The following is a 57,671-nucleotide window of genomic DNA, read 5'->3' as shown; positions in this document are numbered from 1 at the left end:
TAAGTGAGTAGGTGCTCTCTGGATCTTCATATTTATTTACTAAATCTTGAAGAGAATCTACTAATGTCTTCTCATCTTCAACAATTTCTAATTCACCATATACATGCACTGCAACGTAATTCCATGTTGGTACTGCATTGTTTGTTTCATACCATGACGGAGAGATATAACTATGTGGTCCTTGAAATATAGCTAGTACTTGCTGAGTCCCAATATCTTTCCACTGTTCATTCGGTCGTGCGAAGTGACCATGTAAAGTAAGAGTTTCCCTATTTAGCAACAACGGCAAGTGCGTTGCATATGGTTCTCCGTTATGTTGAGAAAATAATGTCGCAAAGCTATTTTGTTCCATTATTTCGTACTTCATCTCTTCATCTTGTATTGCAAAGTATTTTGGTATGTACATAAGCTCCCTCTTTTCCGCTCTTTTCTATTTTGTTTCCTATTATATTTAGTAACCGCATCAATCAACAGGGCCAGTTTGTATTTGTTTTATAATGGCAGCTTTCTATTTCAAAACAATAGGCAGCATGTATTCCATGCTGCTTTAGTTTATTTTTTCTAATATATTTGTAATAAATACGGTCTTACCCTCAATATAACTAGATCGATTTTTCGACTCTCTTGCTAACTCTTCCTTCAAGTTTCCATACTCATTAGCTACTTCAGTATGTTCACGAAGGTAATCTCGAAACACTATATGCCTTCTCAACTCTTCACTATTTTTATCACACACATATAAATGATGTTCCATCCAAACTGTATTTCCCTCGTTCCATGGAACGAACGTATCCTTTCTTCCAAACGCCTCTCTTCCTTTAAAGCTCCATTCTAACTGATGATAGTACCCTATCTTCTCAAGTTTTTTTACTACCTCATGAAAAATTTCGTACTCTTCTATTACAATATCGATATCTAGTATTGGTTTTGATACAAGCCCTTTAACAGATGTACTCCCAACATGTTCAATAGATACAATGCTGTCTTCCATTACATTGTTAATAAGAGTGTATATTTTATTAAATTCACTTTCCCATTTGACATTATATTCTTCGATAGCAATTCTCTGCTTCAACGTACCCCTCTTCTCAAAACAAATTATAACCGTTGAATATGAGTATCCTTAAAATCCGTCTCATATTTCAATCCATATCCAAACATTCGATCCATTCCAATATGTGCTGTCCATATTAAGCCAATCATTATAACGATATCCATCTTAAAATAGACACCTATTAGAACAATTAATATGGATATGATATATGTGTGACATACATTATATATTTTCGCACCAACGTGATTATTAATCCCATATGCTAACATTGATAGATCCGGCGCTAAAAGGAATACAAAAAATATAATCCAACTAAACTCATATATCGAATACATATAAATCGTGGCTATAAATACAACCATTCCTTCAAAATGTACAATACGTTTTTGCATTATTTATCATTCCTATTTTTCTATATTTATTGATACATTTTCATCGCTGAAAGTATTCTTTTTATTTTTTGACCAGATGGTTGCTAATATTGGCCCTGCAATGTTATGCCATACTGCCGCTAATACACTTGGGAGTGCAGCAGCAGGTCCAAAATGCGCTGTCGCCAGTGCAACACCTAAGCCAGAATTTTGCATTCCTACTTCTATTGAAATAGCCCTTCTTGTCCCTTCGTCTAGTCCAAGTACGAACGCAGTTATATATCCGAGCAAAAAACCGAAAGCATTATGGAGCATCACCGCAATAAAGATAAGAAGTCCTGAAGAAGTAATGCTACTTACATTCGCTGAAACAACTGCAGAAACAATTATGATAATTGCTACAACTGATATTAAAGGAATAACAGTCATTCCTTTATTAACGATATGAGGGAAAAACTTTTTCACTACTAGTCCTAAAATAATAGGCACAATAATGACTTGTACGATAGAAAGAAACATGGACATAGCATTTACTGGCATCCATTGCCCCGCAAGTAATAGTAGAATGAGCGGTGTAGCAATTGGTGCTAGTAACGTTGATACTGAAGTCATTGCAATAGACAACGCTAAGTTCCCTTTTGCTAAATAAACCATAACATTTGATGCAGTGCCACCCGGTACTGAACCGAGCAACACTAATCCAGCTGCTAATTCCGCTGGCAGGTCCATAACGTAGGCTAGTACGTATGCGACAAGTGGCATAATAATAAACTGAGCACATACACCGATAATAACTGGCAATGGTTTTGTAGCGATGATTTTGAAATCAACAGCCTTCAATGTTAATCCCATCCCAAACATTACAATCCCAAGTAAAATCGTTATGTAACTAGTTAACCCGAGAAATGGCGTGGGAGTGAAATATGCAATAGCTGCCATACAAATAACCCAAAATGCAAAATACTTTCCAGCTATATTACTTATCGCTTCTAGTACTTTCATCCACTCAGCCCCTATCTTTTAATTGAAACACCTTATTCGGATTCAAAATATTTTGCGGATCAAGAGCTTTCTTTATTTTCTCCATTACAAATAATGCCGCCCCATGTTCTTCTTCTTGATACTTTCGTTTTCCGATTCCAACGCCATGTTCTCCTGTACACGTTCCTCCTCGTTTAAGAGCATACAAAACGATACTTTCGTTTATTTCGTCTGCCTTCTTCACTTCCTCTTTATCATTTGCGTCAATCATTAAGAGTACATGGAAATTCCCATCCCCAACATGACCGAGAATACCACCAATAAGGCCTACTTTATCTAATACCTCTTTCGCATGTTGAATTGCGCCAGCTAATTCCGAAATTGGCACACATACGTCTGTACTCATTAGCTTTTTACCAGGATAACTATGCACGTAAGAGTACGCTAAGTTATGTCTTGCATCCCACAGTTTATTTCTCGCTGCTGTTTCCGTCTCAAATGCAATTTCTATACATTTATGATCAAGAACGATTTCTTTCGTAAATTCAATATCTTGCTTTAACCCTGCTTCATTGCCGTGAAACTCTAAAAACAGTGTCGGTTCTTCTCTGTAACTTGTTTCATTGTAATGATTTACTTGTTTCATAGATAATTCATCAACGAGTTCAATTCTCGCGATTGGAATACCTGCTTGTAATATGTTAATTACAGCTTCTACTGCATCATTTATAGTTGGAAACGATGCCCTCGCAGCCATAACATGTTCTGGTATACCGTATACTTTTAAAGTTAACTCCGTGAAACATCCAAGTGTTCCTTCTGATCCTACGAAAATACCATTTAAATGATAACCTGATGATGACTTCGCCGCTAAATTCCCGGTATGTATTACTTCTCCATCAGCAAGAACGACTTCTAAATCTCGCACTTGATCACGCATTACACCATACTTTACCGCTGTCGTTCCGCTCGCATTTGTAGCAGCCATTCCTCCTAACGTTGCATCAGCTCCTGGGTCTACACTAAAAAATAATCCATACTTTTTCAATTCTTTATTAAGCTGAGAGCGCGTCACCCCTGGCTGTACTCTCACAAGAAAATCCTTTTCTCTTATTTCAAGTATTTTATTCATAAGAGAAAAGTCCATTGTAATTCCTTTTTCGTAAGGAATTACATGTCCCTCTAAACTGGACCCTACTCCAAATGGAACGACAGCTGTCCCATGCTGACTCGCTATTTTCATTATCGAGCTAACTTCTTCGGTCGTTTTTGGAAAAACAACTACATCAGGTAAACTACTAACATGGTAAGATTCATCTTTACTATGTAACTCTCTTACTGTCATATTTATTACTACTCGATCTTCAGGAAGTATGCCTTTTAATTCATTTACTACATGTTCAATTGTTATTTCCATAATCAACTCTCCTTTTTAATTTTAAAACAAGTATACCATCTTTATATAAAATAATTAGAAAAATGAGATTATTTAAATCTGAACATACAAAAAAGAACCTGCAGCACACGCTACAAGTTCTTTTTTTACTACATTTTAAACGATTTTTTTATTAACAACATAAACCAAATTAAAGTAACTGCCATCAACGAATGAGAAAACCCTACAATATAAGTTAACCCTTTAAAGTCAGCTCCATTTAACTGAAGAAGCCCTCTCGCTGCTAGCGAACCTAACATTAATGTTAATGCAATGTTATGTAAAACAAACCACTTATTAAACCCTTGCACTTCATGAAACGCGAATACTTTTGCTAATCCTAAAGCAATTAAAAAGAAGAAAAATCCAAGTACAAGTGTATGTGTATGCAAAAGATTTAATAAAGTAGATCCTAAAATCCCTTTATACTTACCATACTCCCTGGCGAAAATCCCTGATAATAAACCGATAATCAAATACGTAAACGATGCATTATATAATTTCTTCATTATGTACCTCCTTGAGTAGAATGTGTAGTGTGTCATATTTAGTAATAATGATAGTTATATAGTAAAAACTCCTAGTCACCTAGGAGTCATTGTATAAGCATCTCACTCTTTACAATCAATCCTAATTATAAAATATCTCTCTATACAAAACAAACGAACTTTATGTGAACAAACACCCCTATTAAAATATGTTGCACTTTTGTTTTACACAATCCATACTAATTGTTATAACTTTTTAAAGGTGGTGTAATAATTGATAGTTCTTAAAACTGAACGTCTTAATCTTCGTTGGTTTGATATAAAAGACGCTCCTTTTATTCTTGATTTAGTAAACGATCCTGCATGGATTCAGTTTATCGGTGACAAAGGAGTTAGAAACTTAGAAGATGCAAAAAATTATATTGTAAACGGTCCTATCGATATGTATAACAAACTCGGATTTGGCCTTTACTTAGTAGAACGCAAAGAAGATCTCACTCCACTTGGTATGTGTGGCCTTATTAAAAGAGATTCATTAGAAGACGTTGATATCGGATTTGCCTTTTTAGAAACATTCCGTTCAAAAGGATATGGCTACGAGTCAGCTTCTGCGATAATCGAATACGGTGTACAAAAGCTCGGCATGAAACGAATTGTAGCAATTACTTCTATAGATAACATCGCCTCAGGAAAGCTTTTAGAAAAAGTAGGATTACGATTTGAGAAAATCATTTCAGATTCAGGAGAAGATTTAAAATTATTTGGATATAACGCATAGTAAAGAAGGTCGCCGTGAATGGTGACCTTCTTTACTATTTTACTGATCTCGTAATAATACTTTTAGTTACAGTATATTTTGCAGTAATTCTTGTGATTACCACTATTCCTTTCATATCATATTTTTGGAAATTCATAGAAATAAAACTTTCACTTCCAAATAAATTATATTAATATATTAAATAAAGGAAGTGAGAATAAATGGAACAACCGCTATTTTATTAGTTCTTCAATTCATTGCATTTGTATTAATCATTTGTATCGTATATGGGATCTTGTACAATACCGTATTAAATTTAAATATGCCTAAATGGACTGCACATATAGTAGCTACGGTATTTACACTTGGTATCGCCTATCAAGTTTTTATAAATTTTATTTGAAAAAAATTTTTAGCAATTACTTCTATTGTTGATGCAGTAAAGCTTTTAGAAAAGCAGAATTGCAATTTAAGAGGATTATTTCAAAATCAGGAAACGTAGCCATTTTTTATAAAGTCTGTCCTGCGCAAAATAGTAAAGAAGTTAGTTCCGCTGAAAATGTGTTTGCATAACAAGAAATAAATTTAATTGATCCTGCAAAAATTTTATTTTAATTCTAGTTCTATTGTTTGAAATCGTTCTAGGGTACCATTTGTGTGGACTTTAAAATTTTTCATTTGCGTACCAAAATGTTGCGTTAAGTAAAATGTATCACCAGTTATTAAATTTCCAATCTTCCAATGAGGTTGATATGTACTTTCCATGGAACTTTCTAAATCCCTAATCATTACTAAATTGATATATATAATGATGATGAACTATTCAACATTTTCGTTAAAGATAGTCTCTAACTACCTAATGAACTCAAGTATACGCATCTTCAGTCATTTTAAGAGATACAAAAGGCACCCTTTCGGGTGCTTTTTGTATAAAAATCCCATTTTATATTCGATACCAACCACGAACCTTTTTAGAATAATAGTATCATTATGTCTCCTTTTTAGAGATTATTTTTAATTACCTTGAATTTTTTGCACCAGAACCGGAAAATCCCTGACTACTCGAAATATCAACTATCAGGTGCTAATATTCAATAACGCGTACCGAAAATGATTAAACATTATTATAAATCAGCGTAACGTTTAGGAAGTCGATTTTTCTCTTATCGAAATTTAATTAGCTTACAGTAATACAATAGTCATATATTTTTAAGAATAACGGAAGAATATATAGAAATCGCTACAGAAATGTGAAGTTTAATTAATTTAGGAGGAACAAACTTGTTTAATCAGATTGTGAAAGTTATACCAAATTTATTTACGATTGGAAATTTATTGTGTGGTGTTTTCTCAATCACCTTAAATATGAGTGAATATTTGGGATTAGCCTCTATTTTCATTTTCTTTTCAGCTGTTTTAGATTTTCTTGATGGAAGAATTGCGAGAAAATTAAAAGTGAATAGTGAGTTTGGTGTAGAATTGGATTCCTTAGCTGATATTGTTAGTTTCGGCGTCGCTCCTGCGCTTTTATTTCATACGATAGCAACACCTTCTATTTTAACTTCTTTGGCATTTATCCTTTTCCCAACAATGGGTGCTTTAAGATTAGCTAAATTTAGTATTAAACCAACTATTGGATATTTTAAGGGATTACCTATTCCAGCTGCAGGATTATCATTGGCTGGTATGGGATTGTTTTCATATAGCAATACATGGATTACATTAACCCTTGCTCTCTTAATGGTAAGTCCCATTAGGTTTAAAAAATTTTAATTGAAGTCCATTAAGAGAGCATTTCAAATGAATTTAACGTTTCAATAAGTATAAAAAAGCGGGACAATAATATTAAATTAAGTGCCATTCGTAAGAATTTAAACCTTGTATTTATGACTATTGGATTAATCCATCGATATGTTGTTGTAGAACGTCAATATACTTTTAACAGGAGCTCCCTTAATCAAGAGAGCCCCTGTGCTTATTTCTTCTTCTTTTCTGTCGGTTGGCTTTGTTTAGCGAAATTAGATGAATCATCAAATTTCGGTTTCTTTTTACCAGCATTATTACTTCTACCTTTTCCCATATGTAATGTACCGCCTCCCACCCTCACTATTCGCAATAAAAAATTCTCTTGTATCCAAGAATTTTTTTTATTGGGTTCTTATTGATAATGCCTAAGTCTTCTAACACTGCCATTCCGTAAAAGATGGATCCACTGTAAAATTCTTTAATGCTGAAACATATATTACATTTTCATATCTAACCGGATAATCAATTAATAATCCTAATGTATTTCCTGAAGCTACAATAATTATGATTTCCTTGTCTAACACTTCATCTATAACTTCTTTTAATTATTCTTACCTATCATTTTCCTACACATTGAGATTGCATATTGTATAAGGAAGCCCTTCTTCTTTCCATGCAAGAAATCCTCCCTTTAAATTCACTACTTCCTTTATACTAGCTCTTTGTAAAATACTAGCTGCTATAAGGGAACGCAATCCGGTTCGACATTGCAAAACTATTGAACAATTTTTCGGTATATAATCTAATTGTTCAAATAGATTGCCTAAAGTGATATATTGCATCATGAAGGTTTCCTTCCTCCCACTCTGCTGTACTACGCACATCGATAACCTTAACACTTCCACTTTTTATATACGGATATAATTCAATCGATGTTTTTTCTTTGTAACTTTCAAATCTATTAAGTTTCTGTATTACTTTTTAGGGTGCAAAAGCAATAATATTATCTAACCCAATAGATTCAAATTCTCTAATAACTGCCTCCACTTTAACCTTTTCCTCGTCTAAAATTATTAAAGTTTCTGTTTTATAATCTAATAACCATCCACATCAAGTTGTGAAAGAATTTTTATAAGGTATGTTTATTGACTTCTCAATATGACCTGCCGCAAAACTCGATACATCTCTTATATCAACTATTTGGTGAACGCTGCTCGAAATTTCTTGAAGTTCTTCTACTGTATTAATAGCAGTTCTCTTTCTTTTCTTGCGAATTTTGGGACCATACTTATTTAAATTCTTCATTTTATGTATATAATGCGATAAAATTGTGAAATTTTATCGCATTATGCAAGACATTTAATATCAAATATATTACTTTTACTATGAACTAAATGTGTTTATAGGAAATGTATAGATAAATAAAGTGCTAAATTGACTCTTATGCAGTAATTATTGTTTAATTTATCTAAAAATTGAAAAAATATGTGTAGATAGATATTATTTAAAATACATATATAATTAATTTAAATTTTCCGACACATTTTTTCACATAGTTCTTAAACTAGTTTTTTGCGTAGATTATGAAAAAATTGTACCGTGTCAATCTTAAAAAATTATATATCATAACTTTAAGAGAGGAAGGAAAACTATGAAGATGAAACGAAAAATCATTATGACAACAGCACTTGCAGCTACGTTAGCTACAGGTGCACTACCTACTACCTCAGTGTTTGCTGCAGAAAAGGAGGCTCCCATTCAACCAAAAGAGGCACAATTAAGTATTCAACCTTTTGCACAAAACAATTTGGAAACAGCCGTTCAAGCTGCCTTAAATGGTCCAGAAGTCAAAAAAATCAAAGTATTTGAACATGAATTTAATGTAAAAGAAATAGAAGTAGTAAATCTAGGTGCAGGAAAAAAATATGTTAAGGGGCAAATCTCTCATCATTTAAGTTTTCGTCCAGATGATCAATTTTATTATGAGTTTACAGTACAAGATGGAAAGGTACTAGATAAACCTGTATTTAATATTGATAGAGGTGGTTGGACACCATTTGCTGCTCCACTTTTATCAATTCTTGCTGCGTATAATGGAATTCCAGTTAATCCAAATGATTTAAATGCACTTGGTCAGCAGATTGGTAAAGTTATAGATGGAAGCTGGGAACATGCAGCCCAATCAATTGCAACTGTAGTTAGTCTAAGTTTTAATGAGTAGAATTTTTCAATTTTTATTAGCAGTATAGAGATCCGCTTTTTGTAATCAGCCTTGTTATAAGAGATTCTAAAACAGCTATTAATAAATTTTCACCACTCAATCACATTATCTTGATTTGTTTACCACCTTATCATTCATTATATGTCACAAAATAGAAGTCTTTTTTAGGACTTCTGTTTTGTTTGTATTTAATGCGATAAACAGTTGTTTTTTGGAGGCTATACTTCGAGTTTTCAAGAATCCGTTTGACTATTAGGGACAATTTATAATAAAAAATTATTAAAGTCTCAAATAACTTACTCCCCCTATTGTTAATTATTTTTCAATACAAAAATTTATTATCTTAAGAATGAAAAACAATAAATATAGTAGAAAATCATCTAACAATTGTTTAAAGGTCAGGAGAGAAAAAATGAACAAAATAAAAATGAGAAATTTCTTTAAAATTAGCATCCTTACTTGTATTACACTAGCAAGTTTAAGTACACCATCTACTATTTTAGCTGATAGTCATCCAGGTTACTCCTATGAATCCAATATAGGGTATCAAAATCCATCGTGGATGTCGAAAATAGAAGATTCAACAAAAATAAGTGAAATATCTATTCCAGGGACTCACGGTACGATGGCTTTACATGGAGCGAGTTTTCTTGATGAAAATTTGACAAGAAATCAAACTATGAGTTTATCCCAACAATTAAATTCCGGAATTCGATATGTAGATATGCGTGTTAAACGTGTAAAAGATTCTTTTACAATGTATCATGGCGTTGTAAATCAAAAAGCTGTGTTTGAAGATGTATTAAAAGAGACCATTCAATTTTTAAAAGATCATCCAACAGAAACAATATTAATGCGCTTAAAAGAAGAAACTACTCCTGAAAGTGGATCTCTATCATTTGAGGAGATATTTTTAAAATATAAAAACGTTAATGCTTCATATTTTTGGGATCCTAATTCCGTACCAACTTCAGATAAAAATAACCCTACTTTAGGAGATACCCGCGGAAAAATTGTAATCTTACAAAACTTTACATCCGCTCAATTGTACGGGATTGATTACGAAGGTTTGAATATACAAGATAAATTTGAAATTGGAAGCGGACCAGACGAAATATATACAAAATGGATTGCGATAAAAAACCATCTACAAAATACAAATATTAATTTTAATAATGGAAAAATTTATCTCAACCATTTTAGTGGTACGGGAGGCGCAGCCGCATTTTTAAATAATGTATATCCTTGGTTTGTTGCAAGCGGAAAAGAGAGTAGGAATACTGACAGTAGTCCTAAATTGATTCAAACGAATTCCACTAATGCGTGGAGTGATTTCCCTCGTGATAGAAACGGACAAGTATACTATGGGGGGATGAATACACTTGGGACCGAACTCTTACAACAAGGCGCAATTAAACATTCTGGTATCATCGCGGCTGATTTTCCCGGTCCAGGTTTAATTGATAGTATCATTAAATTAAATGGTATACATTCAAATGAAAAAGAAATATTAATTTCACAAATATCATCTGAATCTAGTCCTTTATCAGGGCAACAAAATCGATCCAGCCAAAACTTTAAAATTGATAGTTTACCTGTAGGTACCAAAGAATTAAAATGGGTTATTGAGCCTTCAGAAAAAGATTATCCTTATACTATTTCTTTCAATGTAATGATTGATGTTTCCCTAGGAATAGATTCTACTCGTTGGAAAAATATTTCACATGAATCTAGGACTGAAGCTTACACAAATACTAAATATTATATTGCAAGTCCAATTGGTGCCACTAGCAAATTCACAGTGAAAATATACGCTATTACAAATTAGAAAAAAGAATCCCATTGGGATTCTTTTTTGATTTCATTTCGTAAATATTAGGATGGCGATTAAATTTTCACTTTATTAACATATCATTTAATCCATTAGATAATTATATTTGGAACGGCCCTTAATTTTTAAAGAGAAATCCAAAATTGTTAGCTACCTTTTTCAGCTTATCATTTACTCAAAACTGGCTTCCAAAGCGATAAGGCAAAAATCCAATTTGAGTCGCCATTTCCTTGATGATCTTGAACCGCTTCATACACTTTTCCCTCATGTACTACCCTATCACCTTTAGTATATACTTTTCTTGCATCCCATTTTTCATATGTGGAATCCTCTAACTTAGTAGTTACATTCAAAACATCACTTCTACTAGATTCATTTCCAGCTAAATCAACCGCTGTCACTACATATTTATACGATGTATTAGCCTTCAAACCTTTATCTATAAAGGATGTATTAGCTGATGTCCCAATTTTATTCATAACCCCAGCGCTTTCTCTATATACAATATAATGGTCAACATCTACATTATCTTCTGACGGACTCCACATCAAATCAACAGTTGTCGCTGTTGTACCCATACTATGTAATCCTTTTGGTTGAGTCGGAGCCTCTTTATCTGGGATTGCATGTGTTGTCTTAACCTTTAGTTTTTCACTTTCTTTTGATATGTTTCCAGCAGAGTCTAATGCCTTTATTGTATAGGTATATTCCGTATCTGCTTTTAACTTTTTATCAATAAAAGTTGTACCTGGTACCGTATCAATTACTTCTCCATTACGTAACACTTGATATTCTTTTACACCTATATTATCAGTAGAAGCCTTCCATGTTATTTCAACACTATTGGCAGAAACTTTAGAGGCATTTAATTCAGTTGGTTGACTTGGAGCTACTGTATCAGATGTTTCATTATTTACTAAATTTACATCAATTACATTATAAAAGGCATTTGACGTATCTGCTACATCCCATACAGCTAAAATAACATGATAACCATTACGATCAGTTGGTACATTAATTGTATGTGTTAAATTATTTGATGCGGCCGAACCATCATGTTTTACAGTTCCAATTGGTTCTAATTCAGCACGTGTTAATGGTTTATTAGGATCCCATCCTTTTTTTGTAATGTAATAATGCCATTTACTTGTAGAATGTGCTGCTGTATATTTCCATGTAAATGTATTTTCTCCACCCTTAATTGTGTTTTTGAACCAACGATTTGTTGTTTGTTGGTCAAGAGTTCCTCCAAATAATCCTCCTGCCGAAGCAATTTTACCATCAATCGGTCCACCATCTGGAAACCCTTTAGGTGCTTCTAGACTTTGAGGTTCATACATTACATTTCCACAATTTAAATTTAATGCCCCATAATTCTGACTACATAAAGCAGCACGACTACTCGGTTTTTCAACAAACCCATGTGCATACGCACTTTGAGGAATCATTGTAATTGCCGTCATCCCTGCAGCCAGAACACAAGCGCCAATTCCTTTTTTACTTTTTCTTAATCTTTCCAATTTAGATGTTAATTTCAAATTCATTCTTGTCCCCCCAATATATTGTTCTCGCTAATATAATAGCAATATAGGGATAAACGAACAAATCACCAATTAATATATTAATATCTCTCATAAATTGGTACATTTATTATTATTTTTAATCTCCTATAAAAATAAAGTAAATACAATTACGCTATTTTGTAACATTATGTATTTAAAGAAGACTAAAAACTCCGTTTAATTTCACAAAAAATTCAAATATTAAAACAGATAATTAAATCATGTAGGAAAAATAAATTTTTTATATTACAAAAAAGCAAAAAAAGTCTGGAAGAAACCGATTATATCCGTTTCTTCCAGACTTTCACTTCTTTTATACCACCACAAATCCTTTAACCTTAAACATATACACTTGAGGTTAAAACCCACATAACTAATATTATCTATATATTGACTAGCTTCTAGATGTTAAAATTCATAAATTAATAGTAACAAATCAAATAAAACAAGCCTTTTAACAAACACATATAATACTCCTACTAATTCAAACTAACGCTTAATTACTCATAAAATAACTTAAGGTATCTAGCTTAACTATATTTTCTTTATTAATAGCCATTTTCTATCCTGTATTTCCTTACTTTAAACAGATTATCAAGGGATTATTAATGTCCAAGAAAAGAGAAATGATTTAAAAATCCAATTTTAATTATCATATTTCAATAATTTATTGTGTTATTTTTATCTAATAAGGTACAGAAACAAAGGATGAACTTCAGTGTGCTTGAGAAACGTTCTTAGGGTGGAACGTTTAAAGGGTACTTTAGTACTGAGTTTTTATTAAATGTTCCTGTACCTAATATTTAAATTAACGTATGTCAAAATATTTTACAATACGAGTATTAAACGTTACATATTTTTATATAAAATGATATATTTCATCAACACACCTCTTCTAATCTTTATGATAAATATAGAAAATTTAGCTCTTTAGGATTTAATTTTAGAATTCTCATAAAAGTATATAATAGATTAGACACATAATTGTCACAAATTAATAGTTTATCTACTTTTTGATTAGCTATGAAAACTTTATTATCACTTCAATATTTACCTCTAAACTAAAGCACCTCTATACCTACAATTTCTTAAAATTCTTTTAAATAATCTTTCAAAAGAGTCAATAGTTTTATATTTTTTATTTTTTTATTGTACATTTGTACATTTGATGTTAGGATTATGCCTATTAAAATTGAATCCTAACGATTCTTCTTTATAATTTCCATGTTTTAATTGTTAAATAAAAATATTGATTCTGATATATATTTAAAATCAGAACGAAAATGTCGTTATTTTACAATGATGTCGTGGAATACCTTTAGAATGGAAAGATATATGCAACAACGTGTTAAGGGGTTACAGGGGGAACAAAAATGAGAGACTTTTTTGATGATAAGTATAAAAATATTGAATTGAAAAGGAGGTTAATAAATTTAATAAGTGAAATTAGCGAATTCAAAGGAAAATTAGCTGCTTATCAGGAACAAAACCCGGACATATTTAATAGCTTAGAAAAAACTATACCACTACATTACATAAAAAATTTCACAACTATTTACGAGGATATAAAAGTTCCTAATAAAAGATTAAAAGAACTTATTTTAGATGATATCGTACCTCAAAATATTTCGGAAGATGCTATTTTTTGCTATTATCAAACACTTTCTTTTGTACATAAAAACTCCTGTACTTTATTAATCAATCCAGCAACTATACAGGAATTACATTTTCAACTAATACATTACATTACCTCTGACAGTGCCAAATGGCGTGAAAAACCTTTTATTATTCCAGGAATTCCAGAACATGGAATGCACTTGAATAGTTACCGCATTCTTCCGCATGAACTTATTCCACAGTTTATGGAGCAATTATGTGATCAATACAACTCATTAAATACTAGTAAGGGGCTTCATTCACTTTTATTAATAGCTCGTTTTATATTAAATTTTTATTGCATAGTCCCTTTCAATCAAGGTAATAACAGGTTGGCATTTATGTTAATGCAATTGCTGTTAATTAGGAGTGGACATACATTTGTAAAATATGTATGTTTGGATAAATATATTAAGAAACATGAATCTGATTATTACAATTCGATTTATAAATCTTCGGTGAATTGGTACTGCGAGGAACATAATAATAGCTTTTGGTTAAAAACGTTTTTAACAATTATATTAGAGGCTTACAAAGATCTTCATAACACAGTTCTAGATTCTATATGTAAACATACTAAAGTTGAGAGAATTCAGGATTTTATACTTAAACAAAAACAACCCTTTACTAAGGAAAGTATTCGTAACACTTATCCAGACATTGCAGAGAGTACAATCAGTAAGGCTTTAAATTCCTTGCAACTGTTTGGCCATATTAAGCTAGTTACAAAAGGAAGAAACGCAAAGTGGATTAAAATTTGACCATACTTTCAAGATACCTGAGGTTCACAAATTCAATAATAACTTTATCATTGAATTTCATTTTCCTTTTAAGCTATTATTACTTTTTTAGTTATTTCTAATTCCAACAAAACAGTTTATAGGAAAAGGTCCGCTTCCCTCCACCTTTTCCTATAATAAAATTAAATATAAACATAGAATAATTGTCGAAAAAAGTCGCATTTTAATATTTTTTCTTTATTTTCTGGTTGTAAACGCTTCACTTTCATGTTACCATCTTAAACAAACAATAGATGGTAATAAAAACGAAAGTATTTCTTTCCCTTAGAAACATATAAACGTACGGTAATATCAAGAAAATAAGGCCAAAGAAATATTTGATACCTACCAAAATAATGAATAGGAATTTTGTTGCGCTGTTTTTTCTGATAATTAAGAAAATGCATTTTGTCCCTAAACAAAATTTGTTGGTGCGCAAAATTCAAATAAACTAGAACATCCAAATAAATGAAATATCCTTTTTCATTGAGTATTAAGGTATGAAAAAAGAATTCTTCCTACAAAATTTAGCTGATTAACATAAAGACATCTAAATTACTACCTTTATCGCCATCTATTGTTGACAACATATTTACCAAATAAAAAGAACCTATCAAGGGTTCTTTTTATTATAATCATTCAAATTTCAATTCTATCTTAATACTTACATTTCCACACAAATTACATCTACTTTTTGCTCTCAATTATTGAATTAATAATATAGCACATCATATTTATTAATTCTTATCTTCAATTAGTTTAAATTAGTGAATAAAATTCAATCATATAAAAATAATAAATACAACTAATCGTTATATATTAAAGAGGTGTCAATTTTGTCCTTAAATGAAGAGACCTTAGAAACTAAGACAGATAAAACCATTGAAAAGATCCAAACAAGTAACTTAAAACAACTTAAAAATACACTAGATAATATCTTTGATATTAGTGCAGATTTAATTGAACATCCTTTGCAATTAAAAACAAACACGAATATTTTACTATATTATTTTGAAGGCCTTACAGATGGTGTTGCATTAAAAACCAATGTTGTTACACCATTATTACAAGAAGTAAATGAAGACAGTCAAATATTTAATTCTAATATTATTGCTACTCATACCAAAATAGTATATACATGGAATGAAATTAAAGAAGGATTACTTGAGGGGCAATGTGTACTGTTTATGGAGAAAGAAAAGCGGTCACTTCTAATAAATACAAAAGGCTGGGCAGAGAGAGCAATTCAAGAGCCAATTTCAGAAGTTACTATTAAAGGATCCCATGATGGATTTATTGAAAATGCCACAAAAAATATAGGTCTTATCCGTCGATATATTCCTTCTACAGAGTTAAAAATCAAAAAGCTGACGATTGGAGAACGAGCCACTTCTTTAGTCTATTTAATTTACTTAGGTGATGTAGCAAACGCAGATGTAGCCCAAGAAATTGAAACTAGAATCTGTAAAATCAAAACAGATGCGGTATTAAGTATTGGAGAGCTATCTAATTATACAAAAGATCAAAATTGGACTCCTTTTCCACAGGCTTATTTAAGCGAGCGCCCAGACGCCATTTCAAATCATATACTTGATGGGAAAGTAGCAGTATTAATGGATAGATCCCCTGGTGCAATGGTTGTTCCTATGAATTTGATTGGATTTTTTCAAACCCCAGATGACTATAATATTCATTGGCTCATCGCATCATTTTTTCGCTTATTACGATTTGCAGGATTTATTATAGCTATTTTTTTACCCGCATTTTATATTGCTATAGTCTCTTTTCACTTTGAAATTATTCCTATAGACTTATACACTTCTATTGCAACATCAAGAGTCAAAGTCCCTTTCTCCCCCTTATTGGAAGCTTTTATAATGGAAATTACACTAGAAATGCTACGTGAAGCTGGTATTCGCTTACCACAACCAATTGGACAAACTATTGGGATCGTTGGAGGGATTGTAATTGGACAGGCGGCTGTTCAAGCTGGTCTTGTTAGTAACGTTATGGTTATTATCGTATCTATTACAGCCATTGCTTCATTTATTGTTTCTAATTATGATTTATCAAGTTCTATACGCCTTATCCGTTTTCCAATGATGTTATTGGCCTACTTTTATGGGATTGTCGGTATTGTTAGTGGATTAATGCTCTTATTTGCTCATTTTGTTTCACTAACTTCCTATGGTTCACCATACGGCATGCCAATCGCACCATTTCGTCTCCAAGAGCTAAAAGATTCTTTTGTAAGATTTCCTATTTCGATGATTACCACCCGCTCGAGTACAGGACAGCCGAAACAAAGAAAGAAAAAAGAAGGTGGTTAACATGGGGAATCTTAAGTTCCAAAAAGTAACTTTATTCGAATTTATTATTTTCATTCATTCGCTGCAACTTGCATCTGGTATGTTAATTATGCCAAGCCCACTTGCTACTACTGCTGGTACAGATGGCTGGATTTCGATCATTCTCGGATGGATAGTTACTTCTATAATCGGTGTATTTATTATATTAATGTTACAAAAAAATCCTAACAAAAATTTCTCACAAATCTTAAAAACATACTTTGGTAAATGGATAGGGACAATTCTTTTTCTTGCATATGCCTTTTATCTATTTTTTGCTGGATTTAATACTTTATTAAAGGCAACTGATATTGTAAAAGTGTGGATATTCCCTTCCACTCCTGCTTATCAAATCACCATATTATTACTATTACCTTTCATTATTTTAGCCCTGAGTGGGTTAAGGGCTCTTACTAGTTATTCTATGCTTGTTTTCTTCTTCACTACTTGGATGCCACTATTTCTTCTTTTTTCACTAAAGACTAACTACAATCCTTTACACCTACTACCTATATTTAAAGAAGGATTATACCCTATAATAAAAGCAACAAAAGAAACCATTACTCCTTATGCTGGGCTAGAAATTGCATATTATATATACCCATTCTTACAAAAAAAACAAAAAGCCATAAAAGGACTACTAATAGCGAATACTGGAACCATGTTTTTCTATCTATATGTTACTATTCTTTCTTATATATACTTTAGTCCAGAAGGGATAAAAGACGTAATCTGGCCAGTATTTCATCTGTTAAAAGGGGTTCGTTTTTCTTTCATGGAACGATTAGAAATTATATATATCGCTTACTATTTAATTGTATTTTCCACTACGATATATCCGTATTTATTTTTCAGTTTTGAATCTGTGACCATTTCACTTCAAAAAAACGCCCGCAATTGGGTGCTGCTTGCTTTTATGTTATTTATAGTTGGCCTATTTATTTTCCTAAATCCTGATGTGGATCAATATTTGTTTATATATTCTCTTATGGATATCTTAAATGTCGTTTTCTTTATTCTATTACCAATCTTATTTTTCACTTACAGTATTCTTTTTACTTGGATTACTAGGAGGAAACAACTTTGATTCGAAAATGGATATGGATTGTAATTTGTTGTGTATATATAATTGGTTGTAGTCAGAGAATTCCTCTTGAGAAGGTTTCATTAATCCTGTTAATTGGCTTGGATAGAACCCCTAATGGAGATATAAAAGTTGGAACAAGCATACCACTCTTTCATCATAAACAGCAAAAAAGTACTATAGAACATTGGACACAAGCATCAACTGTATATACTGGATTCAGTAAGATAGATACGAAGTTAACGGGCTTTATGACAGCTTCCAAAGCTGAAATCATTTTAATTGGGAAAAAATTAGCGCAAGAAGCAAATTGGTTGCAGGAGCTTGATTCTTCTTACCGTGATCCTTACGCTACCATTAATGCTAAAATAGTACTTGTAGATGGACCTGCAGAAGAAATTTTTAAAATTCATACGCCTAGTAAACCATCACTTTCATCTTATATAAATGGTGTAATTGAATCGTCAATTCAAAATAACCAATCCGTCTCTTCTACAATTCAACAATTAATGAGAGAACAAAATGAAGAAGGAATGACGCAAGCTGTTCCAATTATCAAAAAAACAAAGAATGAAATCGACACAGTAGGAATTGCATTTTTAAATCGAAAAGGGAAATATTTAACTCATATCCCTAAAAAAGATGTTAAATTTTTCAATCTTATAAATAAGCAAAAAAGTAGCGGGCGAATGATACTACACCTTGAGCTTCCTCCTAAAAAGTCCAACAAAAAAACAAACACTTCTATCTTCGTACAGAACGCGACAAGGAAGGTAGTTGTTAATTTTCAAAACGGAAAGTTTGTATTTAATCTCGATATATATGCTAATGTAGCTTTAATAGAAAAAACCAATGCGAATTTAATTAAGGGGCACTATGATAATAAAAAAAATATAAATAATTTAAAAAGGGCTATTCAAAAAGAAATTAATAATAATTTACAAAATATGTTGTATGAAATACAGCAGAATAAAATTGATCCAATCGGATTATCCCTATATGCTAGAGCATTTCAATATAAAGAGTGGAAAAAAGTAAAAGGTGATTGGTTGCAAGCGTTAGCAGAGGCTAAAATAAATGTAAAGACGCACGTCAAAATAAAAGATACTGGGACCATTAGAAATTAGACTGGGATTTAATAGCATTACTCAGTAGTATTTTTTCTCTTAAATAATTATTATGTAAAAAATGCTAACGTAAAAAATCTTTCCGTTCTTTTAAAAGAGAAATAATTCAACTACGGTAATCCAACACCAGTTTCTAATTTAGTGAGCTGAAGAAATTATAACTCTGTTGTAGTAGATATACCCGATTTCATTCCGATTGTAATCCATGACATAGCGTCAAAGCCTAAATTCCTAAATTAAGGAATTTAGGCTTTTTGAGTTCGCAAGAATATCTTGGTTTTAGTTCTATGTACCTTACTACAATAATTACAGGGTCTTTGTTTATTTTATTTGCTTTTAGATAATACACACCCAATTTCAGTTAAAATTGTTTAAATGTTAATTAATTTTTAAAATGATATATCTATAAGCTCTTTTAGCAAATATAATATATGCATAATATAATATTATACATATATAACCAACTTGGGGACTATTATTAGTTTTCTAAATACAGACTTAATTAACACTATACAAATAGTGTTAATTATCTTAATTGAATATTAGTAATAGTAAGTATAAACATTATCAATTTACTATATATTACATTTATGTAAAAATAGATGTATGTTAAGCTTATTCAAAATCTTTCCCCTAATAAAGATTTGAAGTAGCATTTCATGATTCTCCTTACTGTTAATATGCCTTGAAAAAGAACCCTATAGGGTTCTTTTTCTTTTCATTATAACCTCAGTAACTCCTTATTTAACATGTAAAAAGGACTGCTAATTACTTGCAGCCCTTTTACACGTTAATATACACTTGTATTAAATACTTAACACTTTATTGTATTAAGGCGTTTATAAAAACTAAACATGCCATTATCATTTAAATATATAACACTTCAAAGTTTAGAAGTATACAATAACAAATCTTTCCCAGCTTCCAGCTACATAACTAGTAGCTGTTAATTCTCTACCACCATTTGCTGATATATATCTACCATTACTTAATGCTTGTAATACATATATCCTATTGTCTCCACCATTATATAAGATAAACTTTTCCCATGCCCCAATTGATGTACGATCTGCTACTACTCTACCATTTGGCTCAAACGAAACATACTTCCCATTACTTTTAGCTTTTAAAGCGTACGTATATAATTCCCCAGTCGGAATTAATTCGAATTTCTCCCATTCATTAACTGCATTACGATTTGCTATTACATTTCCAAAAGGCTCAGCGGAAACATATTGTAAATTTGCTGCCTGGATAGCAACTGTCCAACTTCCATTAAATAAATTCACGCCTTTTAGTGAACCTGCTTTTGATAGGTTGGCTGCCGATACATCATTCGATGGGGTAATCATCAATATCATTAAAACCATCGACAACACCATTAAAACTAACTTTTTTGAGATTGCATTACCACTTGCACGTGTTATGAACCTTTTCATTCCCATTCCTCCCTTAATATACAGAACTCATATACATCATACTAAATATGTAAAATATTGTAATATAAAAGTTGATTTATCAACAAATACCTTACTATTCTGTTTCTTTTTTCTCAAATCTATAGCACTTAAACATGCATCAATGCTCAAGCACATTTTTTAAATTATTTTCTCCTGATAAAAGAATGTAGCAGTTGATAGCAACGAGAGTATATACAAAAGAGAGAATATTTTCATTTCACTTCTCTTTAAATAAAAGCCAAATAGCCGTTCATAATGAACGACTATTTGCATCTAACTAATAATTAGAATGTTTTTCATGTTACTCTATTTTGTTTAATCCCGTTGAAGTAACTTGATAGGTTCTTTTTTTGCCCATATATTCTTGTTTATTATTCTCAAGATTAATAAGTATAGCGCGTGTTTTTTCTTTTACTGCTTCCCCTTCTATATGGGTAAACTCAATGTAATCTCCCACTTTTACGGGCACGGTTTGGCTTTCAGCAGTTTGCTGTCTATTTCCCACTATTCCCTTATTGTACAAAATACTACCGGTCGAATTCTTTACTGTAATACTTGCATACGTATTATTAAAGTAAGAATGTGGTACGCCCGCTTCTAAATTCACCTGCATTTTCTCTGTTGTCTTATTATAATCTACTTTTGCGATTTCTCTATCACTATATCCTTTTAAAGACCACCCAAAATGATTTCCATCTAAAACCGTTGTTTCTGGCATTTTTTCTACTTTCTTCAAGCCTTCTTTTGTAACTTGATATCTTGCTGTTTTTCCAATGGTTTCATTTTTGTTATTTTCAAGGTTAATTAAAGTTGCTCGCGTTTTTTCCTTTGTTGCTTCTCCTTCTATATGGGTAAATTCAATGTAATCCCCTACCTTGACGGGCACAGTTTGGCTTTCAGCATTTCGTTGTTTATTTCCCACGATTTCCTTATTGTACAGAACGTTACCAGAAGAATTCTGGACCTTAATACTCGCATACGTACTAGCAAAATAGGAATGTGGTACACCTGCTTCTAGTTTTACCTTCATCTCTTCTACCGTTTTATCATAATCTACTTTTGCAATTTCTCTATCACTATATCCTTTTAATGACCAGGCAAACTTGTTTCCTTCTAAAATTGTTGCTTCTGGCATTTTTTCTACTTTCTTCAGACCTTCCTTTGTAACTTCGTATATGGCTTTTTTTCCAAAGCTCTCTTGTTTACTATTATCTACATTTGTAAGAGTAGCTCTATGTACACCTTCTAGATGTGTTAACTCTATATAATCGCCTACTTTGACTGGAACTTTTTGCGATTCAGCATTTTGCTGCTTGTTTCCATAAATCTCTTTGTTATAGACCACTTTACCTGATGTGTTTTGCACTTTAATACTTGCATATGTACTATCAAAGTAGTCATGTGGTACACCTGCTTTTAGATCAATTTGCATTTCTTCTGTTGATTTATTTAAATTTACTTTCGCAAATTCAAAATCTCCAATCCCTTTCAGCGACCATGCAAATTCATTACCTTCAAAAATGTTTGGAGACTCATTTTTGATTTGTACCTTTTTCTCAACAGTTTGATCAAATATATCCGTTAATACAATCTTTGCATAAGCATTTGTTGGTAATGATATAGATTGACTGATTACATTTTGATAGGATTTAATATCATTAATTACGTTAATAGGTTGGCCCGTCATATTTTCATTGTTATAAATTTCAATTTTCCCCTTAAATTGCGGTGTACTATTTTCTTTTAGTTTCCAAGATACATTTAATTTTTCATTTTCATAATATATAGATTGGATATCAAAATCTAGTTTTCCTATTTCAGGTTGAGTAGGTTGATTTAGCGTGAATATTTTTCCTGCCCCAATAGTAGACTGCGTATTACCTCCTGCTTTGACCCATACATATTCTGAAGTAGATCCTCCATCATATTGATAAGTATTATCATGCGTTCCAGAAATACTTTGATTATTCCAAGAACTCCATTGTTTATCAACTAATTTTCGGCTATAACCATTTTTTAGGCGCGCTTCTCGAACATTCTGTCCACTATCAGCCCAGTCTTCTTGAAACATTCCTAATCCATGATTAAATGCAACATTAGCAACCGGAAAGTCCATAATTGCAATTTGATGCCATTTATTCTTTGTTACATCTTTCATCCATTGTCCAAATTTAGTATGACCATTTTCTTGCCATGAACGCATTGTCATTGTGTACCAATTGTAGTCTTTCCAACCATAAGTTGTTTGAACCTTCATTCCTGTTCCTTCTCCTCCAAAGGGTCCAGCTTGCGAATTCGGAGATAAGTATTCGGCCTTTATTGCTTCTTTAGAGGAGATTGGATCCCATAAGGCAAAATGTAAAGTACGTTTTCCATTTTCATCAAACCCACTTTGTTGTTGAAAACCAGCATATCCTCCAGCTTCACCACCTGCATTCCAGTTGTGTACAGCCCAGTACGTATAAGGTGGAGTCTGAACTGGTGACCAGTCTATACTAATAATATCTGAGGCAGGTATATTTTGGGGACTCACATAAACTGCTGGAGCAGCTGAATGTGTTGCAGCTTTAGTGTGCCAAATAGACGTTCCAAACATAGAAAACATGCTACATGCTGCGGTCATTATAATAACTTTATTAAATCTTTTCTTCGTTTTCTGACTAATCACTAATCTACATCCTTTTCTAATTTTTATTATTGAATAATAACTTAGTAGAGAAATCTATCAAAATTCAAACAACATCCAGTAAATCTTTAAAATACTGCCCCAATTTTATGTTGTTCTATCTTCACATCTGATTCTTACATGTTATTTGATTGTAAGTGGTTTCCATAAAGATAACGCAAATATCCAATTCGGGTCACCATTTCCTTGATGATTTTGAACCGCTTCATACACTGTCCCTTGATGTTCTACTTTATCGCCCTTTGTATATGCCTTCTTTGGATCCCATTTTTCATAAGATACATTTTGATCTTTGGTTTTTACCGGAAGAATTTCACTTTGAATTGATGTATTTCCAGCTGCATCTACAGCCTTCACTGCATATTTATATTCCTTATTAGCTGTTAAGTTTTGATCAATAAATGTCGTTCCTTGTACGGTTTGAATCAATTGTCCATCACGTAATACCTGATATTCTTTTACACCTATATTATCTGTAGAAGGATTCCATTTTAGCTCTACACTGTTAGAAGTAAGATTGTTTGCATATAATCCTTGTGGCTGTGTGGGAGCTTCTGTATCTGGTTTCGGATTAACAATTTGATTTACTTTTTTCAGGCCATCCTTTGTAACTTCATACATTACTTTTTTATCAAGACTTTCACGTTTATTATTATCTAAATTTATTAATGTTGCCCTCTCTCCGCCTTCTAAATGTGTAAGCTCAATAAAATCGCCGGTCTTTACTGAAACTTTTTGTGTTCCAGCATTTTGCTGTTTATTCCCATAAAACTCCTTGTTATATACTACTTTACCTGATGTGTTTTGCACTTTAATACTTGCATATGTACTATTAAAGTAGTTATGTGGTACACCTGCTTTTAGATCAATTTGCATTTCTTCTGTTGATTTATTTAAATTTACTTTTGCGAATTCAAAATCTCCAATCCCTTTCAGCGACCATGCAAACTGGTTTCCTTCTAATATATTATTTACATTAGGCATATCTGGTTTAATTGGATTAGCATCCGTACCCTTCCAAATCTCTGCTGTTAAAATTGGATATCCTAATGCAGCTACTTTTTGAATGGTATCGTTATTTGGACGTAATCCCCACTTCTCAAAGAAAGGAATCAAATTTTGTTTGGCTACTTTTGATGCTGAAATCATAAATAATTGTTTTTTATTTTCATCAGTTTGTGGAAGTTCACTTGAAGGCATGTCTCTATACAATTGATGCAATTTAGGATAGAAATCCTCTCCATACGCTAACTGTAGTTGCCAAAGCATAACAAGCTTTACAAAAACATCGCTAATTTCATCATAATTTTTATTCACTTGCTCTAGATATTGAAATGCTTTTGGATAAATTCCACTTTTCTCTAAGTTGGATGGTTGATTAAATGCTTTTTCTACTGAAAGGCTGTATATATTATTTTGTACTTCTGTCATATTATAAAACTTCCAGGGCGATTGTTGTCTCAAATGTCCTGCCTCATGCCAAGGGCCCCAGCCATCTGTTATAAATTTATTAATATCTAACACGTATTGGATTGCATCTCCTACATATGCTGTTCGATAAGAAGTTGCATACATATAATAATCAGGAGAATGATTTTCTTCTACGTAATGAACATAATGTTTATCTACTTGTTCTTCAGATAATCCAGCTACTTTGTCTTGAATTCGAGTAGCTTCATCCATCTTTTTTAAGAGTTGTACAGGATCTGTATTAGAACCCAACAAATATTTCTTAACACGTGCAGGGCTGGCCGTAATTAATACACGTTCTCCTTTTAACTCCACTGCATGTGCATTAGGATACTGGTCCAGCATGTTTATTAAATCTTGTTTCGTATGCTTTCCTAGTTCAAAGAAAGGCGTAGTCGTTCCACCTGTTGTAATTGTTATTCGAATGCTATCTCCTTGTTGTTTATTATAAAAATAAATCATCCCCCCATTTGGAGATTGGATTGTGTTTATACCAGGTTTTAATGTAAATGATTTTATCTTAGAATCTTCTCTCCAAGAAGCATCATACGAATACGTTCCAATATATACCTGAATATCTTGATTACCTTCTACATTAATCGTTATTTGTTCATTTGGCTTTGCATATAAACCAGTTGGTTCATACGGACTAAATGCCATACTTTTTCTTTCCTGTTGTTTTAATACCTCAACATCCCCTTTTCCTGGGACTGTAAATGTTCTATTTTCTGATTTAACTGACTTTTCACTTTGCAGTGATGTCGATAATTTTTTTTGCTGCTCCTTTTGCTCTGCAAAGACATCTGATGAAGACATCATTCCAGTCGCAAGCATAGTTACTGTAGCAGTAGCTGCAAGTATTTTTCTAGTTTTGTGTTTTGAATTATTCCCCATATTATCTCCTCATTTTTCCTTAATACTTTTAAGGATTTTTTTATTTTCTTCTTCATGTTTTTACACTCTAAACTATTCATACTATTTAAGTTGTGTCTATTACTCTATATTTTTTCATAAATATCTCCTTTTCTTTATTTATTATTGTATATAAATGTTATTTGATGACACATTAAATAACAACTTTACGATAAACTCATCGATAACAGCTTATTATGTTTTGATTCTGTATTCTAAACTTCCATCCGATTGGAGAAATATACCCAATTGGAGAAATAAGTAAATAATTTTCAGCATATAAGGATTGAAATCTCACGAAAAATTCATAAAACTTTTTTACTTTAAAGGTTAATACAATTGCAACCACATTTGTTTAAGTCTCCACCTTTTTTGAAAAAAAAAGCATCTAATTCCATTTGAATTAGATGCTTACTTTTAGTCCTTAGGACAAATATTCTAAACTATTTATGTGCTTGTAAATCGTTTTTTATTACTTCCCAGAGTGAATTATCTTGAGGCATCGGTTTACCCTCTTCATCCCATTTTATTTTTCCGGTTCCCAATTCATAATTCATCCCTGTCCATGTGTCTTCACGGAATGCATAGAATGATTTATGCCAACCTTTTTGGTTGAAGATAGAAATAAGATCTTGCATGTATTGGGTAGCTCCTGGAACAGTACGGTTAATTCCAAACTCCTCTGCAATAATTCGATTAGATGATACATGATTTTTCTTAGACCATTGTTGGATTGGCTTCAAAAATTTCTCTAATCCCTGCTTATTCCACATTACAGGTTTCTCTAAATCTCCTACTTTTACTAATCCTGGATATTGATACTCCTTGTTTTGTTTTTCACCTTGACTCGTTAATTCATATGGTTCATACATATGAAATGTATATAGTGTTTTTTTATCATTTACTGGTTTTAAATATTTAAAGGCCCATGGAGTAGCATATAAACCTGAATCTAAAATAATCGGCGTTTCCTGGTCTACTTCACGAATGGAATTGATCACTTTTTGATACAATCTGTTTAAATCGGCTGTCGTTCCCTTCACTTTTGAATACCATTTCTCATAATCTTCCGTCCAAAAATCATTATATCTATTATTTTTAGCTGTTTCTGGATGTGGTTCATTTATAATATTATAACCAACCACCGCAGGGTGATCTTTTAATTCCAGAGCAAGATCCTTCCAAAATTGACTTGCTTGTTCTTGATACTTCTCTTCTTCCCATATTCTGTCGTCATTCTTGTTATTATTAAATTGGCGCCATCGATCACCAGGTAAGGATAACATTGTAAGAACAACTTTCATTCCTTGTGATTGTGCGGCATCTAAATCCTCCTTTAATTTTTCTAAATCCTCCTTTACTAATCCCTGATAGTTATCTGCATTACCTATCAGAAAATCCTTTCCAGAAGTATCTGGTTTATCCTCAAATAGAAAACCTTTATCTTTTGCCCATTTATCAGGTGCTAAACGTACATATTCAATATTAGCTTCTTTTGCACTTTTATAGTTTTCAGGTAATGACGTACTATTCATGAAATTAGTACCCTTTCTTTTCGAATCCCAAAAACTAATTTTTGAATCGCCCTTGTGGTATGTATCAGCTCTTACATTCATTTCCTGTACTCCAAAACTCATCATGCCTAATAACGCAACAATTGGCAAAATTTTTTTCACAACTTTTCCTTCTTTCTCTTTATATTTAACACACATAACATACCTTTGTTTTGTTACAGGAATATGGCAATTTCCCAAAAATTCCTTTTTAGTTTATAAGATCGCAGCGCATTCATAAAAATGAAAGAGATAATTAGAACATTACTTCATTTTCAAAGAAACAAAAAAGGAATCCTTTACGGATTCCTTTTTGCAATTCACTCTTTTTCAAATGGTACATTTTGCACCTATTTTTAGTATACCTTATAATTCCTATAAAATAAATAAGATTAAATGAAATTCACTTCAAATTGTGATAGAAAACATAATTAAGAAGCGCAGATAACTAAATATTATCCCTTTTATTAAATAAAAAAGATTAAATAATTCTCCCTCCAAACTAGGACCCCTTTACACTTTTTACAAATATTGTTATAATTAGATAAACCAGAGCATTACCCCATTAACAAAGGGACTCCATAATTGGAGTCCCTTTGTTAATTAGCTATTAAAAATGATAGCATGTGATTATTGTATAATTTCTTCCTTTTTTAGATCTGCATATTCTTCTACGAAATCCCATAAACCTTGCTTTTCGAAGTAAGAAATACTTTTTTCACTTCTTCTAAGAGTTTAATTGCTTCATCTTCATTAAGAGAACGTAAAATATTGAAATGATATACATACTCTTCATTTCCTAATTCCATAAAAACTGCTAATCCTTTTTCAAATTGCTTTAAGAATATACAAACTGTCCCTAATGCGTTTTCACAAGAAGCAATTTTCACCTCATATCCCATTAGCCCAAAATACCAGGAATATAGATACTTATTTTACTTTCAAAGGCTGAAACCTTGCTGCACAACTACTGAAAATAAACATAAGAAAGACGTTCAAATCCATATGGATAGAACGTCTTTTCACTTTACTTTATACAGATACTGATTTTTCACTTATTCATTTTGCATTGTACTTAAAAAATCGATAAATTCATCTTCATTTACAGGTTTACTGTAGTAATAGCCTTGAATTAGATAACATGCATTACGTTGCAACACTGTTAATTGTTCTTTCGTTTCTACCCCTTCTGCTATCACTTTCATGTTTAAAGTATGAGCAAGTGAAATAATGGTTTGTATAATTTCATCTCCATCAGTAAAAGTTCCGATCCTATTAACAAATTCTTTTGGAATTTTCAAAGTATCAATTGGATAAAGAGGCAAATACGCTAGTGAAGAATAACCTGTACCAAAATCGTCAATTGATAAATGTACACCATATGATTTTAATACTTTTAACTTCGATAAGGTTTCTTTTTCATCTACCATTGCTATTCGCTCTGTTAATTCCAAATCAATTGAATTAGTAGGTACTCCTATCTCTTCTATGGTAGATATCATTGTTTGAACAAAATCTTTCTGTTCAAACTCTATAGCTGATAAATTTATCCCCATCTTTAGATTTGAATAGCCCGCAGAATACCATTCTTTCAGTTGTCGACACGCTTTCTGTAACGTCCACTTCCCAATTGAAATAATCTGCGCCGTTTCTTCTGCGATAGGTATAAACTCAAAAGGAGAAATCAGCCCAAGCTCTGGATGTTGCCAGCGTATTAAAGCCTCTGCACCAATAACCTTACCTGCCTTACTATCAATTTGTGGTTGATACAATAAAAACAACTCATTATTTTCAATTGCATTTGGTAAATCCTGTTCTAATCGTAATCGACGAGTTACTTTTTGTGATAATGTCTCGTCATACATACAAACAGCATTGTTACCTTTTTCCTTTGCGCTATACATAGCGATATCAGCGTGTTGTAAAAGTGTAGTAGTATTTATTCCTCCAAATGGATACACTGCTATTCCTATACTAAGAGATAAGTAAAAACTATGCTGATTTACTACAAATGGTTCTTCAGTTATACGAAATAGAGTTTTACACAAATCCAATAGCTGTTGCTCTGTTTGGTTATGGACAATGATTGCAAACTCATCTCCACCTATTCTTGCTAGAGGAATAGTCGGTGACAGACATGTCCTAAAACGTTTGGCAACTTCTTTTAAAACTCTGTCACCAATCGAATGACCCAATGTATCATTAATGGTCTTAAAGCGATTTAAATCAATATACAGGAGCCCAAACTTATCCTGTGTTTTTTGTGCACGCTTAATGGATCTATCTAATTCTTGTTGGAAAAATATACGATTTCCAATCTCCGTCACCGTATCATGGAATGCAAGATAATTTATCTCATCCTGTTGTTGTTTCATCCTCGTTATGTCTTTTACCATTACATAACTCCCAAAGGTTTGTCCTTCTATCATAATAGGAACTATAGTGACATACCAAAAGAGGATATCCTTCTCATTGTTATTTTTCACACGTAACTGTAACGAAGATGAACTACATCGTTTCCCTTTCTTTATAGCCGATTCCAATTCAGATTTATCTTCATCTAAAAAAATAGAGAAGCACTCTTTCCCTATTAATGCAGCACTTTCTTTTCCTAATAACATACTTCCAGCCTGGTTTATATTTAATACGATACCATTTGAATCAATCGTTAAAATAGGATCTGGATGATACTCATATAAAGACTTAAATCTCTCTTGATTTTTTACCAAATCATTAGATTTGTTTATTAAATCCCGTGTTCTTTGAGTTACTGTTTGTTCTAATTGATTATTAAACACTTTTAAGGCCTCGGTTAAATCCTTGTTTTGCATTCGTACAATTGTATGACGAATCAGTACAAATACAAAAGCAATACAATTTCCCGTAATCAATGTAGCTGAAGAAGTTTGTTCTTTCAAAGTAAAGCCAATTAAGACTGCAACTGCAAGATAAGGAAATATGACAAGAAGTTTCTCTCCAAATGTTGGATTGACAATAAAATAATTTCTTTTAGAAGAAGTATTCTTTGGAATTGTAGCAGCAATAGCGATAAATAATAGGAAAACTCTATACAAACACCTTAATAATATAACTGAACGATCTGACAAATCATCTTGTAAGTAAAAATATAAGTAGTCCGTAATAGCCAATCCAGTTAATACTAGGATAAAAATAAACAATTTACTTTTTGCATTGAAAATAGCAGGTCGAAAGATTAGTGTAACTCCAAGTAATAGAAGCAATAAATCTATAATCGGAAAAATAAATGAAAGAAAAACATCTCCAATTGAAAAGAATAAGATATTTGCAGAAGGTTTATTAAATAGGTACCACTCTAATGTAAAAATAGCAGTAACAACAATGCATAAATCACAAAGTAAATACGCTTTCTCCCATTTGTTACATTCCATCATAATTTTATAAAAAAACGCAAAGAGAAAGAAAAATAAGAAAAACAACAAAAATACATCAGAGATATTAAAATTTTGTATTGGTAATTCTACATTAAGTACTTGAAAAGCAGATATGAAATTTCCTATCAGGAAACACCCTATCGCAATAATTATGCAAATCCAGAATACTCCTAACTTAATTTTTCTGGATAATATAGAATACAGTAATGAAATAAATACAGTAGTTTCAACAACTAAAGATGATAGCCGGATATTAAAATCTGATACGAAATAATGATTCGGAAGAACAAATAAAAATATACAGCAAAAGCTTATATAAGCTATTAAAGCCAATATCAATACATAAAATTGCACATATGCATGTTTACGCAATGGACTCACCTTCTTGAGTTTTTTCTATACTTTTATTAAGAAATGTCTTGATAGTGGCACAACTCCTACTAATTAAAATGTGTGCTACCTATTATCCATATTATGACCTTTTTAAAAGATTTTTTTCTACATACAACAGTCTTATTAACTTTTTGTAGATTTTTACAATTTCCAATACTGAGGATTCCAAAAAGGATCAGTTAAAAAATGTAGTTTTTCAAGTATTTGTGCATCGTAAATTTGGATTGTACAACTTATCTACTCTTTAAATATGAGATAAAATCTAATCCTCTATTGAATTATAGTTAGTTGCTAACTGTCACACTTAAAAAGGAATGAAAATATACTATCTTTAACATAGAAATTCGAATTAGTTTTCGAAACTAAGTTGTAACAATTATAGTTACAACTTAGATTGATGTCAATTTCATCTTTCCTCCTTACTCAAAGAATTATAAATAATCTAGGATTAGGTGAAGCTGAAGCTGATATTGCATCTCTCTAAAAAGAATGTTACTCTAAAAATAGAATTATGAAAGGAATGATGGATGAATAATGATTAACTAATTTATATTTTAAGTTGAATTTTATATCTTCAAACTACAAAATATAGGGTTAGTCTATCCATTTTTAAAATTCAGTTCATACTTTATTTGTCATGATTCAAATGATTAATAAGTACTTATTAAGTATAGACGAAAGACTAATCCTTCCGATTACAATTGGGGGATTTTTTTATTCCCGTTTATGTTAGTTGGAACTTATTAATTGTTAAATGTACCTAACAAATAAAGGAGCGAGAAAAATGAGTACTTCAGACACTATTGTTACACATGTAATGCTCTATATAAGTCGTTAATATCCATCAAACTTATATAGAGCAATTAAAAAATGGATGGATGTTCCGACTTTATACGAAACGTTTCGATATATAAAGGAGGAATTATTATGTCAATGATAAAAGTCCAAGATTTAACTTTTTCATACCCAGGTAGCTTTGATAATATTTTTGAAAGTGTAAACTTCCAAATAGATACGGATTGGAAGCTAGGATTTATCGGTAGAAACGGACGAGGTAAAACGACATTCTTTAATTTATTGTTAGGGAATTATGAGTATGGTGGGAAAATCCTTGCTTCGGTAGAATTCAATTACTTCCCCTACTCTGTTGCAGATAAGAACAAATTCACTCATGAAATCCTTGAAGAAATTTGTCCCCAAGCAGAAGATTGGGAATTTCTGCGTGAGATATCCTATTTAAATGTTGATGCTGAGGTCATATACAGACCATTTAAAACATTATCAAATGGGGAACAAACAAAGGTGTTGCTTGCTGCACTGTTTTTAAATGAGGGCCAATTCCTATTAATTGATGAACCAACAAATCATTTAGATACTGATGCACGAAAGATAGTCTCTGATTATCTAAGGAAGAAAAAAGGATTTATTTTAATTTCACATGACAGAATCTTTTTAGATGGGTGCGTTGACCATATCCTATCTATAAATAGAGCAAATATTGAAGTTCAGAGTGGTAACTATTCTTCTTGGAAGTTAAATTTTGATAGACAGCAAGAGCACGAAGAGGCTACAAATGAGCGTCTACAAAAAGACATAGGGAGATTAAAACAGTCTTCCAAGCGTTCAGCAAGTTGGTCTCATGATGTGGAAGCTTCAAAAAATGGAACGAGGAATTCAGGCTCTAAGTTGGATAAGGGGTTTGTAGGTCATAAAGCAGCCAAGATGATGAAAAGAGCAAAAAACCTTGAATCAAGACAACAAAAAGCTATTGAAGAAAAGTCAAAATTACTAAAAAATGTGGAGAAAACTGAGTCCTTAAAATTGGAACAATTACAATTTAAATCAAATGAATTGATTACTTTGGTTGATGTGTCCGTTAAGTACGATGACCAAATTGTGAATGATTCGATTAGCTTCATAGTTGAACAAGGTGACCGAATTGTACTTGATGGAACGAATGGGAGCGGAAAAAGTAGTATCCTAAAACTAATTCTAGGACATCCGATACAGCATACAGGCTTAGTTATTTTAGGTACAGGACTCATCATTTCCTATGTCCAACAAGATACTTCTCATTTAAGGGGATCGCTATCAGACTTTATTGAACAGCACAAGATTGATGAGACCTTATTTAAATCCATCCTACGTAAGATGGACTTTGACCGAATTCAATTTGAGAAAGATATATCTCATTATTCTGGTGGACAAAAGAAAAAACTGCTTATCGCTAAAAGCTTATGTGAAAAAGCTCATATATATATATGGGATGAACCACTAAATTTTATAGATATCTATTCCCGTATGCAAATCGAAGAGCTTATTCAACAATTTAATCCCACAATGGTTATTGTTGAGCATGATAAAGCATTTCAACAAACAGTTGCAACAAAAACTATATCTATGTAGCTCAAAACGAATACTTGAAAATATAATCAGCAAATTGAGTCATTGAATTATAAATACTTTAATGACGTGTTGAAAAAAGCCTAATTTCTCTACAATACATTGAGAAATTAGGCTTTAAATAGTAATAATAGAATTCATATACACTGAATAATTTACACGTTAGGTTTATCTGTTAATGCAGTAACAATCCTGTTCACTAAGTCTTCTGGCATCCATTCATGATTTGTATCATTCGTTTCATTTGGCCCTAAAGAATCAATAAACTTTTTAAACTTTGGAAATAAAACAATAGAAGTGATCCAATGTATCGTATGATTTATGGAGAAGAAATGAAAAACTCCTTGCTTTTCACCCTCCTGTAATATTTCTTTTAACTGTTCAAAATTACCTATGAAATACGGTTTAATCTTTTCTAATCGTGCACTTTCCTTAATAATCTCCTCATATGCCAATGATCCAATTTCAGGGTTCTCTTTTATATGTGTAGTAAAAACCGTTAAATATTCTCTAAGGGCATTGATAGGATCAAATTGATTCTTCTCAAGAAAATTGGGTAGCTCATTAGCAAGACCATATTTCTTAAACACCTCATAATATAGGTTTTCTTTCCCATTAAAATAGTAAGAGGCCATAGCAACATTCACTTTCGCTTCTTTTGCAATTTCTTGTATGCTCGTACCTTCGTAGCCACGCTCTCCAAATTTTTTCTTAGCAGCCTTTAAGATATTTTCCATCGTCTGCTCTCGAGATTTCCCCATTTCACACACCTCAAATAGTATATATTTCACTTCAAAAACCCAATAAGGACTTTGAATAGAGTATCTTTTTAATGAAATTTAATTATATATTTAAAGTGATAACTTAACAACCGATGAGGTTCTGATTACTTTAAACAATATCCCCTTGCGTAGCATCAATAGCTTTCAACTACTTTACGCTCTTTTCTAATTGAGTAAAAGAATAGACAAAAAACATCTAATTTCATCTTAATTTCGTGCGCGAATAAAAACATAATAAGGACCAAAGTTTATTTATTTTATAGATAAACTTTGGTCCTTTCGTTACATTATACAGATTTAAAATAAAGTGAAACTTTAATCAGTGGGGGTTTTGTTCATCCACCACTGATTATTAGGTGAACCAATCGGGCTGCCCGTTAATGCGGGATAAACTAGTATACTCGTATCTTGATGAGATAATTATCCATCAATCGTCCATCATTTTCTGACTAAATCTGTTTAATCTCGATATAAGGTCCTTTAATGTTTAATTTGTTAATATCATTAGATATATTGCCTACAGTTGATTTTTCATTAAAAGTATAGACCTTTTCACCATTTACAAAGATACCCCAATTTTTATCTTCGTAACTGATACCATAACCAGCATTGCTAGACGTAGCTTTGAGTTGATTTCCATTCATTGAAAGAGATAATTTCCCTTTTCCTTTGTTAAGTTTATCATTCACGCTGTTGATACTATTCATTTGTTCTTCAAGGGCTTTTTGGTTATCAAGAGTAACTTGATGATTTTTCCAGTCTAATTTATAGTGGTTCGTAAAGAATTCATTATATGTATCTTTATTATTTGTTCCCCACCATTTTGAACTTACCCATTCGATATTGTACTGATCTGAAATTCTACGATTTGTTATTTTTAAATCTGATGTAGTTTCTGTTTTATCAGCAGTAATAACCGCTACTACGTTTGGAGAAAAACCATATCCTGTTAAAGCTGGTACTGTATCTTTTGAAACAAAATTATTCGTTCCTTCATTATAACTACGTGATTTCATAAATAGTTGATTACCATAGAAAGTATTGAATGAATCACGATTATAAATTCCCCACTCTGGGAAATTAAATGATTGGAATCCTACTTTCCAATTTAATTTTTTATCTGTGTGAGTCTCTAATACCGTTTTATAATCTACTTGATCATAAGATACACTTTCTTTCCAAGCAAAGCTACCTGTGATACTTGCATCGGCATTTGGCCCTTTATCATTTACTCCTACTTTAACACTTCCACCAAGTGTATACCCTACCTCAGAAGTGACCTTTGCTGAAGTCATTGTATTAACTGGGGCAGCTTTATGGAATTGAGCACTATCACCACTTGTTATTTCTGCTTCAGTATGATAGGCTGATGGCCATTTTAAACCTGCGTTATAGTATCCGCTATTAATTGTATATTTAGCATCTATATTACTACCATCAGTGGTAACAATTGCAATCTTTTTATCTGCGTAAGGATCCTCAATAAAAGAAACTTTTATTGAATTTTTGATATTCTGCTTCATGTCATAAGTAGTTTTAAAACTATTATAGACCTTCCCACCATTTTGAAGATTTTCCACAGTTCCTTTAGAATCTGCAAATGCAGATGTTGCTTGTAAACCAAATGATCCAGACATAATAACGGACACTACCGCAACGCATTTAGCTATTTCTTTTGCTTTTTTCATACAGACAGCCACTCCTTCTTAAACATTTAAAAGATATAAATATATTATTTCTAGTTCACAAAAATAGAGATAGATTCATAGCCATACAATATAGAAATTCATTAACTTTTATGACACTAACTAAAAACACATGTTTCACTAATCTTCCTCTCACTATTATTCATAACTATTATCAACATTATTAAAACATAAAATAACGATTTAAACAACAATTTTAAATACAAATTTAAAATTGTTGTTTGAAAAACTACAAAAAAATTATAGAATTCTTCATTTCGAGAATTACTATATTTTCAATTACTTATTACAGCCTATATTCAGATACATTATTTCCTTTCCATTCATAATAATCTAAAATTCCTTCATAAATGGCTTCTGCTGCAATTTGTCTGCCATTTTCCGTAGATAATTTACTGTAATCAATACCATTATCTATAAACGCCAGTTCCGTCAACACAGCTGGCATGTCATTTTCTCTTATAACATGAAGGTCTCCATGTTTAACTCCTCTATCTCGTGTTTGAAGTGCCTCTACTAAACGTGTTTGAATTTTTTCCGCTAAAACACGACTTTCTTCCACATGAGGATTTGTTTTTTCGGATTTAGAAGATTTATAGTAATATGTTTCTGTCCCTTTTGCATTACCATTAAAAGCATTTGCATGTACGCTTATAAAGATATCACCCTGATTTTTCTTAGCAAATTTAACACGTTCCTGTAAAGAACTTTTTTGATCATGTCCTGGTCTATTATCAGATTGACGAGTTAATAAAACTGTAAATGGTGTATGCTTTTCAAGTAATTGTTGTAGACGTAAAGAAGTGTCTAGTACAATCTTACTTTCAGGTAATCCCTTTGTGGATTTCCCAGGATCTTCGCCACCATGTCCAGGATCAATAATGATTATTTTGCTTTCTAATGGGTTTTTTGGACGATGTTGCATCATATCTGTTTTTGCAGTAAGTTGAGCAGCTTCAGCACGTGTTATAAATCTATTTGGTTGCCAACCGTTCTCAGTACCATTAGAAATTTTCAAACCGATTAAAATATTGGCATATTTTTCTCCCCAATGGCCTTTTAAATCTTCAAATTTAACCTGCTCGTTATAATTTGGTGTGCTTTGTAGTTTATATGCATTTACTAGCATCGTAGCCATAGCAGCGCGAGTTACTTTTCCAGATGGATTGAAGATTCCATTACCCTCACCTTTAACAATACCAGCTTTTTCAGCAGCAGCAATATACGGAGTAGCCCAGTGGTTTTGTGAATCTGTAAATGATGGTTTTGCATTAGAGTCAATTTGTATACCTAAAACTTTTGTCATAATTTTTGTAGCTGAAGCTCTGTCTAATGAGTCATTTGAACCGAAAGTTCCGTCTGGATAGCCATTCAATACCTGTTTATCAACTAAATAATTAACGGATTTGTCCGCCCATGCAGGAACATCTGGGAACTTATGAGTATTTGCAAATGTATTAGATGAGTAGGATAATAAACTTCCAGCAAGAATTCCTGTAGCAATTAATTTGTATTTCAAAATGAACACCTCTATCAAGTTATTACAATTTGGTAAATATATCATTTATAATTTATAATTAATCTTTAAATAATACGACCTTGAATAAAGAATAGATTAATTCGTTTATATTACTATATAACGGATAATGAATTTAAAATCGAACTATTACTCTAAAAATAATCCTCGGACATACACTTATAGATAGAGATTATTAAATATACTCACCAACATCGTGTAACCAGTATAGTTACTTATACATACGAGTGTCAATTAAAATAACCTTACAATTTTGTAATATAACCACCTTAATAGTAAACCAAGTAATTATTAAATGTTATAAATAGTTACTAGATATAATAAAATAACAATCTTAAATTTTGAACAAAGACTAATTATTTTAATAGGAAAATAACTTATAACAACCGCATTTTCAACAATGCTTTTGAATCCTACTTTACTCTATAATTCTCTGTTATATCCCAACGTGAATGCTCCTATAATATAGGCGATTGCTGCAATGAATACTAGTATTTCCTCAAAAAACATCTCTAGAAGCCACCTAAAGTAGCCTTTATTAATACACTCACACAATCCATCTTTTCACTCCCTTAAGACATCCTCAAATTTTACAAGGACTGAAAAAAGAAGAGGGATACCTTCCCTCTTCACCAAAAAATTAAAAAACACCTTAATTTATATCCCCTGCCTTTTACAATCTCACGTCTATTGATAGCCAGTTTAATTCTTCAATTCTATTTTCATAGATTCATGTATTCTTCTAAAGTCTGCTTTTGTTTATATATATTTTCAGCAATATCTCCTACATAGCGAATATGCCAAGGTTCATATGCATAACCTGTAATACTTTCCTTTCCCTTAGGATAACGAATGATAAACCCTGCGCGATGCGCGTTTTCTTTCAGCCATTTTCCTTCCTTCGTATTAGCAAAGGATAACTCTAGTTCATTGTTCGCACTTTTAGAAGAAACGTCCATTGTTAACCCTGTTTGATGTTCGCTATGTCCTGGTTTTGCCGAGAAGCGATCCGTATGCTCTTGTCCTTTTCTTTTCACATTGTTTGCATACAGTCGTTGTTGATAGTCATAGGAACGAAATCCCGAAACAGCATTTAACTGAATCCCCTCCTGCTTTGCTAAATCAAATAACTTTTCCAGTGCTTCTGCCGCCTCTTTACGGAGGTGGCTCTTTTCTACCGTTCCACTAAATGAGAATGGTACATTTGGTACAACTAAATCCTCTGGTTTATAGTCTTCGGGTAATCCATATTCCTTATTAACTACAGCCTGTATACTAGCAAAAGAACTTTCATTGTATTTTGATTGCCCTTTTCCTCTACTATCTTTCTCTTTATTTATGGAGTTTTCACGAGATTCATAGTTCGTCTTATCTGGTTCTTTACCAATAGATTGATTGGTGTAAATTATAAAGATACCTAACATCATAATTACACAAATGAAAATCCCTACTAATTTAAGTCTCATTATTCATTTCCTTCCTGCAACTCTTACTATTTCTCGTTCATAATATCTCAACCATATCAAATTCATATTAATTTGAAGTGAACTTTTGTTCTTACCATATTTCTTAATAGAAAGACTGTATATCCTTCTATTTGTTTGACATCATTAAGATGCTCACAAATATAAATAAATTCTATTCCTACATATAGATAAAAAATCTAAAAATTTATATAATAAGATTAGAAGTGTAGCGTATTATTATTGAAGGGTCTTGGTATAATGCTAGGCATTAATGTAAAAAAAACAAATGAAGAGTTAATTATTTCATGGCAATTGGCGGAGATTACAATTCCATTACGTGATGTGATTGAGATTACCGAAGATGCTACCTATGCTGGTGTTGAAGAAGTAGATGTCATACGTATTGGAACAGCTTATGGAACAACAGACCGTATTTTAATTAAAACAGTAAAACAAAATTATGTATTATTTACTACAAATAAATTTGCTATTTTAAATGCCATTCACGCTTAAATATAGGAGTCTTCTTGGCTAAAATGATAAAAATAAGCACATCTTGTTATAAAAACAGATGTGCTTATTTTTTAATTTCTATGCATTTTTACGTTTTAAGAAAATCACTCCACCAACAATTAACAGTAATGCGCCTGCAGCCATAGAGATCCAACTTGTAAGATTAGTACCTGTTTGCGGTAACCATCCAATTTTAGATTGAATTTCTTGCTTAGGTTGTGGCTGTTCTTTTACTTGCTCGTTAGGCTGCTCTGGTGTTGGAGTATTTTTATCTGAATTTGGCTGTTCTGGTTTAGGTTGTTCCGGCTTTACCTCTTTAAATTTCACTGTTTGTCCCTTATCTTCAATTTCAGCGTGAATAGCTACTAATATATTATCTTGATACAGTTCTTCAAACACTACTACTTCTTTACCTTGTAATGCAGAAGCATTAAATGTGAAATCTAGTGTGATAGAACCATTCTTCTCTTTAGCAATAAACTTAGATTCTACTGTTACTTCTTTACCATCAACTAATAATGGCTTGTTTGTTGCTTTATCCATTAGTTTACCTTTTACAACATACTCTTTACCCACGATTAAGTCTTTGTATTCCACTTTATCTTGGATTGTTACAGATTTAGAAGCGTCTAACTCTTTAGAACCATCAGCTTTGTTTATAGCTGTCGTTTTAATAGAAGGTTCTACAAATCGAACTGTTTGACCTACATCGTTAATGTCAGCATGCGTTGTAATTACTTGCCCTTCATGTAATAAGTCTTCAAACACGACTACTTCTCTTCCTTGCTGTTCAGCACCAACAAAAGTAAAGTCTAATGTTACAAAACCGTTCTTTTCTTTTGCAGTAAACTTCGTTTCAGCTGTTACTTCTTTTCCATCAATTAATAATGGTTTGTTAATAGCTTTGTTCATTAGTTTACCTTTTACAGTGTACTCTTTACCTACAACTAAGTTAGTATACTCCACTTTGTCTTGAATAGTGATAGAATCCTTTGAATGAATCTCTTTTCCACCATCAGCTTTGTTTGTTGCTGTCGTTTTTACTGATGGCTTAACGAACTTAACTGTTTGACCTTTATCATTGATATCAGCATGTGTTGTAACAGTTTTTCCTTCTTTCAATAACTCTTCGAATACTACTACCTCTTTTTCTTCTAAACCAGTTGCATCAAATGTGAAGTCTAATGTAATAGAGCCATTTGCTTCTTTTGGTGTAAACTTCGTTTCAGCTGTTACTTCTTTACCATTTACAACTAATGGTTTATTAGTCTCTTTATTCATTAATTTACCTTTTAAAGTGTATTCTTTACCTACTTGTAGGTCTTTGTATTCCACTTTATCTTGGATTGTTACAGACTTAGACGTGTGCATTTCTTTTGTGCCATCTGTTTTATCAGTAGCTGTTGTTTTTATTGAAGGAATCTTTTCATCTTTGACAATGTGTTTAATGATTTGACCATTCTCTTTAATTTCAAAAGAGAACGTTTCTTCATTTAATACATAACCTTTTGGTGCAACAGTTTCTTTATATGTGTATTTTCCAAATGGTAATTTTTCAAATTTAGCGATTCCTTTATCGTCTGTTTTTCCTTTTACTACTTCTTTTCCTGCTTCGTTATAAATCGTAAATTCTGCATTTGGAAGCTTGTTATTTCCATCAGCTACATCTACCTTTGTAATTTCTAGATCACCTTTGATAAGATGATTAACTGCCAATAACTCAATAATCTTCCCATGTTCCTTTATTTCGAACATAATTGGTTCTTTAACAAGAACGTAACCATTTGGAGAAGCCTTTTCTACAAATGAATATTTACCATACGCTAAATCTTTGACGTTAATCTCGCCATTTTTATCTGTCTTATATTCCCCAACTACTTTTCCACTTTCATCTTTCAATTCAAATACTGCACCTTCTAATTTTTTGCTAATATCTTCATTATCTACTTTTAGTAATTTTACACTACCTTTCACTTCGGTATTTTCCACTGTAAAAGTAAGTGTTTTATTGTGCTCTTTAATTTCAAAAGGATACTTTGTTTTATTTCCAATATATCCATTAGGTGTTTTTGTCTCTAAGAAATAATACTTACCATACGTAAGACCTTCAACGTTTGCAATTCCATTTTCTTTTGTTACTACTTTTTGCACTTCTTTTCCATCTTCAGTAAAGACTGTGAATTCAACATTTGGTAAAACCTTTCCTGAATCACTGAGCTTTTTAATTTCGATGTTACCTTTTACTTTGTTATTTACTATTTGGACAGCTCCTGTTTCTCCTGTCTTAACTTCAATAGTTTGTGGTTTATCATCTGAAACATAGCCTGTTGGTGCTTTAATTTCTTTTAATGTGTAAGTACCAATTGGTAAGTTGTTTAATTCTGCCATACCATCAGCACCAGTCGTGATTTTTCCAACTGATTCATTATTTGCATTAAAGACCTCAAATACTGCACCAGCTAAAACTTCTCCACTTTCTCCAACCTTTTTAATTTTTAAAGAACCAGCTGCTTCCCAATTTACTGCAAGATCACTACTAAGCTTTTCTTCATTTCTTTCTAATAATACTGTAGCGTTCTGAACAGTATCCGTACCACGGTAAGCAATTGCTTGAACTTTAGTTAAATTAGCAGCTACACTTAAATTAAATTCACCCGTTTTTGTATTCTTAGGAATTTGGATACGAAATTTTTCTCCAACTGAAAGCTGATCTTTCACTTCTCCATTTTCACTAACAATTCTAACTCCATTAGGTGCATTTTTCGCTACTACCTTATAAGAACCACTCTTAGCATTTGTTTGTACTGAATATAGATTTGTTTCGAAGAATTCACCCTTTAATTCTGCTTTTTGCTTTTCAGCAGGAATCACATTCATAAAAACATCTTGAGTCTCTTCACTATTGTTAGCATTACTAATAATAGCCTTAGCTGCTTTTTCAACATTTTTATTCTCATGTTTTAATTCATTTACATCGAGTTGACCTAATGCATTCCAAACCGCAAGTTGCGTTGCATAATGCGCTTCATTTTTATTAGCTACTCCCAGCTGTTCAGCACTTTTTTGTGGGAAACCATTTAATAAGACTCTATATACTACATTATCTGTTTTCCCCATTTCAGGAAGATCTTCACCATTTGGTGATTTTAATCCAAGAGTTAAGCAATAAGCAATTTGACCACTTGAATTTTTAATCATTTCAGTGCGAATGTACTTACCTAGACTATTACTATAACTCCAGTCCATTGAATATTTCTCATGCGTCATAACCTCTGCACTAGCCCTAGGTAAAAATACATTAAGGAATAATGCCAGTACTGATAATAATGTAAAAACTCTTATAATGACTCTCTTACCCAATTTTGTAACCTCCCTAGAATAAATTAATCCGAGTATATATCGCAATATCTAAAACATTCACGATCGACCCGATTATCATTATAAAACAATAAATTACAAATATTAAATAATTTTAATGAAATAGTCAAAAAATTTACACATTTTATTATTTATCAAGTTTTTTAACGAATTTACTATATACAAATTCTAAAACACGCCTACAAGTTAAAAGACAAATATGTATGTTAAATATATAAATAGCAATTCCTTCACTTCAGTTATTAAGCTTTCCCACTATTAAAAATAGCCTTTTCATTTTCTGGTTAATCCGAGTAATTTATACACCTCTTTTAATCTATTAATTCTCTATTACGCTCCTTCATTGAGATATAAGGGTGACTCCTCATTTAAAGAATAAAGTAAAACTTTATTCAGCTCGATCCCCATCTAACTTCTTTACTTTCATTGAATTTTTGGGCGTGAGTCTTACTGCCCACAAATAGCGGGATACATTATGCAACATTGCATTTGATAATCATTTTCAATGTAACTATAATGATTACATGGTTACTGTTAATCCAATATTCTACATGGAGGTTTTATTATGTTTAAAAAAATTATTGTATCTTCTATGGTGCTTACTATGTTCGGTGGAGCTGCAACTATGCTAGAGGTACCTACTGCTCAAGCAGCTTCTTATAACTCAACATCATCCTCTTACTTTGATGTTACTCCTGAAGAGGCCGTGGCTTTCTATCAATCTCAAGACTATAAAAAATTAAAAGTATTTTTGGATGACTTTGAAGCTAGAAACCCTTATACTCCTGGTGGAGGCTACGCTCAAGGTAGTGTACGTATGCAAAAATTCAACGATGCTCTTAGAGATGCCAAATTAACAAATGTCTACCAAGAATTTATTAGAATCTCATACTACAATCATTATCCAGAACCAAAATAATAACAACGGATAAAGTGAAACTTTAATCAGTGGGGGTTTTGTTCATCCCCACTGATTATTAGTTGAACCAATCGGGCGTTTACTGGCAGTTGATGCGGGATTAAATGTTTATTATTTCTATAACTTAGCCTAATTTTAAATGTATAATCTAAAAATAATTACTAAAAACCACTCATATAAGGGTGGTTTTTCTATTTCCCCATATCATTTAGCGGAATGTTACATCATCTTTATTTTGATATCTTTTATAGTAGACATTCTCTCGTTGACACAATCTAGTAGGTTAGCAATGGAAATATCAAAATGTATTTATAATTGTTTTCTGTTTAATAGCAAAAAACGAACACCCTCTCACAATTAGATAAGGTGCTCGTTTTCATTTTTATCGGTAATTCTCAATTCACTTTAGCTTCTTTCCAATAAGTAAAGATTAAATTAACTTAAAAACAAAGCGTTTTAAATTTAATTCATAGATCTTACTGAAACTTGGAATTGCCCCTTAGAACCATCATCATTTGAAACGTAAATTTTATATGTTCCATTCGGTAATGGAGATAAAGCATTCCGTACATTTGTAACATTAATTTGTTGTTCTCCAGGTTTTATATAACCACCAACAATTAGCTCTGTATTTGGACCTTTTACACTATATCCCATTGTATTTTGACCATTATTTTTCATAGAGAAGCTTAAGTCAGTACTCCCATCATATACGAAAGAAGTTTCAGCCTCGCCACTATAATCCATTGTTTGGGTTAATAATAAGTCTGCAGAAACATGTTCAACTACATGAATTGGATCATTCGTTTTGTGTACTTCTTCAGCATAAGTATTATTCCCTAACACACCAAGTGTTAATGCTGAAACTACTCCACAACTAAGCACTAGTTTATTTAACTTCATTTTAAGTTCCCCCTTGATGTTTGTATTCTATTACCATCATACATCCTTTTCCAAGTGCGTTTTTATGTAATAATTCATATCTATAAACCTATATATCTTAACTTTTCATCTTAATAGTTATTAAGAAACCCACATAGATAAAGCTACAATATTACGCTTCATAAAAAACATGTAAATTTTAAAGTCTTTTTCTAACAAAGTTTTATACGAGTAAGTACTAAAATACTCACATAAATAGCATTTCTATTTCAGATAAAATGTACTAATAAAATTTTTCTAAAATTTCACTTTGTAATTTGATATATTCCATGTTAATATAACGAAGGCTACAAAACAGGAGTCACCACGCATATCATTTTCACAGAATATTCATACTTAAAAAACCTTATTTTATCAGTAACTCAATCCAAATTTCACCTATACAAAAGTTAGTTTATAATTTCATATGTACATAAATTTAAATAGATTTTTTCTATTTTCCTTATCAATTTTAATACGAGTAATATAACAGCATATTTTTCAAGTACCCTTCCTTTTTTAGATAAAAAGTCTACTAATACTAAACATCTATGTCCAACTCATACATAATTCTACTTACAAACTATCGGAGATGCAAAACTATGGGAATTTCTACTCTTTTATTAAATACCTTTATTATAATAATTTGTATCCTTAGCTATCACGTATTTTGGCTAGAGTTTAAAGAAAAAACAACATGTAATAATATATTATTTTCTATCCTTTCCTCCATTGCTATTATTTTTTGTATGACTTTTCCTTTTCATTTACATGTGGGATTTATTTATGATTTACGTTTTATTCCTATAATATTAGTTTTTCTATATGGAAATACAAAAAACATTGTTTTTATAGGAATTTTATATCTTTCTTATCGGTTTTACTTAGGCGGAAATGGCGTTCTTCCATCATTTATTATCTTCACTATTATTTTTGGTATAACAATGCTCTTTCGTTACTTATTACCTATGTATGTTAAAGAAAAAAAAGTATTATTAAGCTTATTCCTTATTTTAGTATGTACAACTTCACTTTCTATTTGCGGTATTGTAACTCAAATACATACAGGAGGGAAAATAGACTCTACTCTCATAGAATTTTTATTAAATTACATAATCATTAATATTTTCACAGTATTATTATCAGTTTATTTAATAGAGGGAATGATCGAGAAATATAAAATGAAAGAAAAGCTACAACGGGCTGAAAAATTTTATATAGCTAGCGAACTAGCAGCGTCAATTGCACACGAAATCCACAATCCACTAACCACGGTACATGGATTCACTCAATTATTAAATGAAAAACATGCCTCTAAGCTATCTCAGGATCAATACTTAGAAATCATGTTAATTGAAATGCAGCAAATACAATCTACTATTAATAACTATTTATCTTTAACCAAACCACAGAACACCCTAAAAGAGAAAATAGATATTAATCACATTTTAAATCAGGTGAAAGATACTATTTCACCACTCGCTCTATCATACAAAGTTGAAATCAAACAAAATAGTACAGATTCCTTTTATATAAATGGGGACCCCGAAAAATTCAAACTCTGTCTAAACAACATCATCCAAAACGGAATTGAGGCTATGAAAAATGGTGGATTATTACAAATAAATATACAAAAAGTAAAAGGAAATATCATAATTGATATTATTGATTCAGGAATTGGGATGTCATCTCAACAAATAAAACGAATTGCTTTGCCATTCTATTCAACAACAGAAAAAGGAACTGGACTTGGTACTATGATTGCTTATAGTATTATTAAAGAATTAAACGGAGATATAGAGATAGAGAGTAACTTAGGTAAAGGGACACGCTTTTCTATTAGTATCCCTTACTAATGCGATAAAAATTTTCTGTTTAGTTAATTAAAAATAATAAGGATCAGAGCTTATCTATTGTTACAGATATACTCTGATCCTTTAGTTTAATTCAATTAAAAACACTTAATATTTATAACTTTTCTTACATCGTGATGAAATACTAGTTCATCGACTTTATCTCATTTACTGATTAGATTTGTTTAATGTAAATATAACATCTCTCGACACTTAATTTGTTATTATCATTATAGACATTTCCTACAGTTGTTTTTCCATTAAAGTACAGACCTTGTGCCATTCATTGAAAAAGACAACTCCCTTTTTACTACTTCACTTCCACCGTATAATTCCCTGTCCCCCCGCCATACTGATACACATGTAAATAATACTTCCCTGGATACGTGTAGTAACTACCTAATAGTTTATTCCCTTGCTGCTGAGCATACGTAACATAATTATTTAAATCTGCTTCAGAATAAAGTACCCAGTTCATTCCGATATTATTTTCATTCGTTACGTTAATTTGAAGGTTTTTAGCAGTCTCCACATTAATTTCAAAGAAATCACTTGTATCGCCATTTCCTAAACTAGCACGTAAGACTTGATTTAACTGCAGTTTGTTTGCTGTTTGGAATGAGTTATTCGGTTCTTTTTCTACACTGTTATCTTCTTTCTTTTGAACAGTTACAGTCGCTGTAGCAGTATTAGTTGCTCCTTTATCGTCTGTTACTGTTAATTTCGCCGTATACGTTCCTTCTTTTATATATACGTGAGTTGGATTTTGCTCATTACTTACAGTACCGTCTCCAAACTCCCATTTATATGAAATAATTTTCCCGTCTTCATCTTTTGATCCGTCGCTTTTAAATGAAATTGCTTCATTTACATTTCCACTATACGGACCGTTTATAACCGCAACTGGCGCTTTATTCTCTGCACCTTCTTCTGTATTAATACCGTGGAACACAACATCATATTCAAATTGTCCTGATGCATTCACGCGATAATTTACGAAGTATGCTGTTACTGTTTTATAACCTGTCCATTCTTTTGCACTTAAACGTTTTAACGTATCATTAACGTTTTGTGTAATTGTTTTCCAGTCTTCATATTCTCCTTTTGCTGCAGTTCCTGTATATGTTCCTTGTAGTGTGAATGTATTAAAGAACTGTGATTTATTTTTCTTCACTGATACATTTTTCAATTTTGCTTCCGCCGTTATTTCTGCCGCAATATCTGAAACTGGTTTCGGTGCATGATTTGCTAAATAATCGTCTGATACTAATGGCACGTCATATTTCTCACGATTATCAACTAGCATTTGCATATAGTCTTGATATTCTTTATTTAAATTCGCATCTTTACTTAATGTAGAGCGATATGCATCATATGCTGTTACATCATTTTTCCTAATAAGATCATGTATTTTATCAAACATATCATATCTCTTATTGTACATATAAGATTGTAAAGCAAAGGAATAATTATAGAAATCCCACGTTCCATACTTTGTATTTAACGTTCGCTCTGCCGTATAACGCTCTGCTGGATTTGAAGATAATCCTCCTATAATACTCTTTCTCGGTACAACATTATCCGTTCTCGTTGCCCCTGCAAAAAATTCAGCATTCCCTTCTTCAAACCAAGATAATCTTTCATTTTCATATATTTTTCCTTGTCCCCATAAACCTGGTACTTCATATCTACCTTGTAAATAATGTGTGAACTCGTGTCGGAATAATTCTTCTAAACTATAAATACTTTCTTCTGGCTTACGCTCATAAGTAAAGAACGTACCTGTTCCTTCTATATAAAGACCACCGTTATTCGTTTCATATCCGTACAATTGACGATTAAATTGATATTCTGCTGGGCTATTATAAATAACCATTGTTAATACATCATCAGGATTTCCTTTTTCTAAAGGTTGATCACTTTCAACCGTACGATGGAATTGTGCCTTCACTTCTTTTGCCGCCCAATATAAACGTTTTACTTTTTCTTCTGTCACTTTATCTCCAGCTTTTAAAACAATTGCCCCATCATCAAACGTATAGGTTTTTGGCAAATATTTTTTCTTTCCATCTTCTCTTATTTGATCTAAATTCACCACTTTACCATTTGCATCTTTTCCGCCATAATTCGTTGCGATTTGCTCAGCAGCTACGAAATATTGCTCCCCTAAATACGGATAAATTTTCATCGCATCTGTTACAACTTGTAATCCTTTCGTTCCTGTACTATGGAACGTACCGAGTCTACCTGTATAATAAATGCCATTATTAATAAGCCAACCGTTTTTTGCTGTAATCGTTCCCATTAATGCAAAACGACTTAATTCATTAATATAACTATCTATTTTCTGATACCATACTGTATCTTTCGGTGCTTTCCTCGTATCGTACAAATACGATTGAATGTCGTAGTCAACACCTTGCATAATATCGTAAATAGCATTTCCAGCTGAAAGATTATCTACTAATGTAGAAAAATTATCATTATATTGTTTAAAAATTTTTGCAGCTGATGTTATCGTTTCCACATCACTCGAAGCGTTTCCTATTAACTTTCCGTATGATGATACCACTCTATTTTGCTCTAATGTACCCAGCTTGAAATTTGAATTGTTAGCTATCGCTTTTAATGCAGGTAAGCATTTATCATGATAACTCCGTTCATTTAATTTACTAAGTTCCGAATTATAAAATCCTAAATAAAATCCTGAACGTAATACCTCCACTAATGTCTCAATCCCTTTTGAATCATCCTTCGTATAGGCTTGTCCTTGCTGTTTCAATTTATCAATAATCGCCTGCATCCTACTATCATTTTGATAGAATGCTAGACTGTCTGTATTAAACTGAAATAGCCCCGTAATTTGCTCCCAATCAATTGTTACAAGTAAATCTACTAACTGCTGATTGCTTAATTGATTTAATTCAGCAATTGTATAAGTTTTCGCTACAGCTAATTGCTTACTTTCTTTTTTCACCTCAGGTGGTCTTTGTGATAAATCGGCAAATTGTAGCCTTTTCTCAAAAGACTTGCTTTCGAGCACTTTCGATGAATGAGCTAATTCTTGTACTGGTAGTTGTACACCTACTGGCTCCATTTTGAGCACATTTCGATAAGAAACTTGCTCTCCCTTAGTATCTTCTGCCAAACTGCCCCCTTGAAAACTCCCTAACATTAAACTAGCAAAACTTACCCCTACTAACATTTTCTTTGAATAGCCTTTCATGCTCTCCCCTACCTTACATTTTTAGTGTCCCGCTCCATTATTTTACTATTTTTACTTTTTGTCCTGTATTGAGAAAAAATAAGGTAACGTTCACACATATATTCATTTCATGTAAAATTAACGCTTGACTTTCCGTGCATTTTATATCAAAAAAGATAGATAATAGCAAAATTCCTGCTACATCTATCCTCGTTTTCAACACTATGATTTTAACTTTATAAACGTAACTTCCGGTAATGTTTGCATATGCTGAATAAACTCATTCTTTTCTTCTGACGATATATTTTTCAGTTGCATCCCTACCTTATAAACAGTTTCTGTACCTTGCTGTGAAGCTTCCACCTCATATGAGAGTATTGGGATGCCTTTCACTTGTAGTGTTTCTAATATTTGTTGTACCGCTTCATGTTTATTTACAAACATTTGCACTGTTATATTTTGTGGAAATAAAAATTGCACTTTAAAAATACGACTTACAATTTCTAAACCAATTAAAACGAGAATCGTCGCTCCAATCCCTACTACATACATGCCAGCCCCAATTGCTAATCCAATTCCTGCTGTGGCCCATAAACCAGCCGCTGTCGTTAATCCTTTCACCGCCTGCTTTTGAATAATAATTGTGCCTGCACCTAAAAAGCCAACTCCACTAACGACTTGTGCTGCAATACGGCTCGGATCAAGAGCCATATGTTCTTCATTCATAATATCTGAAAAAGCATATTTCGAAACGACCATTATTAAAGCACTACCTACCGCTACGAGGAAATGAGTCTTTAATCCAGCTTCTTTCGATCGAATTTCTCTTTCAATACCAATCATTGCTCCTAACAAGCCAGCAACACCGATTCGTATAATAAAATCAAAATCTACACTCACGGGCACTTCCCCCTTTCATTCATTATAGATAGATAAAACAAAAATTATCACAAACATCCATTTATCGATACGAAAGAATACCACTAAAATAAACTTAATACTCCGACCGTTTTATGTTAATATTTTAAATATTAACATAAAATAAATAACTTCTAATTTTAAACCTCTACTAATTTTCTAAAAAAACAAAGGTGAATTACATGAAATTAGGTTGAGAAAGTTTAGAAAACGCTTTCATTTTGTGTCATATTTTTTTATAAAAACTACATAAATAAAGGAGCTTACTAACAATGAACGTCTCGTTACTTACACCTACTACTGATTTACAAGAAGAATACTTAGATTTCTATAACGAATGGAAAGATAGCGATGAAACAATGATCCCGTGGGTTATCTCAAAAAATCCTGCCAACTTCCCAGCTATGGTTCAAGAACTTCTCGATGCGCATAACGGAATAAATATCCCTGAAACTTGGGTACCAGACTCTACATATTGGCTTGTTACAGATGAAAATAAAATTGCGGGAGCTGTTAATATACGTCATAGTTTAACCGAACATTTATTTAACGCTGGCGGTCATATCGGTTATGGCATTCGCCCTTCTGAAAGAAGAAAAGGTTATGCTACGAAGTTACTAGCATTATCATTAGAAAAAACGAAGGAATTAAACATCACGAAAGTACTTGTCGTTTGCGACGCAGTGAATACCGCTTCTGAAAAAACAATTTTACATAACGGCGGGATTCGTGATGATGATTTCACTGAGGAAGATGGGAATATAGTAAGAAGATATTGGATTGAGCTATGAATGATCACAAAGAAGCGAGAAAGTGATTATACACTTTCTCGCTTCTTTTACACTGCTTCTATTTCAAACTGCACTGTAATACCACTTGGATCTACCACCGCAAACCCATTTGTAGTTTCATTTATTTCATGTTGTTTTTCTATTAATCTTTCTTTCACTTCATCTAACGCTTCTTTATGCGGTAGTACAATCGCATATACCTTTAGTCCAGTTGCATGTACTGGTGGGTGTGGATTGTTTACTCCGTTCCACGTATTTGCACCAATATGGTGATGGTATCCCCCTGCTGAAATAAATAAGCAATCCTCTTCACGCTGTTGTACTTCAAAACCTACTGTTTCCACATAAAATTCATGTGATTTCTCTACATCAGCTATTCGTAAATGTACGTGCCCAACGACAGTATTAGCAGGCAAACCAGCAAACTCATAATCAACGAGTGTTGCCAATTCTTTTAAATCAAGTGGTGTACTTCCTCCTGGCCCTTCTCCCCATTGATCGCGCGGACGGTCTACATAAATTTCAATACCATTCCCCTCTAAATCTTGCAAATAAAAAGCTTCGCTATACGTATGATCACTTGCACTATTAAACCTTGAAATTGGTAAAATTTCATTTGAATATGTATAACGCCCTTCTTGCTCAGCCGGGCTGTCAATTACATTCTTATTACGAAGAACCCCAAATAGCGCAGAAGCAAAAGCTTCACGAGTCGGAACTAAAAAGGCTACATGATATATACCAGTCGTACGCGGTTCTTGCAGTACCCCGTCCTCTAACTTTTCAAGAACAAGTAACGCGTTCTTTCCACCTTTTCCAGATAAATATGCTTTATTTCCCTCTTGCTTAATTACCTCTAAGCCTACAACATTTTCATAAAAAGCAATTTGACGCTCTAAATCTTTCACTTTAAATTCAACATGACCAATACGTGTTTTCGGATGAATTTGTACCATGAATAACTTCCTCTCTAGTTTCCTTTAATTTTTTATATCAGTTGATAGGCGATAACTCCATTCAACGAATACACCTTAATTTTGTTTTTTCGTAGCATCAACTTTTAGCCATTTTTTCGATATATCACTTAATGTGCCATCTTGCTCTAATTCTTTCAACGCTTTATTTATATCTTCTAACTTTTCACTCTTTTTTGCAAATGGAAATGCAATCTCTCCCCATTCAAGTGGACCAAATCCTATTTTGACGTTGTCCAATTTCGCCTTTGTTATAGTTGTTTCTACTTGAACTTTATCATTATAATAGGCATCGACGCGTCCAAGTCCTACTTCATTCAATTCCGCTGTCGGATCCTCTGAGAACGTTTTAATTGTAAAAGCATTATTTTTATTTAATGCTTTTAATTCTTGCTCTCCAGCTGTACCAAGCCCGACACCTACAGTCTTACCTTTTAAATCTTCTAGCGATTTAATGGTATGATTATCTTTCTTCACCGCGAATACAGAACCAGAATACACGTACGGAATTGAAAAATCATATTTCTTTTTTCTTTCCGGAGAAACTGATAGTTCATTTGCAATTGTATCAATTCGTCCTGAATCTAATAAGCCAAATAATCCCTCAAAATCAGAAACATTCCATTCTACTTTATACCCAGCCTTTTTAGCAGCCGCTTCAATAATTTCAGCATCAAAGCCTTTTACTTTCTCACCTTCTTTAAAAATAAATGGACTACGACCTGCAGATGTCCCAACTTTTACTACTTTTTCATTTGTTGTTTCGCTTGCTGTATTTGAACCACAAGCTGATAAAACTCCAACTGATACTGTTAATGCTAATGTTAGTAATAATGATGATTTCCTCACAATTCTTCCTCCTAAATAACGAAATGATTGCCTTCTTCTGAAGCATTCAATTGTCGTAAAAACTTTTTCGTACGTTCATTTTGTGGGTTTCGGAAAATTTCTTCTGGTGTTCCCTGCTCTACAATAATGCCATCAGCCATAAATATAACGCGATCCGCCACCTCTTTTGCAAAATTCATTTCATGTGTAACAACAACCATCGTTATGTGCTGTCTTGCCAAGTCTTTAATAACTTGCAATACCTCATTCACCAATTCTGGATCAAGTGCGGAAGTCGGTTCATCAAACAATAATACTGCGGGATTTAAAGCCATTGCCCTAGCAATACCTATCCTTTGCTGTTGCCCTCCTGATAACATTGTTGGATAAAAATCTTCTTTATCAGCTAAGCCTACTTGTTTTAATATTTTTCTCGATATTCCCTTTGCCTCTTCTTCACTTTTTTTCTGTACAACCGTTAATGCCGTTGTAATATTTTGCAATGCTGTTTTATTTTTAAATAAATTATAATTTTGAAAAACCATTGCCGTTTTTTGACGCAATTGTATTATTTCTTTTTTATAAAGTCTCTTCGCATAAATCTCTAAATCTTCAATTCTAATACTGCCATCATTCGGTTGTTCTAATAAGTTTAAACACCTTAATAATGTCGATTTACCCGAACCAGAAGGTCCAATAATGACTACTACTTCTCCCTTATTTACAGTAAGTGAAATTCCTTTTAGTACTTCATTATGTTTGTAAGACTTATACAAATCTCTTATCTCAATCATATATATCACCTCATTTCTGTTACAAATATGGTGCATCCAGTTTCTTTTCTAACTTTTTCTGTCCCCAGCTAATTACGATTGTAATAATCCAATATACTATCGCTACCGCTAAATAACTTTCCATATAACGATATGATTGTGCCGCTAGCATTTTCGCTTGTGCTAAAATTTCAGCCACCCCAAGTGCAAAAGATAACGAAGATTCTTTTAACAATCCAACAAAATTATTTCCAAGTGACGGTACTGCGACACGAATAGCTTGCGGAAAAATAATTTGTCGCATCGCTTGCGCCTTTGTCATTCCAACTGATAAACAGGCATCCATTTGCCCTGATTCCACAGCATTTAATGAACCTCGAATAATCTCTGATAAATAAGCAGCATTATTTAAACTTAGGCCAATTAAAGTTGCTTGCATAGCTGTAAGCACTGTAAATGTCGGAAAGATTTGTGGTAATCCGAAATATAAAACAAACAATTGAACTAATAACGGGGTTCCTCTAAAGAAAGAGATATACACTCTTGCAATTGAATATAAATATTTCGTTTTATTTTTCGTTATGATCGCCAAGCCGATCCCTATAACGAAGGAAATAATCATTGAAACTACAGTAATCCCTAAAGTTATATATACATATTTAAATAATTGCGGAAAACTTTCTAAAAAATACGTTACATCAAACTTCACTCTATCCCCTCTCTCTAAACAAAAAACTCTTCTTACGCATATAAGAAGAGTTAAATGTGAATCCATTTCTCCTCATCTTTCAAACGCCTATTGCGTTCGCTGGAGTTAGCACAGTACTTTGATACAGCCTGTTGCTGAGATTTCATCGGGCCAGTCCCTCCATCTCTCTTGATAAGAAAACCAATAAATTTTTCCATTTATTTAGTTGTTATTATGAAGAATACACCCCATTACTAATAATGTCAATAAGAAAACTACGAATTAAATTTAATGCTTTTTTTAGACTGTCTTACTCCTATTAAATTTCCTCCTGTTCATTATATCTTGAGGTGTAATATTGATTGCACAAAAAAGCCATTAATTCTATCAAACTTAGAAATAATGGCTTTTTTATAAAGGTATTATACTTATCTCATTTTATGTACTTCAGCAACTAGCTTTCCACCCTGAATGCCCATATAAAGCTTCACAGGTGCATCATTCGTATTTTCAAATACTAAATCTAAATATGGATATGCAATTGTAGCATCTCTTCCTTGTGGAACATAACCTACCGTTTTAGAATGTGTAGTTCTCTCCACCATTTTCAGGCCAGCTTGATCTGCTGCATTGTATAAAGTTGAAGATGTTTGACAAACACCACCGCCATATCCATCTACTAATTTACCATCAACTATTTCTTTCCCTAATTGATATCCTTTATCTGGTGTTGTATCACCGATTAATGAATTAAAAGAGAAACGGTCTCCTTTTGCTAACACAACTCCATTTATGCTCGCTGCTGACAAACGAATATTCTCAATACGGCCACCTGTTGAACCACCTAAGTTCGTTTCATATCTACCAATTACCGTACCATTTCCTTGCGCATCACTTAATGTTGCGACTGGTTTTTTCTCCACGATCGGCAACTGATACGTAGCATCCCACATACCAACATTTAACAATTTATCTACTAATTCTTTTTCCATTAATTCATAAGAAGGTTTTCCTTCTTGCCAACTTCCATCAGGTGCTATACGTGAAGGAACCATTTTTTTGTCGACGCTTTTTCCAACCTCACCAACAACCTTTGTTACAGACTTTTTAAATTTCGCTTCATCTTCGAAATAGCCTAAACCAGATAAATCTAATTTTTTCACTTCAGTACCAGTTCGGCCATCAACTAAACTAATAGTATCCTGCACTTCTGCTTTAGCCTCTACAGTGTACCCACCAATATCACTTACCAATGCAACATCACTTACTTTTGCACCACAGCCACTCACTACAGCTACACATAACACCCCAACTAATATACCCTTTACTTTACGGAACAATATACTCTCTCCCTTTCCCCAACATCACTATTATGTATTTATTTCATTTTTATGTATGTTTTGTTACAATCATTTTACAATATGTTTATAAAATGTTACAAGTTATTTTTCACTCTATATAAATTACTCTTTTCTTTTATAAATGTCTATACATATTTACATAAAAGTTTGAGTTTGATAGAATTGTAACTTTTATGTAAACTCTCCCCTTTATCCAGTATATACCATTAAGCAAAAGAAATTCAAATCAAAAACCTTCAAGCTATTTTTTATAAAGTGAAACTTTAATCAGTGGGGGTCTTACTGCCCGTTAATGCGGGATAAAGAGAAATCTCATCAACATAAATAGGTATTTGCCGTGCCACCGCTCCGCTTTTGCACATACATTATGGTGAATTCAACCTATTTTAAAGAAATGGAGGATGTTATTATGTATCCCTACAATCCATATGATCCATATAATCAATATGCATACCAACAACCACAGTATGACTTACAAGCACAATATCAATCTTATATAGATCAAGCAGAGCAAACGAATCCATATGACCAAAATAGACAATTCCAACTTCCAATCTCTTTTCCTGGCACTGGAAATCGTCAATTAGAAAGACGCGTAAATGAGCTTGAACAAAGAGTACGTCAACTAGAAAATACAGTTGAGCGCCATACACGTAGACTAAACCGCTTAAACCAACGTTTACGCACGGTAGAAAACAGACTAAACATTCCATTCGCAGCATTAGAAGACGGATTTTAATCGGAAAAATAAAATTTATATAAGGAAGGGGCTCCCCCTTCCTTATATAAATTGACGAAAGTTTTTTCCATCTCTATACTGATAAGAGTTAATGAAATGAAACAAGGTGATAAATATGGATTTTGAAATAAATTATCTTTCCTTTTATGTTGTACAAGTAGAAGGAAAAGGTGAAGCAGTTGATAAACGCTACAAACATTTTCAAACTTTAGACGCTGAAGAATATGAAGATAGCTCCTTAAAAGAATTTTTGAATGGTGAGTTATTAAAAATATCGAAGCGAAAAGTAGAACGTCATGCAAAAACAGAACAAGCCCCAACAAAAATTGGTCGCTTTATTGTAGAGGAGGGGCACGAACTTGATTCAAACCCTCATTACAACCTTTTTAATCGTATTCGCTTTGCAGAAACAAAGGACAACTTTAAAGATATGAGCGAACCTCTCGTTTATACATATCTTGACACAAGCGCTGTACGCGGTGGTGTATTTTTAATTGCTCAGGCAAAACTACGCAAATACTTTGATGACCCATTCGTATTCGTAATGAAATGCGACTTCGAACCAAAGGTTGCTTCTATTTCTGATGAA

42 protein-coding genes, 2 pseudogenes and 1 riboswitch (2 of these 45 cut by a window edge) are annotated in these 57,671 nt (G+C 32.3%); of the genes and pseudogenes, 16 read left to right on the top strand and 28 right to left on the bottom strand.

Annotated features, from left to right (window positions below; all coding sequences use genetic code 11):
- The 6 genes from MR170_RS02075 to MR170_RS02050 all read right to left on the bottom strand — a co-directional run.
- Positions 1-406 carry the 5' portion of an FMN-binding negative transcriptional regulator gene (locus tag MR170_RS02075; RefSeq protein ID WP_242306980.1) on the bottom strand. 194 nt of this gene lie to the left of the window's left edge, so only the first 406 of its 600 coding nucleotides appear in the window; the start codon lies at positions 404-406; its stop codon lies beyond the left edge, outside the window.
- A 141-nt stretch (positions 407-547) separates the two neighbouring features.
- Positions 548-1,075, bottom strand: coding sequence for a GrpB family protein (locus MR170_RS02070; RefSeq protein ID WP_029442933.1), 528 nt, complete (start codon positions 1,073-1,075; stop codon positions 548-550).
- A gap of 23 nt (positions 1,076-1,098) precedes the next feature.
- The gene (locus tag MR170_RS02065) at positions 1,099-1,446 is read right to left on the bottom strand and encodes a DUF4260 domain-containing protein (protein ID WP_029442934.1); all 348 of its coding nucleotides are present in this window, start codon (positions 1,444-1,446) and stop codon (positions 1,099-1,101) included.
- A 12-nt stretch (positions 1,447-1,458) separates the two neighbouring features.
- Complete coding sequence (locus MR170_RS02060; RefSeq protein ID WP_050844386.1) at positions 1,459-2,427, bottom strand: bile acid:sodium symporter family protein; 969 nt, start codon at positions 2,425-2,427, stop codon at positions 1,459-1,461.
- Positions 2,428-2,431: 4 nt separating this feature from the next.
- Positions 2,432-3,823 (bottom strand): FAD-binding oxidoreductase, encoded by a 1,392-nt coding sequence (locus tag MR170_RS02055; protein ID WP_029442936.1) that lies wholly within the window; start codon positions 3,821-3,823, stop codon positions 2,432-2,434.
- Positions 3,824-3,951: 128 nt separating this feature from the next.
- Positions 3,952-4,350 carry a DUF2871 family protein gene (locus tag MR170_RS02050; protein WP_000737896.1) on the bottom strand — a complete coding sequence of 133 codons (399 nt, stop codon included), beginning with the start codon at positions 4,348-4,350 and terminating at the stop codon, positions 3,952-3,954.
- A 253-nt stretch (positions 4,351-4,603) separates the two neighbouring features.
- On the opposite strand from MR170_RS02050, the gene MR170_RS02045 reads away from it, so the two are divergent.
- Positions 4,604-5,107, top strand: a complete 504-nt coding sequence (locus tag MR170_RS02045; protein ID WP_029442937.1) for a GNAT family N-acetyltransferase — start codon at positions 4,604-4,606, stop codon at positions 5,105-5,107.
- A 200-nt stretch (positions 5,108-5,307) separates the two neighbouring features.
- Positions 5,308-5,489: pseudogene (locus MR170_RS32430) on the top strand (hypothetical protein).
- Positions 5,490-5,692: 203 nt separating this feature from the next.
- Here the strand turns inward: MR170_RS32430 and MR170_RS32425 are convergent.
- Positions 5,693-5,875: a DUF5065 domain-containing protein gene (locus MR170_RS32425; RefSeq protein WP_346749461.1), complete on the bottom strand. Its 183-nt coding sequence runs from the start codon at positions 5,873-5,875 to the stop codon at positions 5,693-5,695.
- Between the two features lie 492 nt (positions 5,876-6,367).
- Between MR170_RS32425 and pssA the strand changes: the two genes are divergently transcribed.
- Positions 6,368-6,859, top strand: a complete 492-nt coding sequence (pssA, locus tag MR170_RS02035; protein WP_016080752.1) for a CDP-diacylglycerol--serine O-phosphatidyltransferase — start codon at positions 6,368-6,370, stop codon at positions 6,857-6,859.
- 599 nt (positions 6,860-7,458) lie between these two features.
- Here pssA and MR170_RS02030 read toward each other — a convergent pair.
- A pseudogene (locus MR170_RS02030) lies at positions 7,459-8,149 on the bottom strand (rhodanese-like domain-containing protein); the annotation flags it as partial.
- A 334-nt stretch (positions 8,150-8,483) separates the two neighbouring features.
- Here MR170_RS02030 and MR170_RS02025 point away from each other — a divergent pair.
- Both MR170_RS02025 and MR170_RS02020 read left to right on the top strand, forming a co-directional pair.
- Complete coding sequence (locus MR170_RS02025) at positions 8,484-9,053, top strand: hypothetical protein (RefSeq protein WP_000782792.1); 570 nt, start codon at positions 8,484-8,486, stop codon at positions 9,051-9,053.
- A gap of 412 nt (positions 9,054-9,465) precedes the next feature.
- Positions 9,466-10,881: a phosphatidylinositol-specific phospholipase C gene (locus MR170_RS02020; RefSeq protein ID WP_242306978.1), complete on the top strand. Its 1,416-nt coding sequence runs from the start codon at positions 9,466-9,468 to the stop codon at positions 10,879-10,881.
- A 170-nt stretch (positions 10,882-11,051) separates the two neighbouring features.
- Here MR170_RS02020 and MR170_RS02015 read toward each other — a convergent pair whose 3' ends face one another.
- Positions 11,052-12,428 carry a lytic polysaccharide monooxygenase gene (locus tag MR170_RS02015; RefSeq protein WP_242306976.1) on the bottom strand — a complete coding sequence of 459 codons (1,377 nt, stop codon included), beginning with the start codon at positions 12,426-12,428 and terminating at the stop codon, positions 11,052-11,054.
- Between the two features lie 1,391 nt (positions 12,429-13,819).
- On the opposite strand from MR170_RS02015, the gene MR170_RS02010 reads away from it, so the two are divergent.
- From MR170_RS02010 to MR170_RS01995, 4 genes are all read left to right on the top strand, one after another.
- Positions 13,820-14,863, top strand: a complete 1,044-nt coding sequence (locus MR170_RS02010; protein ID WP_016080748.1) for a Fic family protein — start codon at positions 13,820-13,822, stop codon at positions 14,861-14,863.
- An 854-nt stretch (positions 14,864-15,717) separates the two neighbouring features.
- Positions 15,718-17,211: a spore germination protein gene (locus tag MR170_RS02005; protein WP_242306974.1), complete on the top strand. Its 1,494-nt coding sequence runs from the start codon at positions 15,718-15,720 to the stop codon at positions 17,209-17,211.
- Position 17,212: 1 nt separating this feature from the next.
- On the top strand, positions 17,213-18,316 hold the full coding sequence (locus MR170_RS02000; protein WP_048564511.1) for a GerAB/ArcD/ProY family transporter: 1,104 nt from the start codon (positions 17,213-17,215) through the stop codon (positions 18,314-18,316).
- Positions 18,313-19,440 (top strand): Ger(x)C family spore germination protein, encoded by a 1,128-nt coding sequence (locus MR170_RS01995; protein ID WP_242306972.1) that lies wholly within the window; start codon positions 18,313-18,315, stop codon positions 19,438-19,440. Before MR170_RS02000 ends, MR170_RS01995 begins: the two co-directional genes overlap by 4 nt.
- Before the next feature lie 890 nt (positions 19,441-20,330).
- Here MR170_RS01995 and MR170_RS01990 read toward each other — a convergent pair.
- The 6 genes from MR170_RS01990 to MR170_RS01965 all read right to left on the bottom strand — a co-directional run bounded on the left by MR170_RS01990 (position 20,331) and on the right by MR170_RS01965 (position 31,306).
- Positions 20,331-20,879 carry a fascin domain-containing protein gene (locus tag MR170_RS01990; protein ID WP_048564510.1) on the bottom strand — a complete coding sequence of 183 codons (549 nt, stop codon included), beginning with the start codon at positions 20,877-20,879 and terminating at the stop codon, positions 20,331-20,333.
- 322 nt (positions 20,880-21,201) lie between these two features.
- Entirely contained in the window at positions 21,202-23,568 is a 2,367-nt protein-coding gene (locus MR170_RS01985) for a putative mucin/carbohydrate-binding domain-containing protein (protein WP_242306970.1), read from the bottom strand.
- Positions 23,569-23,709: 141 nt separating this feature from the next.
- The gene (locus tag MR170_RS01980; protein WP_242306969.1) at positions 23,710-25,950 is read right to left on the bottom strand and encodes a M60 family metallopeptidase; all 2,241 of its coding nucleotides are present in this window, start codon (positions 25,948-25,950) and stop codon (positions 23,710-23,712) included.
- Between the two features lie 461 nt (positions 25,951-26,411).
- A complete protein-coding gene (locus MR170_RS01975; RefSeq protein ID WP_242306967.1) occupies positions 26,412-27,680 on the bottom strand; it encodes a glycoside hydrolase family 5 protein in 1,269 nt (422 codons plus the stop codon).
- A gap of 512 nt (positions 27,681-28,192) precedes the next feature.
- On the bottom strand, positions 28,193-28,423 hold the full coding sequence (locus MR170_RS01970) for an aspartate phosphatase (protein ID WP_242306965.1): 231 nt from the start codon (positions 28,421-28,423) through the stop codon (positions 28,193-28,195).
- A gap of 153 nt (positions 28,424-28,576) precedes the next feature.
- Positions 28,577-31,306: a sensor domain-containing protein gene (locus MR170_RS01965; protein ID WP_242306963.1), complete on the bottom strand. Its 2,730-nt coding sequence runs from the start codon at positions 31,304-31,306 to the stop codon at positions 28,577-28,579.
- Between the two features lie 948 nt (positions 31,307-32,254).
- Here MR170_RS01965 and MR170_RS01960 point away from each other — a divergent pair.
- A complete protein-coding gene (locus tag MR170_RS01960) occupies positions 32,255-33,733 on the top strand; it encodes an Lsa family ABC-F type ribosomal protection protein (RefSeq protein WP_016080735.1) in 1,479 nt (492 codons plus the stop codon).
- A 152-nt stretch (positions 33,734-33,885) separates the two neighbouring features.
- Here the strand turns inward: MR170_RS01960 and hlyIIR are convergent, their stop codons facing one another.
- From hlyIIR to MR170_RS01940, 4 genes are all read right to left on the bottom strand, one after another.
- On the bottom strand, positions 33,886-34,491 hold the full coding sequence (gene hlyIIR, locus MR170_RS01955; RefSeq protein ID WP_016080734.1) for a hemolysin II regulator HlyIIR: 606 nt from the start codon (positions 34,489-34,491) through the stop codon (positions 33,886-33,888).
- A gap of 470 nt (positions 34,492-34,961) precedes the next feature.
- On the bottom strand, positions 34,962-36,200 hold the full coding sequence (gene hlyII / locus MR170_RS01950) for a hemolysin II HlyII (RefSeq protein ID WP_043937930.1): 1,239 nt from the start codon (positions 36,198-36,200) through the stop codon (positions 34,962-34,964).
- Positions 36,201-36,504: 304 nt separating this feature from the next.
- Entirely contained in the window at positions 36,505-37,737 is a 1,233-nt protein-coding gene (locus tag MR170_RS01945; RefSeq protein WP_226604061.1) for an N-acetylmuramoyl-L-alanine amidase, read from the bottom strand.
- Between the two features lie 740 nt (positions 37,738-38,477).
- On the bottom strand, positions 38,478-39,221 hold the full coding sequence (locus tag MR170_RS01940) for a M15 family metallopeptidase (protein WP_029442983.1): 744 nt from the start codon (positions 39,219-39,221) through the stop codon (positions 38,478-38,480).
- A gap of 258 nt (positions 39,222-39,479) precedes the next feature.
- Here MR170_RS01940 and MR170_RS01935 point away from each other — a divergent pair, with 258 nt between their 5' ends.
- Positions 39,480-39,734, top strand: coding sequence for a SunI/YnzG family protein (locus tag MR170_RS01935; RefSeq protein ID WP_000900689.1), 255 nt, complete (start codon positions 39,480-39,482; stop codon positions 39,732-39,734).
- A gap of 78 nt (positions 39,735-39,812) precedes the next feature.
- On the opposite strand, the gene MR170_RS01930 is transcribed toward MR170_RS01935, so the two are convergent.
- The gene (locus MR170_RS01930) at positions 39,813-43,094 is read right to left on the bottom strand and encodes a VaFE repeat-containing surface-anchored protein (RefSeq protein ID WP_242306962.1); all 3,282 of its coding nucleotides are present in this window, start codon (positions 43,092-43,094) and stop codon (positions 39,813-39,815) included.
- A 583-nt stretch (positions 43,095-43,677) separates the two neighbouring features.
- Here MR170_RS01930 and MR170_RS01925 point away from each other — a divergent pair.
- Positions 43,678-44,031 carry a hypothetical protein gene (locus MR170_RS01925; RefSeq protein ID WP_242306960.1) on the top strand — a complete coding sequence of 118 codons (354 nt, stop codon included), beginning with the start codon at positions 43,678-43,680 and terminating at the stop codon, positions 44,029-44,031.
- A 462-nt stretch (positions 44,032-44,493) separates the two neighbouring features.
- Here MR170_RS01925 and MR170_RS01920 read toward each other — a convergent pair whose 3' ends face one another.
- Positions 44,494-44,934: a hypothetical protein gene (locus MR170_RS01920; RefSeq protein WP_000773517.1), complete on the bottom strand. Its 441-nt coding sequence runs from the start codon at positions 44,932-44,934 to the stop codon at positions 44,494-44,496.
- 620 nt (positions 44,935-45,554) lie between these two features.
- Between MR170_RS01920 and MR170_RS01915 the strand changes: the two genes are divergently transcribed.
- Positions 45,555-46,808 (top strand): sensor histidine kinase, encoded by a 1,254-nt coding sequence (locus tag MR170_RS01915; RefSeq protein ID WP_029442985.1) that lies wholly within the window; start codon positions 45,555-45,557, stop codon positions 46,806-46,808.
- Positions 46,809-47,115: 307 nt separating this feature from the next.
- On the opposite strand, the gene colA is transcribed toward MR170_RS01915, so the two are convergent.
- Both colA and MR170_RS01905 read right to left on the bottom strand, forming a co-directional pair.
- The gene (gene colA / locus MR170_RS01910) at positions 47,116-50,031 is read right to left on the bottom strand and encodes a collagenase ColA (protein ID WP_242306959.1); all 2,916 of its coding nucleotides are present in this window, start codon (positions 50,029-50,031) and stop codon (positions 47,116-47,118) included.
- 201 nt (positions 50,032-50,232) lie between these two features.
- The gene (locus tag MR170_RS01905; protein ID WP_242306957.1) at positions 50,233-50,910 is read right to left on the bottom strand and encodes an MgtC/SapB family protein; all 678 of its coding nucleotides are present in this window, start codon (positions 50,908-50,910) and stop codon (positions 50,233-50,235) included.
- A gap of 290 nt (positions 50,911-51,200) precedes the next feature.
- Here MR170_RS01905 and MR170_RS01900 point away from each other — a divergent pair, with 290 nt between their 5' ends.
- On the top strand, positions 51,201-51,719 hold the full coding sequence (locus MR170_RS01900) for a GNAT family N-acetyltransferase (RefSeq protein ID WP_226604073.1): 519 nt from the start codon (positions 51,201-51,203) through the stop codon (positions 51,717-51,719).
- A 47-nt stretch (positions 51,720-51,766) separates the two neighbouring features.
- On the opposite strand, the gene MR170_RS01895 is transcribed toward MR170_RS01900, so the two are convergent.
- The 5 genes from MR170_RS01895 to MR170_RS01875 all read right to left on the bottom strand — a co-directional run bounded on the left by MR170_RS01895 (position 51,767) and on the right by MR170_RS01875 (position 56,322).
- The gene (locus tag MR170_RS01895) at positions 51,767-52,675 is read right to left on the bottom strand and encodes a VOC family protein (RefSeq protein ID WP_242306956.1); all 909 of its coding nucleotides are present in this window, start codon (positions 52,673-52,675) and stop codon (positions 51,767-51,769) included.
- A gap of 75 nt (positions 52,676-52,750) precedes the next feature.
- Positions 52,751-53,542: an amino acid ABC transporter substrate-binding protein gene (locus MR170_RS01890; protein WP_029442990.1), complete on the bottom strand. Its 792-nt coding sequence runs from the start codon at positions 53,540-53,542 to the stop codon at positions 52,751-52,753.
- 11 nt (positions 53,543-53,553) lie between these two features.
- Positions 53,554-54,315: an amino acid ABC transporter ATP-binding protein gene (locus MR170_RS01885; protein ID WP_016080723.1), complete on the bottom strand. Its 762-nt coding sequence runs from the start codon at positions 54,313-54,315 to the stop codon at positions 53,554-53,556.
- Between the two features lie 19 nt (positions 54,316-54,334).
- Positions 54,335-55,003 carry an amino acid ABC transporter permease gene (locus tag MR170_RS01880; protein WP_000667177.1) on the bottom strand — a complete coding sequence of 223 codons (669 nt, stop codon included), beginning with the start codon at positions 55,001-55,003 and terminating at the stop codon, positions 54,335-54,337.
- Positions 55,004-55,072: 69 nt separating this feature from the next.
- Positions 55,073-55,181: riboswitch (SAM riboswitch) on the bottom strand.
- Between the two features lie 229 nt (positions 55,182-55,410).
- On the bottom strand, positions 55,411-56,322 hold the full coding sequence (locus tag MR170_RS01875) for a VanW family protein (RefSeq protein ID WP_242306954.1): 912 nt from the start codon (positions 56,320-56,322) through the stop codon (positions 55,411-55,413).
- 430 nt (positions 56,323-56,752) lie between these two features.
- Between MR170_RS01875 and MR170_RS01870 the strand changes: the two genes are divergently transcribed.
- Together MR170_RS01870 and MR170_RS01865 are read left to right on the top strand one after the other, a co-directional pair.
- Positions 56,753-57,082: a hypothetical protein gene (locus MR170_RS01870; RefSeq protein WP_000283711.1), complete on the top strand. Its 330-nt coding sequence runs from the start codon at positions 56,753-56,755 to the stop codon at positions 57,080-57,082.
- A 115-nt stretch (positions 57,083-57,197) separates the two neighbouring features.
- Positions 57,198-57,671 carry the start of a DUF3900 domain-containing protein gene (locus tag MR170_RS01865; RefSeq protein ID WP_000345035.1) on the top strand. 618 nt of this gene lie beyond the right edge of the window, so 474 of the gene's 1,092 nt are visible here — the first part of the coding sequence; the start codon lies at positions 57,198-57,200; its stop codon lies off the right edge, out of view.

The organism is Bacillus cereus group sp. BfR-BA-01524 (assembly GCF_022662595.1).
Classification (GTDB): Bacteria; Bacillota; Bacilli; order Bacillales; family Bacillaceae_G; genus Bacillus_A; species Bacillus_A thuringiensis_S.
Note: the sequence above shows the minus strand (reverse complement) of the source record. Positions and strands in the feature narration are given on the sequence as shown.

Excerpts from the sequence above, each read along its gene's own strand:
- MR170_RS01975 (WP_242306967.1), bottom strand. The coding sequence starts at position 27,680 with ATGTGTGTTAAATATAAAGAGAAAGAAGGAAAAGTTGTGAAAAAAATT.
- MR170_RS01980 (WP_242306969.1), bottom strand. The coding sequence starts at position 25,950 with ATGGGGAATAATTCAAAACACAAAACTAGAAAAATACTTGCAGCTACT.
- MR170_RS02060 (WP_050844386.1), bottom strand. The coding sequence starts at position 2,427 with ATGAAAGTACTAGAAGCGATAAGTAATATAGCTGGAAAGTATTTTGCA.
- MR170_RS02015 (WP_242306976.1), bottom strand. The coding sequence starts at position 12,428 with ATGAATTTGAAATTAACATCTAAATTGGAAAGATTAAGAAAAAGTAAA.
- MR170_RS01925 (WP_242306960.1), top strand. The coding sequence starts at position 43,678 with ATGTTTAAAAAAATTATTGTATCTTCTATGGTGCTTACTATGTTCGGT.
- MR170_RS32425 (WP_346749461.1), bottom strand. The coding sequence starts at position 5,875 with ATGATTAGGGATTTAGAAAGTTCCATGGAAAGTACATATCAACCTCAT.
- MR170_RS02025 (WP_000782792.1), top strand. The coding sequence starts at position 8,484 with ATGAAGATGAAACGAAAAATCATTATGACAACAGCACTTGCAGCTACG.
- hlyII (WP_043937930.1), bottom strand. The coding sequence starts at position 36,200 with ATGAAAAAAGCAAAAGAAATAGCTAAATGCGTTGCGGTAGTGTCCGTT.
- MR170_RS01915 (WP_029442985.1), top strand. The coding sequence starts at position 45,555 with ATGGGAATTTCTACTCTTTTATTAAATACCTTTATTATAATAATTTGT.
- MR170_RS01990 (WP_048564510.1), bottom strand. The coding sequence starts at position 20,879 with ATGAAAAGGTTCATAACACGTGCAAGTGGTAATGCAATCTCAAAAAAG.
- MR170_RS01940 (WP_029442983.1), bottom strand. The coding sequence starts at position 39,221 with ATGAGACTTAAATTAGTAGGGATTTTCATTTGTGTAATTATGATGTTA.
- colA (WP_242306959.1), bottom strand. The coding sequence starts at position 50,031 with ATGAAAGGCTATTCAAAGAAAATGTTAGTAGGGGTAAGTTTTGCTAGT.
- MR170_RS01895 (WP_242306956.1), bottom strand. The coding sequence starts at position 52,675 with ATGGTACAAATTCATCCGAAAACACGTATTGGTCATGTTGAATTTAAA.
- hlyIIR (WP_016080734.1), bottom strand. The coding sequence starts at position 34,491 with ATGGGGAAATCTCGAGAGCAGACGATGGAAAATATCTTAAAGGCTGCT.
- MR170_RS01920 (WP_000773517.1), bottom strand. The coding sequence starts at position 44,934 with ATGAAGTTAAATAAACTAGTGCTTAGTTGTGGAGTAGTTTCAGCATTA.
- MR170_RS02065 (WP_029442934.1), bottom strand. The coding sequence starts at position 1,446 with ATGCAAAAACGTATTGTACATTTTGAAGGAATGGTTGTATTTATAGCC.
- MR170_RS01870 (WP_000283711.1), top strand. The coding sequence starts at position 56,753 with ATGTATCCCTACAATCCATATGATCCATATAATCAATATGCATACCAA.
- MR170_RS02010 (WP_016080748.1), top strand. The coding sequence starts at position 13,820 with ATGAGAGACTTTTTTGATGATAAGTATAAAAATATTGAATTGAAAAGG.
- MR170_RS01900 (WP_226604073.1), top strand. The coding sequence starts at position 51,201 with ATGAACGTCTCGTTACTTACACCTACTACTGATTTACAAGAAGAATAC.
- MR170_RS01885 (WP_016080723.1), bottom strand. The coding sequence starts at position 54,315 with ATGATTGAGATAAGAGATTTGTATAAGTCTTACAAACATAATGAAGTA.
- MR170_RS02055 (WP_029442936.1), bottom strand. The coding sequence starts at position 3,823 with ATGGAAATAACAATTGAACATGTAGTAAATGAATTAAAAGGCATACTT.
- MR170_RS02050 (WP_000737896.1), bottom strand. The coding sequence starts at position 4,350 with ATGAAGAAATTATATAATGCATCGTTTACGTATTTGATTATCGGTTTA.
- MR170_RS02020 (WP_242306978.1), top strand. The coding sequence starts at position 9,466 with ATGAACAAAATAAAAATGAGAAATTTCTTTAAAATTAGCATCCTTACT.
- MR170_RS01960 (WP_016080735.1), top strand. The coding sequence starts at position 32,255 with ATGTCAATGATAAAAGTCCAAGATTTAACTTTTTCATACCCAGGTAGC.
- MR170_RS01935 (WP_000900689.1), top strand. The coding sequence starts at position 39,480 with ATGCTAGGCATTAATGTAAAAAAAACAAATGAAGAGTTAATTATTTCA.
- MR170_RS01970 (WP_242306965.1), bottom strand. The coding sequence starts at position 28,423 with ATGGGATATGAGGTGAAAATTGCTTCTTGTGAAAACGCATTAGGGACA.
- MR170_RS02000 (WP_048564511.1), top strand. The coding sequence starts at position 17,213 with ATGGGGAATCTTAAGTTCCAAAAAGTAACTTTATTCGAATTTATTATT.